General features: G+C 74.8%; 40 protein-coding genes and 1 tRNA gene (1 of these 41 running past the window's edge). 17 read left to right on the forward strand and 24 right to left on the reverse strand.

Annotated elements, in window-relative coordinates; genetic code table 11:
* Positions 1 to 250: 250 nt before the first annotated feature.
* The 4 genes from JN535_RS18505 to JN535_RS18520 form a co-directional block, all read right to left on the reverse strand.
* Positions 251 to 1,459, reverse strand: coding sequence for an ABC transporter permease (locus tag JN535_RS18505; protein WP_205207286.1), 1,209 nt, complete (start codon positions 1,457 to 1,459; stop codon positions 251 to 253).
* Positions 1,456 to 2,433 (reverse strand): ABC transporter ATP-binding protein, encoded by a 978-nt coding sequence (locus JN535_RS18510; RefSeq protein WP_205207287.1) that lies wholly within the window; start codon positions 2,431 to 2,433, stop codon positions 1,456 to 1,458. Before JN535_RS18510 ends, JN535_RS18505 begins: the two co-directional genes overlap by 4 nt.
* 117 nt (positions 2,434 to 2,550) lie before the next feature.
* Complete coding sequence (locus tag JN535_RS18515) at positions 2,551 to 3,273, reverse strand: hypothetical protein (protein WP_205207288.1); 723 nt, start codon at positions 3,271 to 3,273, stop codon at positions 2,551 to 2,553.
* A gap of 85 nt (positions 3,274 to 3,358) precedes the next feature.
* Positions 3,359 to 3,964, reverse strand: a complete 606-nt coding sequence (locus JN535_RS18520) for a TetR/AcrR family transcriptional regulator (protein WP_205207289.1) — start codon at positions 3,962 to 3,964, stop codon at positions 3,359 to 3,361.
* 252 nt (positions 3,965 to 4,216) lie between these two features.
* Here JN535_RS18520 and JN535_RS18525 point away from each other — a divergent pair.
* The 10 genes from JN535_RS18525 (at position 4,217) to JN535_RS18570 (ending at position 14,513) form a co-directional block, all read left to right on the forward strand.
* Positions 4,217 to 4,288, forward strand: a tRNA-Gln gene (locus JN535_RS18525).
* Positions 4,289 to 4,318: 30 nt separating this feature from the next.
* Complete coding sequence (gene glmU / locus JN535_RS18530; protein ID WP_205207290.1) at positions 4,319 to 5,995, forward strand: bifunctional UDP-N-acetylglucosamine diphosphorylase/glucosamine-1-phosphate N-acetyltransferase GlmU; 1,677 nt, start codon at positions 4,319 to 4,321, stop codon at positions 5,993 to 5,995.
* 68 nt (positions 5,996 to 6,063) lie between these two features.
* Positions 6,064 to 7,047, forward strand: coding sequence for a ribose-phosphate diphosphokinase (locus JN535_RS18535; protein WP_205207291.1), 984 nt, complete (start codon positions 6,064 to 6,066; stop codon positions 7,045 to 7,047).
* Positions 7,048 to 7,073: 26 nt separating this feature from the next.
* Positions 7,074 to 7,670 (forward strand): SIMPL domain-containing protein, encoded by a 597-nt coding sequence (locus JN535_RS18540; protein ID WP_307868967.1) that lies wholly within the window; start codon positions 7,074 to 7,076, stop codon positions 7,668 to 7,670.
* Positions 7,671 to 7,761: 91 nt separating this feature from the next.
* Positions 7,762 to 8,490, forward strand: coding sequence for a GOLPH3/VPS74 family protein (locus tag JN535_RS18545; protein ID WP_205207292.1), 729 nt, complete (start codon positions 7,762 to 7,764; stop codon positions 8,488 to 8,490).
* A gap of 306 nt (positions 8,491 to 8,796) precedes the next feature.
* Entirely contained in the window at positions 8,797 to 9,393 is a 597-nt protein-coding gene (locus JN535_RS18550) for a 50S ribosomal protein L25/general stress protein Ctc (protein ID WP_205207293.1), read from the forward strand.
* A gap of 150 nt (positions 9,394 to 9,543) precedes the next feature.
* On the forward strand, positions 9,544 to 10,146 hold the full coding sequence (gene pth, locus JN535_RS18555) for an aminoacyl-tRNA hydrolase (RefSeq protein WP_205207294.1): 603 nt from the start codon (positions 9,544 to 9,546) through the stop codon (positions 10,144 to 10,146).
* Between the two features lie 115 nt (positions 10,147 to 10,261).
* Positions 10,262 to 11,428, forward strand: a complete 1,167-nt coding sequence (locus JN535_RS18560; protein WP_205207295.1) for a glycosyltransferase — start codon at positions 10,262 to 10,264, stop codon at positions 11,426 to 11,428.
* Positions 11,425 to 13,314 carry a polysaccharide biosynthesis tyrosine autokinase gene (locus JN535_RS18565; protein WP_205207296.1) on the forward strand — a complete coding sequence of 630 codons (1,890 nt, stop codon included), beginning with the start codon at positions 11,425 to 11,427 and terminating at the stop codon, positions 13,312 to 13,314. Before JN535_RS18560 ends, JN535_RS18565 begins: the two co-directional genes overlap by 4 nt.
* The gene (locus JN535_RS18570; protein WP_205207297.1) at positions 13,311 to 14,513 is read left to right on the forward strand and encodes a glycosyltransferase; all 1,203 of its coding nucleotides are present in this window, start codon (positions 13,311 to 13,313) and stop codon (positions 14,511 to 14,513) included. Before JN535_RS18565 ends, JN535_RS18570 begins: the two co-directional genes overlap by 4 nt.
* On the opposite strand, the gene JN535_RS21315 is transcribed toward JN535_RS18570, so the two are convergent.
* From JN535_RS21315 to JN535_RS18595, 5 genes are read right to left on the reverse strand one after another with little or no spacing between them, the layout of a single operon-like run.
* Positions 14,467 to 15,642, reverse strand: a complete 1,176-nt coding sequence (locus tag JN535_RS21315; protein ID WP_205207298.1) for a glycosyltransferase — start codon at positions 15,640 to 15,642, stop codon at positions 14,467 to 14,469. The two genes, JN535_RS18570 and JN535_RS21315, sit on opposite strands and share 47 nt — an antisense overlap.
* The gene (locus tag JN535_RS18580; protein ID WP_205207299.1) at positions 15,639 to 16,670 is read right to left on the reverse strand and encodes a glycosyltransferase family 4 protein; all 1,032 of its coding nucleotides are present in this window, start codon (positions 16,668 to 16,670) and stop codon (positions 15,639 to 15,641) included. The genes JN535_RS21315 and JN535_RS18580 overlap by 4 nt, the downstream gene beginning before the upstream one ends.
* Positions 16,667 to 17,839: a glycosyltransferase family 4 protein gene (locus JN535_RS18585; protein WP_205207300.1), complete on the reverse strand. Its 1,173-nt coding sequence runs from the start codon at positions 17,837 to 17,839 to the stop codon at positions 16,667 to 16,669. The genes JN535_RS18580 and JN535_RS18585 overlap by 4 nt, the downstream gene beginning before the upstream one ends.
* A complete protein-coding gene (locus JN535_RS21650; RefSeq protein ID WP_205207301.1) occupies positions 17,836 to 19,245 on the reverse strand; it encodes an O-antigen ligase family protein in 1,410 nt (469 codons plus the stop codon). Before JN535_RS21650 ends, JN535_RS18585 begins: the two co-directional genes overlap by 4 nt.
* Entirely contained in the window at positions 19,242 to 21,245 is a 2,004-nt protein-coding gene (locus tag JN535_RS18595; protein WP_205207302.1) for a glycosyltransferase, read from the reverse strand. Before JN535_RS18595 ends, JN535_RS21650 begins: the two co-directional genes overlap by 4 nt.
* Before the next feature lie 149 nt (positions 21,246 to 21,394).
* On the opposite strand from JN535_RS18595, the gene JN535_RS18600 reads away from it, so the two are divergent.
* Positions 21,395 to 22,348, forward strand: coding sequence for a glycosyltransferase family 2 protein (locus JN535_RS18600; protein ID WP_205207303.1), 954 nt, complete (start codon positions 21,395 to 21,397; stop codon positions 22,346 to 22,348).
* On the opposite strand, the gene JN535_RS18605 is transcribed toward JN535_RS18600, so the two are convergent.
* Genes JN535_RS18605 through JN535_RS18625 form a run of 5 tightly spaced genes read right to left on the reverse strand, consistent with a single transcriptional unit; the run spans position 22,325 to position 27,440 of the window.
* Positions 22,325 to 23,413: a hypothetical protein gene (locus JN535_RS18605; RefSeq protein WP_205207304.1), complete on the reverse strand. Its 1,089-nt coding sequence runs from the start codon at positions 23,411 to 23,413 to the stop codon at positions 22,325 to 22,327. The genes JN535_RS18600 and JN535_RS18605 overlap by 24 nt on opposite strands.
* Entirely contained in the window at positions 23,410 to 24,447 is a 1,038-nt protein-coding gene (locus tag JN535_RS18610; RefSeq protein ID WP_205207305.1) for a glycosyltransferase, read from the reverse strand. The genes JN535_RS18605 and JN535_RS18610 overlap by 4 nt, the downstream gene beginning before the upstream one ends.
* The gene (locus JN535_RS18615) at positions 24,444 to 25,274 is read right to left on the reverse strand and encodes a polysaccharide deacetylase family protein (RefSeq protein WP_205207306.1); all 831 of its coding nucleotides are present in this window, start codon (positions 25,272 to 25,274) and stop codon (positions 24,444 to 24,446) included. Before JN535_RS18615 ends, JN535_RS18610 begins: the two co-directional genes overlap by 4 nt.
* A complete protein-coding gene (locus JN535_RS18620; protein ID WP_205207307.1) occupies positions 25,271 to 26,053 on the reverse strand; it encodes a hypothetical protein in 783 nt (260 codons plus the stop codon). The genes JN535_RS18615 and JN535_RS18620 overlap by 4 nt, the downstream gene beginning before the upstream one ends.
* Positions 26,046 to 27,440: a hypothetical protein gene (locus JN535_RS18625; protein ID WP_205207308.1), complete on the reverse strand. Its 1,395-nt coding sequence runs from the start codon at positions 27,438 to 27,440 to the stop codon at positions 26,046 to 26,048. Before JN535_RS18625 ends, JN535_RS18620 begins: the two co-directional genes overlap by 8 nt.
* Positions 27,441 to 27,668: 228 nt before the next feature.
* Between JN535_RS18625 and JN535_RS18630 the strand changes: the two genes are divergently transcribed.
* Positions 27,669 to 32,204, forward strand: coding sequence for a LamG-like jellyroll fold domain-containing protein (locus JN535_RS18630; protein WP_205207309.1), 4,536 nt, complete (start codon positions 27,669 to 27,671; stop codon positions 32,202 to 32,204).
* A 54-nt stretch (positions 32,205 to 32,258) separates the two neighbouring features.
* Here the strand turns inward: JN535_RS18630 and JN535_RS18635 are convergent, their stop codons facing one another.
* From JN535_RS18635 to JN535_RS18665, 7 genes are read right to left on the reverse strand one after another with little or no spacing between them, the layout of a single operon-like run.
* Positions 32,259 to 33,470, reverse strand: a complete 1,212-nt coding sequence (locus tag JN535_RS18635; protein ID WP_205207310.1) for a GNAT family N-acetyltransferase — start codon at positions 33,468 to 33,470, stop codon at positions 32,259 to 32,261.
* Positions 33,467 to 34,714, reverse strand: a complete 1,248-nt coding sequence (locus tag JN535_RS18640) for a GNAT family N-acetyltransferase (RefSeq protein ID WP_205207311.1) — start codon at positions 34,712 to 34,714, stop codon at positions 33,467 to 33,469. Before JN535_RS18640 ends, JN535_RS18635 begins: the two co-directional genes overlap by 4 nt.
* Positions 34,711 to 35,925, reverse strand: coding sequence for a glycosyltransferase family 4 protein (locus tag JN535_RS18645; protein ID WP_205207312.1), 1,215 nt, complete (start codon positions 35,923 to 35,925; stop codon positions 34,711 to 34,713). Before JN535_RS18645 ends, JN535_RS18640 begins: the two co-directional genes overlap by 4 nt.
* On the reverse strand, positions 35,922 to 36,908 hold the full coding sequence (locus tag JN535_RS18650; protein WP_205207313.1) for a glycosyltransferase family 2 protein: 987 nt from the start codon (positions 36,906 to 36,908) through the stop codon (positions 35,922 to 35,924). Before JN535_RS18650 ends, JN535_RS18645 begins: the two co-directional genes overlap by 4 nt.
* Positions 36,905 to 37,747 (reverse strand): hypothetical protein, encoded by an 843-nt coding sequence (locus tag JN535_RS18655; RefSeq protein WP_205207314.1) that lies wholly within the window; start codon positions 37,745 to 37,747, stop codon positions 36,905 to 36,907. Before JN535_RS18655 ends, JN535_RS18650 begins: the two co-directional genes overlap by 4 nt.
* Complete coding sequence (locus tag JN535_RS18660; protein WP_205207315.1) at positions 37,747 to 38,583, reverse strand: ABC transporter permease; 837 nt, start codon at positions 38,581 to 38,583, stop codon at positions 37,747 to 37,749. The genes JN535_RS18655 and JN535_RS18660 overlap by 1 nt, the downstream gene beginning before the upstream one ends.
* 1 nt (position 38,584) lies before the next feature.
* Positions 38,585 to 39,799, reverse strand: coding sequence for an ABC transporter ATP-binding protein (locus tag JN535_RS18665; protein WP_205207316.1), 1,215 nt, complete (start codon positions 39,797 to 39,799; stop codon positions 38,585 to 38,587).
* A 174-nt stretch (positions 39,800 to 39,973) separates the two neighbouring features.
* On the opposite strand from JN535_RS18665, the gene JN535_RS18670 reads away from it, so the two are divergent.
* On the forward strand, positions 39,974 to 43,351 hold the full coding sequence (locus JN535_RS18670; RefSeq protein WP_205207317.1) for a hypothetical protein: 3,378 nt from the start codon (positions 39,974 to 39,976) through the stop codon (positions 43,349 to 43,351).
* Positions 43,352 to 43,377: 26 nt separating this feature from the next.
* Here the strand turns inward: JN535_RS18670 and JN535_RS18675 are convergent, their stop codons facing one another.
* On the reverse strand, positions 43,378 to 44,454 hold the full coding sequence (locus tag JN535_RS18675) for a glycosyltransferase family 4 protein (RefSeq protein ID WP_205207318.1): 1,077 nt from the start codon (positions 44,452 to 44,454) through the stop codon (positions 43,378 to 43,380).
* A gap of 179 nt (positions 44,455 to 44,633) precedes the next feature.
* Here JN535_RS18675 and JN535_RS18680 point away from each other — a divergent pair, with 179 nt between their 5' ends.
* Positions 44,634 to 45,827: a glycosyltransferase family 4 protein gene (locus JN535_RS18680; protein ID WP_205207319.1), complete on the forward strand. Its 1,194-nt coding sequence runs from the start codon at positions 44,634 to 44,636 to the stop codon at positions 45,825 to 45,827.
* Here the strand turns inward: JN535_RS18680 and JN535_RS18685 are convergent.
* Positions 45,778 to 46,494, reverse strand: a complete 717-nt coding sequence (locus tag JN535_RS18685; RefSeq protein WP_205207320.1) for a phosphatase PAP2 family protein — start codon at positions 46,492 to 46,494, stop codon at positions 45,778 to 45,780. The two genes, JN535_RS18680 and JN535_RS18685, sit on opposite strands and share 50 nt — an antisense overlap.
* A 323-nt stretch (positions 46,495 to 46,817) precedes the next feature.
* Here JN535_RS18685 and mfd point away from each other — a divergent pair, with 323 nt between their 5' ends.
* Positions 46,818 to 50,558: a transcription-repair coupling factor gene (gene mfd, locus JN535_RS18690; RefSeq protein WP_205207321.1), complete on the forward strand. Its 3,741-nt coding sequence runs from the start codon at positions 46,818 to 46,820 to the stop codon at positions 50,556 to 50,558.
* 6 nt (positions 50,559 to 50,564) lie between these two features.
* Here the strand turns inward: mfd and JN535_RS18695 are convergent, their stop codons facing one another.
* Positions 50,565 to 50,783, reverse strand: a complete 219-nt coding sequence (locus JN535_RS18695; RefSeq protein WP_205207322.1) for a PLD nuclease N-terminal domain-containing protein — start codon at positions 50,781 to 50,783, stop codon at positions 50,565 to 50,567.
* Between the two features lie 264 nt (positions 50,784 to 51,047).
* Here JN535_RS18695 and JN535_RS18700 point away from each other — a divergent pair, with 264 nt between their 5' ends.
* Both JN535_RS18700 and JN535_RS18705 read left to right on the forward strand, forming a co-directional pair.
* Entirely contained in the window at positions 51,048 to 53,249 is a 2,202-nt protein-coding gene (locus JN535_RS18700) for a carbohydrate-binding module family 20 domain-containing protein (protein WP_205207323.1), read from the forward strand.
* Positions 53,250 to 53,670: 421 nt separating this feature from the next.
* Positions 53,671 to 57,671, forward strand: the 5' portion of a protein-coding gene (locus JN535_RS18705) for an endo-1,4-beta-xylanase (RefSeq protein WP_240201451.1). The gene runs 13 nt beyond the window's last position; 4,001 of the gene's 4,014 nt are visible here — the first part of the coding sequence; it begins with the start codon at positions 53,671 to 53,673; its stop codon lies off the right edge, out of view.

Raw genomic sequence — 57,671 nt, forward strand, 5'->3', positions numbered from 1 at the left:
GGTGCCGCGTCGTGGCGGGCCTGGCGGGAGCCGCGAGGAACGAGCGGCGGATGGTAGACGCGGCACCACCACCCACCCCGACCACCCAGGGCGACCACACGCCGTCGAGCACAAGAACCACGGCTCTACCTCGCGCAACCACGGCTCTACCTCGCGCAACCACGGTTCTACCTCGGCTGACCGGGGTTCTCTCTCGCGCAACCAGGGTTCTACCTCGCGCAACCAGGGTTCCTACCGCGCGGGGCCCCAGTCAGGCGGTGCGCAGGGCGTCCTTGAGCTTGACGCGGGCACCCGTACGCAGGACCGCGTTGGAGTAGATCTTCGCCGCGAGCCAGACGAGCACCGGGATGACGGCGATCGACAGGCCGAGCGCGAGGAGGGCCTCCCAGGTCTCGGCGCTGCCGAGCGCGATGCGCACGGGCATGAGCAGCGGCGAGCACAGCGGCACGTACGAGAGCCACACGACGAGCGGGTTGTCCGGAGCCCACGGCGCGACGGAGACGCCGACGATGTACGGCACGATCATGAGGAACGTGACGGGGGTCGTGACGGCGCCGACGTCCTCCTGGCGCGAGACGAGCGCACCGAGGCCGGCCATGAGCAGCGCGTAGCTGACGAACCCGACGACGAACCAGACGAGCGCCCAGACGGCCGCGGTCCCGAGGTCGATCGTCGAGGTGTCGACCAGCCCGAGGCCGAGCGCGGTGCCGACGCCCGCGAGCACGACGAGCGCGACCTGCCCCAGCCCGACGAGGCCGATGCCGAGCACCTTGCCCGCCATGAGCTGCCACGGGCGGACGGTCGAGAGCAGGAGCTCGACGACCCTGCTCGTCTTCTCCTCCACGACGCCCTGCGCGATGAGCTGGCCGCTGATCATGATGGCCATGAAGAGCAGGATGCCGGTGACCAGGCCGGTGACGTAGCGGGTCGGGTCGAACTCGCTGGGCTCGCCGATCGTGCGGACGGTGGGCTCGGCCGTCGCGATGTCGCCCGCGACCTGCGCGGGGTCGCCGCCCAGGCCCGCGACCGCGTCGGACAGCGCGGTCTGCTGGGCGAGGGTCGTGAAGACGGCGGTGAGGCCGGAGGAGAGCTCGGTGTCCACGACGACGGTGGGCGAGTCGACCGTCCCCGTGACGACGGCGTCGAGGTCGCCGTCGCGCACCTGGGCCTCGCCGGCGGCGTCGTCCGCGACGTCGACGGTCTCGATCTCGGTCCCGAGCGTGCTGCCCGTCGCCTCGATCGTCGCGGCGAGCGCCGCGGTCTGCGGCGTGACGCCGACGCGCTCGGCGGTCGGCCCGGACGAGCTCGCCGCGTCGAGCACGAACCCGCCGAGCACGACCGCGCCGACGAGGATCACGGTCAGCCAGACGAAGGACTTCGAGCGGAGCCGCGTCATGATCTCGCGGCTCGCGACGAGGCGGATCGCGCCCCAGGACGTCAACGAGGCCCCCGTGCTCATGCCCCCACCTCCACCGTCTCGGCGGCCGCGTCGGCCGACGTCTCCTCGGCGCTCACGACGTCGCGGTACAGCTCGGTGAGCGAGGGCCGGACGAGCGAGAACTCGCGCACCGGTCCGGCGGCGAGCGCCGCACGCAGCACGGCCTGCTCGCGCCCGCCGGTCCCGTTCGCGGCTCCGCCGCCGGCGGCCCCGGGGCCCGGCGCGAGCTCCACGACCGTGCGCGACCCCTCGAGGCTGACGGCCCGCGCGTCGGGCACTGCGCCGATCCACGTCGCCCCGGGTGGTCCGTCCACGATCCATCTCTCCGTCTCCGTCCGGCGGAGCTCGTCGATCGTGCCGACCTCGACCATCGCGCCGTCCTTGATGATCCCGACGCGGTCGCACAGGCGCTCGACGAGGTCGAGCTGGTGCGAGGAGAAGACGACGGGCACGCCCGCCTCGGCGCGGTCGCGCAGCACGGTGCTCATGACGTCGACGGCGACGGGGTCGAGCCCGCTGAACGGCTCGTCGAGGACGAGCAGCTCGGGGTCGTGCGTGAGCGCCGCCGCGAGCTGGACGCGCTGCTGGTTGCCGAGCGAGAGCTTCTGGACCTCGTCGCCCCGGCGTGCCTCGACGCCGAGCGTCGTGGTCCAGCGCTCCATCGCGACCTTCGCCTCGGCCGCGCCCAGGCCGTGCAGCCGGGCCAGGTAGACGAGCTGCTCACCGACCTTCATGCGGGGGTACAGCCCGCGTTCCTCGGGCATGTACCCGATGCGCCGCCGCGCCGCGAGGTCGATCGGGCGACCGTCCCACCGCACCTCGCCGCCGTCGGCCGCGAGCACGCCCAGGACGATGCGCATGGTCGTGGTCTTGCCCGCCCCGTTGGAGCCGACGAAGCCGAAGATCTCCCCGGCGCGCACGTCGAACGACGTCCCGCGCAGGGCGCGGACGTCGCCGTAGGACTTGGTCAGCGAGTCGATCTCGAGTGTCGCCATGCGCCCCAGACAACCATGTGCCGGTGCGCCGGGCATGGGACAGATGTCACGTCCTGCCCCTTCCGACGCAGGGGGGAGGGTGCTTCCCCGGTCGGGGGCCGACGTCCGGCCGCGAGCTCAGCCCCGGTGCTCGTCGCGCACCGGCGGCAGCGGCGAGCGCGCGGCGCGCACGGTGAGGCGCAGCATCGCGGCGGTCGCGTCGTCGACGCCCGCGACGTCGTCGCGCCGGACCGCGTCGAGCGCGATCCAGAGGAGCTCTCGCGCGATCGCGGCCTCCCGCTCGTCGAGGCGGCCGGAGATCGACTCGACGGCGCTCATCGCGACGAGCACGCGCATGCCCGTCGACGTCGGGGGCGCGACCCGCACGCGCCGGATCTCGACGGCGTCACGCAGGGCCCGGCGCTCGACGCGCGAGAGCCGCGGACCGGCGACCCGCAGGAGCGCGCGTGTGACGACGGCGGCCGTGACACCGAGGACCGCGGCGGCGACGACGAGGGTGACGGGCGCGAGGGCGTGCCCTACGAGGAGTGCGGCGAGCGCCGTCGCCACGCCCGCGACGAGCCCCAGGCGCACGTCGTCGACCGACGCGTGCCACTCGGCGTGGCGCCGCACGCGGTCGAGCTCGCGCGGCGTCAGACCGGGGACCAGGACGTCGGTGCGCTGCACGATGCGGACCGGTGCTCCGGCGACGGCGCCCTGGAGGCAGCGCGCCGTCGTCCAGGTCGAGTAGCCCCAGACCGTGGGACGGATCTCGTCCTGGCAGTCCTCGTGCGTGCGGTCGCTGGACCGGTCGTGCCCGTGCATGAAGTGCCCCGCTTCGTCGATCTCGTGCTTCCGCAAGGAGAGACGGGTACCCCCGGGCGCCATGACGCGGGTTCCGGGAAGTTCCCCGGGGCGACCGGTGGACGGACGCGTCAGGACGCCGTCACGACCGGGGCGTCGTGATGAGGTGCGGGCGCTTCTCCATGTCGGCGAGGCCGTTCCACGCGAGGTTGACGAGGTGCGCCGCGACCTCCGTCTTCTTGGGCGAGCGCACGTCGAGCCAGTACTGCCCGGTGAGCGCGACCATGCCGACGAGCATCTGCGCGTAGATGGGCGCGACCTTGGGGTCGAGCCCGCGGGTGCGGAACTGGTGGGCGAGCAGGTGCTCGACCTGGGTCGCGACGTCGCCGATGAGGCTGGAGAACGTGCCGGTGGCCTGGGCGACGGGAGAGTCGCGCACGAGGATGCGGAACCCGTCCTCGGACGCCTCGATGTAGGACAGGAGCGCGAGCGCGGTGCGCTCGAGCAGGACCTTGGGGTGGCCGCCCTCGTCGAGCGCACCGGAGAGCGCCGCCGTGAGCGCCTGGACCTCGCGGTCCACCACGACGGCGTAGATGCCCTCCTTGCCCCCGAAGTGCTCGTACACGACGGGCTTGGACACCTCGGCGCGCGCCGCGATCTCCTCGACGCTCGTCCCCTCGAACCCCTTCTCGGCGAACAGGCGGCGGCTCACCGCGAGCAGCTGCTCGCGCCGCTGGCTCGCGGTCATGCGGGATCGGGGGGTGCGTCTGGACTCGGCCACGGGGTCCATCATGCCGTGCACCGCTGCCGTGCCCGGCGTGTGCCTCGCGCACGGGTGTGGCGCAGGCGACTGTCGCGGTGAGCGGAGACCGGGGTGCGGACGGGACGAGACGGGCACGACCGGCGTCGGGCACGGGGACCGACCTGGCAGACTGTTCCCGGACCCACCCCGCCCGCCGTGGCCCGGGAACGTACCGGGCGCGAGCGTCGCCGGGTCCGATCCGCCTTGGTGTAATCGGCAGCACAAGGGTTTTTGGTGCCCTTGGTCCAGGTTCGAGTCCTGGGGGCGGAGCTCGTGCCACCGATCCCGAGGGGAACACCCATGGAAGCTCAGCAGGGAACCGACTCGACCGTCGCCCCCGCTGCCGTGATCGTCCTCGCCGCCGGCGAGGGCACGCGGATGAAGTCGTCCACCCCGAAGATGCTCCACACGCTCGCGGGCCGCAGCCTGCTCGGGCACGTGCTGGTCGCGGCGCGCTCGCTCGACCCGGCCCTGCTCGCCGTCGTCGTGCGGCACGAGCGCGACCGCGTCGCCGAGCACGCGGTGTCGGTCGACCCGGACGCGGTCGTCGTCGACCAGGACGAGATCCCCGGGACGGGTCGGGCCGTGCAGTGCGCGCTCGCCGCGCTCGACGCGAAGGCCCACGCCCAGGCGCTCGTCCACGGCGTGCCCGACGGCGAGGAGGGACGCGGTGCCGGCGACGGGCTCGAGGGTCCCGTGGTCGTGACGGCGGGCGACACCCCGCTGCTCGACGGCGGCACGCTCGGCCAGCTCCTCGCCGCGCACGTCGCGGACGGCAACGCGGTGACGATGCTGACGACCGAGCTCGAGGACGCCACCGGTTACGGGCGCGTCGTGCGCGACGGCTCGGGGGACGTGCTGCGCATCGTCGAGCACAAGGACGCGACGGCCGACGAGCGCGCGATCCGCGAGATCAACGCGTCGATCTACGTGTTCGACGCCGCGGTGCTGCGCCGCGGGCTCGGCACGCTCGGTCGCGACAACGCGCAGGGTGAGGTCTACCTGACGGACGTCGTCGCGGCGGCGCGCGCCGAGGGCGGCACGGTCCGGGCGCTCGTCTCCGCGGACCCGACGATCGTCGAGGGCGTCAACGACCGCGTGCAGCTCGCGACGCTGCGCGCGGAGCTCAACCGCCGGATCCTCGAGGACTGGATGCGCGAGGGCGTGACCGTCGTCGACCCGGCGACGACGTGGGTCGACGTCGACGTCGAGCTCGCGCGCGACGTCACCCTGCTCCCGGGCACGCAGCTCCACGGTGCGACGGTCGTCGCGGAGGGCGCGACGATCGGGCCGGACACGACGCTCACGGACACCGAGGTCGGCGCGGGCGCGACGGTGACCCGGACGCACGGCAGCCTCGCGGTGCTGGGCGCCGGGACGTCCGTCGGGCCGTTCGCCTACCTGCGCCCGGGCACCGTGCTGGGGGCGAAGGGCAAGATCGGCACGTTCGTCGAGACGAAGAACGCGGAGATCGGCGAGGGTTCCAAGATCCCGCACCTGTCCTACGTGGGCGACGCGACGATCGGCGAGCACACGAACATCGGCGCCGCGTCGGTCACCGTCAACTACGACGGCGTGCACAAGCACCGCACCGTGATCGGCTCGCACGCGCGCACGGGCGCGGACAACATGTTCGTCGCGCCCGTGACCGTGGGCGACGGCGCGTACACGGCCGCGGGTTCCGTGATCCGCCGCGACGTGCCCGCGGGTGCGCTCGGCGTGAGCGGCGGGCAGCAGCGCAACATCGAGGGCTGGGTCGAGCGTCGCCGTCCGGGCACGGCCGCGGCGGAGGCCGCGGGCGCCGCGCGCGCGAGCGACCCGGAGGCGCCGCCGCTCGGCGCGCAGGCGCAGGCGCAGCTCGCGGACCAGAGCGCCGCGGCGACGGCCGAGCGCCCGACCCCGCCGCCCCCCGGCCCGGAGCTCGAGCACACGCTCGAGGCGCTGCGTGGCGGTCGTCCCGCGGCCACGGCAGACTGACCGCGTCCGGCCCAGTCTCCTCAGACCTACCCCCGCACCCGGAAACACCACCGAAGGAACCCACTGGTATGAGCAGCACGATCGCCGGAAACGGGGAGAAGTCCCTCGTCCTCGCCTCGGGGCGCGCGCACCCCGAGCTGGCCAACGACGTCGCGCGGGAGCTGGGCATCGACCTGCTGCCCACGACCGCGTACGACTTCGCGAACGGCGAGATCTACGTCCGGTTCGGCGAGTCGGTGCGCGGCGCCGACGTCTTCATCCTCCAGAGCCACACCGCGCCGATCAACCAGTGGATCATGGAGCAGCTGCTCATGGTCGACGCCGCGAAGCGCGCCTCGGCCCGCACCATCACGGTCGTCCAGCCGTTCTACGGTTACGCGCGCCAGGACAAGAAGCACCGCGGCCGCGAGCCGATCTCGGCCCGCCTCATGTCCGACCTCTTCACGGCCGCCGGCGCCGACCGCCTCATGAGCGTCGACCTGCACGCCGCGCAGACGCAGGGCTTCTTCGACGGCCCCGTGGACCACCTGTGGGCCATGCCGATCCTCACGGACTACGTCCGCACGCGCGTCGACACGTCGAACGTCACGGTCGTCTCGCCCGACGCCGGCCGCATCCGCGTCGCCGAGCAGTGGGCCGCCAAGCTCGGCGGCGGCCCGCTCGCGTTCGTCCACAAGACGCGCGACATCACGCGCCCCAACCAGGCCGTCGCGAACCGCGTCGTCGGCGAGGTCGAGGGCCGCGACTGCGTGCTCGTCGACGACCTCATCGACACCGGCGGCACGATCGCGGAGGCGGTGCGCGTCATCCTCGCCGCGGGTGCGCGGTCGGTCATCGTGGCCGCGACGCACGGCGTGCTGTCCGACCCCGCGGCCCAGCGCCTCTCGGAGTGCGGGGCGAGCGAGGTCGTCATCACGGACACCCTGCCCATCGCCGCGGAGAAGCAGTTCCCGCAGCTCACCGTGCTCTCCATCGCGCCGCTCATCGCGCGCGCCATCCGAGAGGTGTTCGACGACGGGTCGGTCACCTCGCTCTTCGACGGCAACAGCTGACGGGAGGCGTCGTGGGCGGCTCGGGAGTGACGACCACCGGACAGGGGGCGGTGACCGCGGCGCCGGACGTCGCGGTCGTCGAGCTGGGCGCGGAGTCGAGCGCGCCCGGCGTCCAGGAGGCCCTCGACCGCGCGAGCACGGGCCTCGCCGCGGCGCGTGACGCGCTCGTCGCGGCGGGCGTCGATCCCGCGGACGTCCGCACGTCGCAGACGTCCACGTGGACCGAGCAGCGCGACGACGGCCCGCGCACGACGGCGCGGCTCACGCTGCGCGCGACCGTGCGCGACGTCGCGGCCTGCGGCGAGATCGTGCGCGCGGCCCTCGACGCGGCCGGGCCCGTCGCACGGCTGGACTCGACGAGCCTCGCCGTGGGCGACCCCGGGCCGCTCGCGGTCGCCGCGCGCGACGCCGCGTTCGCCGACGCCCGCGCCCGGGCCGAGCAGTACGCGCGGCTCGCGGGCCGCTCGCTCGGCCCGGTCGTGGAGGTGCGCGAGGACGCGGGCGGGCCCGGCCCGATGCCGCGCCTGACGGCGGCCAAGGCCGCGAGCGACGCGCTCGTCGTCGAGCCTGGCACGCAGGAGGTCCGCGCGAGCGTCACGGTGCGCTGGGAGCTCGCGGACTGACACCCCGTGCCGTGCGACCGTGCGCGTCGCACGCCGCGGTCGTGACAAAACACAGGGGTCCTCGGCCGGTGCGCGCCGTAGCGTGAGGACCATGCTCATCCTCGAGGACTACCTGCTGCTCACGCTCGACGACGAGACCGGGAAGGCGGTCGTCGACGCCTCGTACCGCGAGCAGGTCGCCGCGGGGGCGCTCCTCGTCGAGCTGGCGCTCCTGGGCCGCGCCGACCTCGCGGGCGACGGCGACGGCGGGCGCGTGGGCCGGATCGTCGTGCGGGACCCGTCCCCGACGGGTAACGCGCTGCTCGACGAGGCGCTGACCGTCGTGCGGTCGCGCGAGGGTTCGAAGCCGAAGGCGCTCGTGGCGCCCCTGGCGAAGCTCAAGCCGGCGTCCCGCGCGATCGGCTCGCTCGCCGAGCGCGGCGTCCTGCGCCGCGAGGAGGGGCGCGTGCTCGGGATCTTCCCCACCACGCGCTGGCCGGCCGCCGACACCCGGCACGAGGACGGCGTCCGCGCCGACCTGTGGCGCGTCCTGGTCGACGGCGGCGCGCCGGACCAGCGCACGGCCGCCCTGGTCGCGATCCTCGCCGCGACCGGGCAGGCGGGGCGTGTGCTGGCCGCGGGCGGCGGCCGTGGAGCACCGGCCGTCGTCGACGGCGGGGCCGACCTGTCCGGGTCGCGCCGCCGCGCCGTCGACGCGCGCGCGAAGGAGATCGCGCGGCAGAGCTGGGCGAGCGAGGCGGTGCGCGCCTACGTGGAGGAGGTCACCGCGGTCATCCTCGTCGGCGCCACGGTCGCGGCGACGGCCGCGGCGACGGGCTGACGACGGGGGAGCGGGCGCGGGTTTCGTCCCACCGTCCCGCCCGGGTACAGTAGCCAGGTTGCCTCGGCGAGGGACGTCTGACGGCCGGCAGCGCTGGACCGGTGAGCACACCGGCGGCGCGGGACCGCGAGTGTCAGCCAGACCTGTTGGATCTCCGTTATCGACTGGGCGGTCGTCCTCCTGCGCGCCCGTCACACGTCCCGCGCCGACGCAGCCGCCCGTCCGGGAGGCCCTCTCAACCGTCCGGACAGCCGACCGCTCCCCACTGGTGGCCGGCCCGCAACGTTTCTTCCAGGAGTGATCCACGTGTCCGAGATCAAGCTCGTCGCCGAGGCCCGCACCGAGTTCGGCAAGGGTGCCGCCCGCCGCGTCCGCCGTGCCGGCAAGATTCCCGCGGTCCTCTACGGCCACGGCACCGACCCGCTGCACGTGACCCTGCCGGGTCACGAGACGATGATGGCGCTCAAGCACTCGAACGCGCTGTTCTCGATCGAGCTCGACGGCAAGGCCCAGCTCGCGATCGCCAAGGACGTCCAGCGCGAGCCGGTCCGCAACGTCATCGAGCACGTCGACCTGCTCATCGTGAAGAAGGGCGAGAAGGTCGAGGTCGAGGTGCCGGTGCACGTCGTCGGCGAGGCCGTCCCCGGCACGATCCACCTGCTCGAGCAGCTCAGCCTCGTCGTCGAGGCGGACGCGACGCGCCTGCCCGACGCGATCGAGGTCTCCGTCGAGGGCCTCGAGGCCGGCTCTGTCGTGTACGCGGGCGACGTCACGCTGCCGGAGGGCGTCACGCTCGTCACGGACGCCTCGGCCGACGTCCTCATCATCAGCGAGCCCAAGGTCGAGGCCACCGAGGACGAGGCCGCCGAGGCCGCCGCCCCCGCCGAGGCCGCCGCGGAGTGATCCTCCCCGTCGTCGGCTGACGCCACGACGACCCGCGTCGGACGCCCGGTACCGTGACGGTGCCGGGCGTCCGTGCGCCTGCACCACCACCTCCACCACCTCCCGCCGCGCGCCGCCCGGGCGGGACCCGGACGAAGGACGAGGGACGACATGACCGACCAGCCGTGGCTCGTCGTCGGGCTCGGCAACCCCGGGCCGACGTACGCGGGCAACCGCCACAACCTGGGCCACATGGTCCTCGACGTCCTCGCGGGGCGGGCCGCCGCCCGGTTCGCGCGCCACCCGCGGGCACAGGCCGTCGTCGCCGAGGCCCGCATCGGGATGCTGCCCGGCGGGCGGCCCGGGCCGCGTGTCGTGCTGGCCAAGCCGACGACGTACATGAACGTCTCCGGCGGCCCGGTGTCCGGGCTCGCGAAGTACTACGGGATCGACCCGGACCACGTCGTCGTGGTCCACGACGAGGTCGACATCCCGTTCGGCGCCGTGAAGCTGAAGATCGGCGGCGGCGAGGGCGGCCACAACGGTCTGCGCGACATCACGAAGGCCCTCGGCACCAAGGACTACGTGCGGGTGCGCGCGGGGGTCGGACGCCCTCCGGGCCGGCAGGACACCGCCGACTTCGTGCTCAAGGACTTCAAGGGGCCCGAGGCCAAGGAGCTCCCGTTCCTGCTCGACGACGCCGCGGACGCCGTCGAGATGCTGCTCACCGACGGTCTGCTCGCCGCCCAGGGGAAGTACCACACGAAGGCGTAGCGCCGTCAGGCAGCGTCAGGACGCCCGTTTTCACCCGGGTGAGGTCCCTTCGTCCCCCTCTCCTCGCGCCCGGCCCCGCACCTAGGCTGGGTGCCTGCGTTCGCGAGGAGGACCGATGACCCACGGTGTCGCGCTCGCGCACGACTACGCGACCCAGCGTGGCGGTGCGGAGCGGGTCGCGTTGCTGCTCGCCGACGCGTTCCCCGGGTCGCCGATGTACACGACGCTCTACGACCCGGCCGGCACGTTCCCCGAGTTCGGTTCCCTCGACCTGCGCACGTCAGCGCTCGACCGGGCCGCTCTGCTGCGTCGGCACCACCGGGTCGCGCTCCCGTTCCTCGCGCCCGCCGTCGACCGCCAGCGCGTCGAGGCCGACGTCCTGCTCGCGTCGTCCACCGGCTGGGCGCACGGCTACCGGGGGGCGGAGCGCACGGTCGTCTACTGCCACGCCCCGGCCCGGTGGCTGTACCAGCGTGACCGGTACCTGGGGCCGGCGGAGGGCTCCGTCGCGCATCGTGCCCGACGACGTGCGGCAGCCACCGCGCTCGGCCTCCTGTCCCCGGGGCTGCGCCGGTGGGACGACGCCGCCGCTCGGCGCGCGGACGTCTACCTCGCCAACTCGACCGTGACGCAGCGCGCGATCCGCGACGCGTACGGGATCGAGGCGGAGGTGCTCGCACCGCCGCCGGCGATGCTGCCCGACGGCGAGGAACGTGCCCTCCCCGGCGTGGACCCCGGCTTCCTCCTGTGCGTGGCACGCCTGCTGCCGTACAAGAACGTCGACGTCGTCGTCGAGGCGGCGCTCATGACGGGGCGTGAGCTCGTCGTCGTCGGGGACGGTCCCGACCGCGCTCGGCTGGAGACGCGGGCGGCCCGTGGGGGCGGCCGGGTGCACCTGCTCGGCCGCGTCGACGACGCGACGCTGCGCTGGGTCTACCGGAACGCGTCGGCGCTCGTCGCGGCGTCGTACGAGGACTACGGGCTGTCGCCGCTCGAGGCCGGGGCGTTCGGGCGGCCCAGCGTGGTGCTGCGCGACGGCGGCTACCTCGACACCGTCGTGGACGGCGTCAACGGCGTGTTCTTCGACGCGCCGCGCCCCGACCTGGTGGCCGAGGCCGTCGAGGCGGCAGCAGGGCGCACGTGGGATGATGGCGCCGTCACGGCGCACGTCGCGACGTTCGGCCGTGACCGGTTCGTCGAGCGGCTGCGCGGAGTCGTGGCCCAGCAGCAGGACCGCACCGTCGGCGCGGGTCGTCCCGGTGGGGGGAGAGCACAGCGATGACCATCAGGGAGTTCCTCCGCACGGTCTGGGCGGGCAGGTACTACGTGCTCGCAGCGGTCCTCGTCGTCGTGGCCGCCGCGCTGTTCTACGTCGACCGCCAGGAGACCACGTACCGCGCGACCGCGACGGTGCAGCTCTACGGCGTGCAGAGTGCTCAGGGCGGGGAGTCGCTCGTCGAGGTGACGGTCGCGACCGACGCCGACGACGTCACCTCGCCCGAGGTCGCCGACGCCGCCGCGGCCGCGCTCGGCGAGCCGGAGGCCGCGGACGAGCTGGCCGCCCAGGTGTCCGGCGACGTCGACGGCGAGAGCAAGACGGTCGCGGTCCAGGCCACGACCACCGCGGAGGCACGGTCGGTCGAGGTCGCGAACGCGTTCGCCGACGCGTACGTCGCACAGCTCGTCACGATCCAGGCCGACCAGGCGGCCGAGCTCGAGAGCCGACGCCAGGCGCTCGCCGACCAGCTTGCGGGCGTCCGCCAACGGCTCGGGGCCGACCCGGAGGACCCGCTGGCGCTGGCCGAGCAGGACATCATCGTCGGCGACTACTCCGCGCTCACGGTGCAGATCAACTCCCTGCGCGGCATCGCCGTCCCGGGCGAGGTGGTCGCGCCCGCGACGGGGGCGGAGCCGCTCGGGCTGTCCCGTCTGACGGTGCTGGCGCTCGCTCTCCTCGTCGGTCTCGTGGCGGGGGTCGGGCTCGCGTTCGCGCGCCGGGGACTCGACGTCCGCGTCCGGAGCGCGGCCGAGTCCACGCGACTCACCGAGACGCCGGTCCTCGCCGAGCTCTACGGCACCCGCCCGGCGGAGAGGGAGTTCGCGCACACGCGTGCGCTGCCCGTCGCGAGCAAGGTGGCGACGCCTTTCACGGAGTCGATCCGTGAGCTGCGCACCGCCGTGCAGGTCTCCACCGCGGGGATGAAGCACGCGGTCGTCGTGGTCACGGCAGCCGACCCCTCCGCGCCGCGTTCCTTCATCACCGCCAACCTCGCGGCGTCGTTCGCGCTCAGCGGGCGGCGCACCGTCGCGCTGTCGGGCGACCTGCGGCGTCCGCAGCTCGACCGCATGCTCCCGGCACCCGAGGACTGGGACGGGCAGGTCCAGGAGCTGCGCCCGACCGCGGTGCCGAACCTGCGGGTCATGCCGGTGCCCGAGGAGGAGATGGACCCGGCGGACTTCCTCGCCACCGAGCGGGCGCGTGCGCTCGTCCGGAGCCTGCGCGAGCACGCGGAGGTCGTCGTGGTCGACGCACCGCCGGTCCTCGCGGCCGCCGACGCGACGATCCTGGGCGGCTACGCGAACGGCGTCGTCCTCATCGCGTCGGCGGGTCGCACCGACCGTGCGGTGCTCGCCGAGGCGGTGGAGCGGCTCCGTGTCAGCAACGTCCCGCTCCTGGGGATCGCGCTGACCGGGGTCACGGGCGACCGGCGCATGCTCTACGCCTCGACGTACGGCGACGACACGGGGCAGGAGGCCGGGCAGGGCAGCGCCCGGACGGCCCCGGCCGCGGCGCCAGCCGCCGCCGGCACGACCGCGAGGACGGATCGGGCCGAGGCACCCGTCGGGTCGTCCGAGGCCGAGCCCGCGCGCCGGTCGGAGGGCGAGGGCGCGACGGACGCCTCCGAGCGCACGCCGAGCACGCGACGGGCGTCGGTCGCCGCCGCTGCGGTACCGGTCGACGACGCGTCGGGGCGACCCGCACCTCCCGTCGCGACCGCCGGCGACGCGCCGCCGGTCGACGGTGCGGCGTCTCGCGGGGCGCCGCCGACGCCGGGCAAGCGACCTCCTGTCCTCGCTCCGGCGTGGAGCAAGGTCGAGCCCGCCGCGCCCGACGAGGTCGCTGACGAGCCCGCCCCCGACGAGCGCAAGCGCCCCTTCCGGTGGTGACCGTCCCGGGCGGTCCGCCGCTCCGGGTCCTCGTCCTCGACCACACGGCGGAGCTCGGTGGTGCCGAGCTGGCGCTCGTGCGCGTGTGCGAGGCGCTCGGGCCCGAGGTCGACGTCCGGGTGCTGCTGTTCGCCGACGGCCCCCTGCGCGCGCGCCTCGAGGGCCTCGGCGTCCGGGTGGACGTCGTGCCGCTCGCGCCGTCCGTGGCGACCGCCGACCGTGCACGTGCTGGTCGGCTGTCGGCCTCGACCTTCGCGGGTGCCCTCCGAACGCTCCCGTTCCTCCTGCGGCTCGCGCGGCGCGTCCGGGTGCTGCGGCCCGACGTCGTGCACACGAACTCCCTCAAGGCGGACGTCCTGGGGATCGTGCCCGCGACGCTCGCCCGCCGGCCCCTCGTGTGGCACGTCCACGACCGCATCGCTCCGGACTACCTGCCCGGGCCGCTCGTCCGGGTCGTGCGGGGGTTGGCGCGCCGGGTCCCGACAGCGGTGGTCGCGAACTCGCGCGCGACGGCGGAGACGCTGCCCGCGGTGACGGCGGTCGCGTACCCCGGCTTCGCCCTCGAGCAGGCGGAGGGGGCCGGGACGGCGCTCGCCGGGCGCGCCGACGAGCCCGAGCCGCTGGTCGTGATGGTCGGGCGGATCAGCCCGACCAAGGGCCAGCTCCAGGTCGTGCGTGCGCTGCGCACCGTCGTGGACGCGGTGCCGGCGGCCCGGCTGCGGCTCGTCGGCGAGCCGGCCTTCGGCGCCGGGGGCTACGCGGCCCAGGTGCGGGCCGAGGTGTCGCGGCTCGGCCTCGACGGCCACGTCGAGCACGCCGGCTTCGTCGTCGACCCGCGCACGGAGCTCGATCGCGCGGCCGTGTGCGTGCACGCGTCGCCCGTTCCGGAGCCGTTCGGGCAGGTCGTCGTCGAGGCGATGGTCCGTGGCGTGCCCGTCGTCGCGACGCGGGCGGGCGGCGTCGAGGAGATCCTCGAGGACCCCGAGGGGCGGGACCGGGCGCTCGGGCTGCTCGTGCCGCCCGGCGACGTCGACGCGCTCGCGACGGCCCTGCTCGACGTGCTGCACGACCCGGTCGCGGCCCGCGAGCGTGCGCTCCGGGCGCGCGCGTCGGCGATCCGTCGGTTTCCCGTGGAGCGCACCGCGCGCGTGCTCACGGACGTCTGGACGTCCGTGTCCGGGCGAGCGCCGCGCGCATGAGCGCGGCCTGACCGCGCCAGGTCGGTACGTCGGGTACGTCCGTGTCGAGCCGGCCAGGCCGCGGGCGCGCCGCGTCGCCGAGCGCGGCGAGCACGGCCGTCGGGAACTCCTCGCCGGCGGCGACCCGCACTCCGGGCTCGTCCCGGAACCCGGCCACGGGCGTCGACACCACGGGCCGCTCGACTGCCCGGTACTCGTAGAGCTTGATGGGGTCGAGGCTGTCGGTGAACGCGTCGACGACGTGCGGGACGAGCAGGACGTCGGCGTGGCGCAGGTAGGCAGGCACGGCGGTCCAGGGACGCGGCCCGAGGAGCACGACCCCGGCGCGTGCGAGGTCCCCGTGCTCCGCGGCGGTGAGGTCCACCACCGGGCCGACGAGCACCACGCGGGCACGACCGTCCAGCGCGCGGGCGGTCGCGAGGAGCAGCGGGACGTCGAACCGGTCGGGGTGCACGGTCCCGACGTAGAGCGCGACCCGGCCGGCGGGGAGGTCGCCCGGGCGGTCGTACGCGCCGCGGTAACGATCGAGGTCGACGCCGTTCGTCAGCAGCGTGACGTCCCGCAGCGCCCCTTTGCGGGCGACCAGGCCCGGGGAGCACACCGTGACCTCGGCGCACCGCTCCAGCAGCGTCGCCTCGTCCTCGACCAGGCGCGCGTGCTCGGCGGGGGAGCGGTCGGCGGCGAGCCAGTCGTCGGTGACGTCGTAGAGCGCGGGCCACCCCGTGCGCCGTACGACGGCGGCACCGGACGGGTCGTTGACCCACAGCACGGGGCGGCGCAGCCCGGCGCGGGCCACGGCGCGCTCGACCGACCGGGCGAGCCGGACGTCCACGTGCGGGTCGACCTTGCGGGGGAGCCACTTGGTCGGCTCGTGCAGGAGCACGCGGCCGGAGGCGATCCCGTCCAGGTCGGGCGCCGTACGCAGCCCGCGCCCCGGGCGGGGCGCGCCGCGCCGGCTGAGCCGGTGCAGCGGATCGGCTGCCGGCTCGACGAACAGCACCCGGGCCGTCGGGTCGGCACGGCACAGCTCGGCGACGAGGTACTGGTTGCGGCGCCACACGTCGTCCCAGCGCTCGAGCGACAGGACGACGACGTCGCCCGCGCTCGCACCGCCCGCGACGGCCGTCACGTGAGCACCGTGCGGTAGACGGCGTCCGTCCCGGCGACCTGCGCCGCAGGCGTGAAGCGTTCGCGCTGCGCGGCGCGTCCGGCGGCGGCGCACGCGTCGCGGCGTCCGGGGTCGGCGGCGAGGGCGGCCAGGGAGCGGCCCGCGGCGCCCGGGTCGAGCGGAGGGTAGAGCGTGAGCGGGTCGATCCCGCCGAGCGTCTCGCGGTGCCCGCCGGCCGAGGAGGCGACGACCGGCAGGCCGCTCGCCATCGCCTCGAGCACGCTCAGCCCGAGCCCTTCCACGGGGCACGGCGCGACGAGAAGTCCCGCGCGACCCAGGAGGGCGTCGACGTCGTCGCGCGCCCCCAGGAACGACGTCGCGGTGTCGATGCCGAGCGACCGGGAGAGGTCCTCGAGCGCCGTCCGCTCCGCGCCGTCGCCCGCGACCTCGAGCCGCCAGCCGCGGCCTGCGAGCCCCGACGCCGCGAACGCCTCGAGCGCGAGGTCGGTGCGCTTCTCGGCCTCGAGCCGCTGGACCACCAGCACGACGTCGTCGCGCGCGGCGGCTGCGCGCCCGTCGGGACGGTCCGCCACGCCGGGGTGCACCACGACGCTCTCGCCCTCCACGTGGTCCGCGACGTACCGGCTGATGGCGATCTGGGCCCGGACCGACGACGCCGCGACGACCGCGACGAGCCGTCCCCGGGCCCCGGTTCCGCGCCGTCGGGCGAAGTGGCGGGTCGACACGACCGGCGGGAACCCGCGCGACGTGCGGGCCGCGACGGCGGCGGCGACCTCGGCCGCCGTCATGTGCACGTGCACGACGTCCGCCGCGGCGGCGTGCCTGCGCAGCGCCCGCACCACGTCGCCGGTCGAGGCCGCGGGGAGGAGCGGCACCGTCGGGTCGTCGACCGTCGCGCGCATGCCCCCGGGCGCTCCGCCGACGACCGCGACGTCGTGGCCCGCGGCCGACTGCGCGCGCGCGAGGCGCGCCACGTGCCGCTCGACGCCGGCGAAGCCGTCGGACCGGACGGCGTGGAGGATCCTCACAGGCGTTGCTCCGATCGTGGGGTCGCGAGCGCCGTCGCGAGCTCGAGGTACCGGTGTGCGACGGCGTCCCAGTCGTGGCGCTCCGCCGTCGCCCGGGACGCCCGGGAGGCTGCGCGCCGGGCGTCGTCGTCGAGCGCCGCGACGGCGGCGAGACCCCTGCGGACGCCCTCGACGGACCGGTCGACGAGCCACCCCGTGACGCCGTCCTCGATGACGTCCGGCGCGTAGCCCACGGGGGTCGCGACGACCGGGACGCCGCACGCGAGCGCCTCGAGCACGACGAGCGCGTTGGCCTCGTAGGCGCTCGGCAGGGCCAGTGCGTCGGCCGCGTGGAGCCAGGGCCGCGGGTCCGGCACGCGGCCGGCGAGGTGCACGCGGTCGGCCGTCCCGAGGCGGGCGACCCGCGCCCGGACGTCGGCGAGCATGTCGGGCGTGCCGCCGACGACGCTCACGTGGACGTCGGGCAGGTCCGCGGCCGCCGCGAGCACGAGGTCGAGGCCCTTGCGGTCGAACTCGTGCCCGACGAACACCACGTGGACGGCGCCCTCGGGCACGCCCGCGGCGGCGCGGGCGGCGGCGCGCTCGGCGGGCGCGGGCGGCGCGAAGCGCGCGACGTCCACGCCGTTGCCGATCACGACCGCGCGGGCGCGCAGCCGTGGGTACGTGCTGCGCAGCGCGTCGCGCTCGGACCGTGTGAGGTTGACGACCACGCGGTGCGAGCGGCCGCGGTACCGGATCGCGTCGCGGGCCGCCGTGAAGAGGTGCAGCGGGTTGCGGGCCATGCGCCACGCGTACCCGCCGCGGGCTCGCATGGCGACCCGGAGGATGCCGTGGTTGACGTACACGTCGCCGGCGAGGACGTCGTTGTGGCAGATCGAGACCACCGCGTCCCCGGCTCCCCGGCCCGCCCGGCGCTCACGGGCGACCCGGCGACGAGCGAGGACCGTGCCGACCGTGGAGAACCACACGACCCGCGCGAGGAGCACGAGCCGGCCGCGGACGCCCGGTCCGGGCTCGGGGAGCCACGCGCCCCGCGCGTCGGCGAGCGTGAAGCGCGCGGTCCGCACCCCGGCGCGCTCGAAGGCCTCCTCCAGGTGGTGCGCGACGCCGCCCACGCCGCTGCCCGGGGCGATCTCCGGGGCGATCTGCAGGATGCGCAGGTCGGTCATCGTTCAGCCATCTCCCGCACGGATCGCAGCTCGTCGAGAGGGAGCTCCCGACCGGTCGCGTCGCGGGCGCGCTGCCGCGACTCGGCGTAGGACTCCGCGCCGAGGCACACGCCGACGATGACGAAGGGAACGGTCACCTGGACCGAGACCCAGAAGAGGTCGAACTGACCCTGGACGAATCGCATCATGAGCATCGAGAAGGCGAGCGTCCCGAACCGCGGGTTGATGCGCCAGAGCACGACCATCCCCCCGAGGAACAGCACGAGGAACCCGGCGAGCCCGACGATCCCGGCGGACGTCAGCACCTCGAGCTCGACGTTGGGGGGCTGGAAGACGAACTCCGTCACGCCCGCAGTCCACCATCGCAGGCCCATCCCGACCCACGGGCTGCGCTGCCACACGTCGATCGAGTCGGCGTACCAGGTGAGCCGCTGGTTGGCGGAGTTGAACTGGTTGCCGGACGCGAGCTGCTCCTGCACCGCGAGCACGACGAAGTAGATCGCCGGGATCGCCGCGAGCAGGATGAGCTTGGAGCGCTTGCGGTCAGGGTCCCCGCGCAGCGTGATGAGCATGATGCCGATCGCGAGGCCGATGAGCGCCTGCCGCGCCTGCGCGGCGAGCACCCCGAGCGAGCAGAGCCAGAACGCGCCGAGGGAGAACCAGCGCGGCCAGCCGACCCACCACGGCCGCGCGTAGGCCGTGAGCGCGGCGAACGCGAGCACGCACCCGATGAAGTTCTTGTGCATCGCGATCGGCGAGTCGATGTAGACCGGGCCGGTGTTGCCGGCGGCGAGCTGCTGCAGCGCGACCAGGCACGTCTGCGCCGCGATCGCCAGGCAAGGGACGAGGAACAGCGTCAGGCCCAGACGAGCGCGTCCGGAACGGCCGACGGCCCACCCGAGGACGAGCGCTCCGGCCACCGAGAGCCACGCGTGGAACCACTCGACGACGTTCGCGCTGAACGGGTTGACGACGACCGTGAAGAGCGTCGCCACCTGGTACACGAACGACAGCCAGAGCATCGCGCGCATGGGCTTCGAGAAGGGCCGCGGCGAGAAGAAGAGCGCGAACCAGAACGCGCCGAACAGCGCGAAGTCGCTGAGCGAGAGGTCGACGCCGCCGCCGCCGACGCGCTGGACGACGACGAGCGCGGGCATGGCGAGGATGGGCAGGGCCACGGGCTCGTACGCCGTGAGGCCGACGATCAGGATGATCAGGGCGCCCCCCAGCGCCGCCGTCTGCAGCTCGGGCACGACGAACCCGAGGACGGCGAGCAGAGCGACGACGACGGTCCCGCCCGCGAGCCACGCGGCGACGGTCCGGCCGCGCGCGACGAGGGTGCCGGGTGCGCGCGGCGCGCGGTAGAGCACGGGCCGCCGGCGCAGGAGCGTCGCGCGCTGGGTCACAGGGCCGACTCCGCGCGGACGGGCCCGGCGAGGTAGAGCCGGAGCCGTCGGCGCGCCGACTCGCGCGCGTCCCCCCGCAGCGCGACGGAGCGGGCGGCCGCCCCCACCACGGCCCCGGCGCGCGCGAGCGCCCAGCCCGTGCGTCCGTGGTGCTTGCGCAGGTAGCGCTCCTGCGACGCGTGGAAGTGCGTCTCCCGACGGGCCGGGTCGCTGCTGGTCGCGCCGCCGATGTGGAGGGCGTGCGCCTCCGGGACGACGGCGTGCCGCCACCCGGACCGCACGGCGCGGTACGCCCAGTCGGTCTCCTCCGCGTAGAGGAAGAAGCGCTCGTCGAATCCCCCCACGTCGTCCACCGCGGCCGCGTTGAGCAGCAGCACCGAGCCGATGACGAACGAGCGCTCCGCCGGGGTCCGGCGCAGCCGCGCGAGCCCGACGGCCTCCACCCACGTGGCCGCGGGGGACGGGAACGGCCAGAGCACGCGCGCCCGGACGCCGTCGTCGTCGACCTGCTGCGGCCCCACGCTCGCGATCCCCGGCGCGGCGTGCAGCGCGCGGTGGAGCGTCTGGACGTCCTCGGGCGTCACGACGGCGTCCGGGTTGAGCAGCAGGACGTCGGCGCCGGGCACCTGGCGGTGGGCCAGCGCGTGGTTGACCCCCGCGGCGAACCCGCCGTTGCGGCCGGGGTCGAGGTAGCGCCCGCCCGCGAGCTCCGTGATCTCCCGGATCTCGGGCAGGGACGAGTTGTCGACGACCGTGATCGGGTACTTCCCGGCGAGCGGGGCGAGCGCGTCGCGCACCATCGCGGGCGACCCGTAGGCGACGACGACGACCTCCGGCGGCAGGGCCGCGGACGGGCTGTCCCCGGTGGTCCCCGGCGCGCGCGCCGGGCCGTCGCCGACCGCGGTGGCGTAGAGCTCCTCGTAGCGGCGGGCGACCTCGGCCCACGAGCAGGACGCCGCACGCTCCGCCCCTGCCGCGCGCAGACCGTCGGCCAGCCCGTCCTCGTCCCGGACCCGCGCGAGCGCGGCGCGCAGGGCGTCCGGGTCGTCCGGCGGCACGAGCAGGCCCGCCCCGCCGACGACGTCGGGCAGCGCACCCGTGCGGCTCGCCACGACCGGGACGCCGCACGCCATGGCCTCGACCGCGACGCGCCCGAACTGCTCGACCCACCCGGGCGTCTCGCGCGACGGTACGGCCAGCGCGTCGAGGGAGCGGTAGAACGCGACGAGGTCGTCGCCCACGAGCGCGCCGACGAACCGTACGCGGTCACCGAGCGGCCGCGCGGTCTCCTCGAGCGCGCCCCGGTCCGGCCCGTCACCCGCGACGACGAGCTCGAACCGGTCGTCGTCCGCCACGGCCGCGAGGAGCACGTCGACGCCCTTGTGGTGCGCGAGGCGCCCGGCGTACCCGACACGGAGGCGACCGGTCCCGCGCGTGCCGCGGGCGGCGTCGGGTCCGGGGGAGAAGACCGCCGGGTCGACGCCGAGCGGGACGGTCTCGACGCGCCCCCGCGCACCCTTGGCGCGCACGATCCGGCCCGCCTCGTCGTTGCACACGCAGACCCCCGCCGCCCCGCGCAGCGCGCGCGCCTCGAACCACCGGAAGGGCCACGGGTAGCGCTTGGCGAGGTTCTGCGCCGAGTACAGGACGTACGGGGGAGCGGGGCGTCGCGCGAGGAGCGCACGGAGCCGGCGCAGCGCCAGGATCTCGGCCGTCGCGAGCGCGAACGGCTCCTCGTGCACGTCCAGCACGTCCCACTCCTGCCCGAGCGCGCGCCACAGGGGCACCGGGTCGTAGACGAAGAGCGCCGGGTGCGCACCGACCGTGCGTACGCCCCGCACCGGTTCGCCCGGGCGCGGCACGAGCCGGACGGTCGTGCCGCCCTCGTCCCACGCGCGCGCCGAGAGCAGCCGGACGTCGACCCCCCGCGCGCGGAGCTCTCGCTCCCGCTCGCGCCAGGCGTCGACCACGGCGCTGTGCGAGACGCGGAGGACCCTCATGTGGGAGATTGTCCCCCAGCAGGCCACGGATCCCGCGGGAATCCGCCGATTTCACCCCCGTCCGTCCGCGGCCCGGGCGGCACCTGCCCGCGCAGGACGGGGAGGCGGCGGCCACGGCGGCGACACGGCGAGAGACACGGAGGAGCGACGTGGGCGAGGTCCGGCAGACGGTCGGGGAGGGCGCCGTCCTCCCGAGCGTGAGCGTCGTCGTCGCGACGAACCGCGGCGGGCCGTTCCTCGCGGAGGCGCTCTCGTCCGTCCTCGCGCAGACGCACCCCGCCGCCGAGCTCGTCGTCGTCGACGACGGCTCGCCCGAGCCCGCGGACCTGCTCCGGATCGTCGAGGACGCGGCGCGGGCCGTCGCGTCCCCTCGCCCCCGCGTGGTGCGGCAGGCTCCCGCGGGCGTGTCCGCCGCGCGCAACGCCGGTGTCGCCGAGACGTCCGGGGAGCTGCTCGCCTTCCTCGACGACGACGACCGCTGGCACCCGGACCGGCTCCGGCGGCACGTCGAGGTCATGGCCGCGAGGCCCGACGTCGTGGTGAGCTACTGCGGCATGCGCACGATCGACGTCGACGGCGTCGAGCTCGTCGCCGCGGACCAGCGCCCCGCGGGCGACCGGCGGGCCGTGATCCGCGGACCGGGTGTCATGCTCCCGAACCTCGTGATCCGCCGGGAGACGTTCGACGCCGTGGGCGGGTTCGACCCCGCGTTTCGCCAGGGCGAGGACATGGACCTCGTGCTCAAGGCCGCAGGACTCGGAGCGTTCGCCTTCGTCGGTGACGTGCTCGTCGACTACCGCCACCACGCGTCGAACACGACGAGGTCCTACCGCGACCTGGCGACCGCCATCCGGGTGATCCTGCGACGGCACCGAGCCGCGGCTCGCACGGCGGGACGACGCGATCTCGTCGACGCGTACGACGACCGGCTGCGGGCCAACGACCGGTTCGCGTGGTGGAGCGCGGGCCGCGCGGCACGTGCCGCGCTGGGCCGGCGGCACGTGCCGACGGCTCTCGGCGACGCCGCGTGGGCTCTCCGCTTCGCGCCCACGGCACCCGTGCACGTCGTGGCGCGACGGCTACGCGGCGACCGGTCCCGCTAGCCCGAGGTCGTCCCACTGCTCGGCGAGCAGGGCGCCGACCCGCGCGACGTCGTCCACGGCCGCGAGCCGGCGTGCCTCGTACCAGCACGTCACGGCCGCCCACAGCGCCAGCAGGAGGACGCGGTCGTGCGACGTCGTGGTGAACGACGCCCGGCCCGCGGCGAACAGCTCCTGCACCGCGGCGTCGAGGTCGCCGTGGAGGTAGGCCGCGAGGACCGCCCCGTGCGCCGACGCGATCATCCCCACGGGGAACACGAAGAAGGGCGCGAGCACCATGACGCCCAGGTCGATCGGCACGGGCGTGCCGTCGGGCGCGGCGACGAGGTTGTTCACCTGGGGGTCCGCGCCGGACGGCACGGTGCCCCATTCCGGGGTGCGCGCCACGAACGCGGAGAGCTCGGCGTGAGACGGGAAGCCGGCGGGGAGCCGTACCCCGCCCAGGAGGGCCACCGCGCTCTCGACGATCCGGCGGGGGTCGGCCTCCCACTCGTGAGAGGCGAGACGCGCGTAGTCGAGGACGAGCGCGCGCACGAGGGCGACGCGCTCGTCGTCGTCGAGCTCGAGCGGGTGGCGGCCGACGACGAACTCCTCGACGAGCAGGTCGTGGTCGAACCGGTACGACGGGCAGCGTACGTGCTCCGCGAACCTCCGACGCAGCGCGGCGTAGCGCTCGTGCCCCGTTCCCGGCTCGACCGTCCGAGCCACGGAGCGACCCGGCTCGAGGAACAGCAGGCCGCCCTCGAACGTCGTGGTGACGACGCTGTACGGTCCGGACGGGCGGTGGCTCACGAAGAGCCACGGCGGGGGCAGCCGCCGCGCGACGCGCAGGAGCACGTCCCGGACGGGATGGCGGGACGGCTCGGCGCCGGGGACGTCGACGTGCTGTCGGGACCGGCGCAGGTGCCGCGGCACCGACGTGCCGAGCCGGTGCCAGACGCCGTCCTCGGTGCTCACGAAGACGCCCCGCGCCAGGAGGTCGGCGTGACCCAGCGCCCCCGCCCGCGTCACGCGTCGCCGGGCGCTCACGGCGTCCCAGCGTGCGAGCACGGCGCGGGCGGCGTTCATCGCCGGAGGTCCCCCTGCAGCGAGTCGGGGCGCGACCGGCTGACCTGCGGCGTCGTGGGATCGACGCGCGCGAGCCGCCAACCGAGCGACCAGCAGACGCGCCAGGCGACGTCGGACAGGTCGCCCGGGTGGCGCACGGTCGAGGCCTTGCGGACGGCGCGCCCGGCCACCCGACCCGCGCGTCGGACCAGCGCGAGGGCTCGTCCTGCGGCGCCCCGCGCCGCGCTCGACTCCGGCGCGCCGGCGGGTCCGGCAGCCGCCGCGGAGGGCGCGTCGCGGGCGTCCGGGCCCCGGGCGTCGGCCTCGGCGACGAACTCGGCATAGCGGTGCATGAGGCGGCGCTCACCCCCGCCGTAGGAGTACGCCTGCCGGCACACCTCCCACAGCCCGTCCCGTCGCCGCACGTGCAGCACGATCCCGGGGTCGAACACGAGCGCGTGCCCGTACAGCTGGACGCGCAGGCAGAAGTCGTCGTCCTCCGCCGTCCGGGCGCCCTCGTCGAACCCGCCGACCTCCTCGAACACGGACCGCAGGACGCCCATGTTGCCCGAGCCGGCGGTGACGAACTGGGGGAGGAACGGCTTCACGGTGAGTCCGTGCGCCTGGGCCGTCCAGCTCACGGCCGAGCGCGACCCCTCGTTGAGCAGCGTCCCCTCGAACGGGCCCGCCACGAACTCGTGCGCGTCGAGGGCCCGGCGCATCGCCGCGACCCAGCCGTCACCCACGCGGTCGTCCGCGTCGCAGAACGCGATGCGCGGACCCCGGGCGGAGGCGACACCGATGTTGCGCGCGGCGCTCGGTCCGCGCCGCGCCGAGGCGTCGACCAGGCGGAGCTCGGGCATGCGGGTCGCGGCCCACGACCGCACCAGGTCCGCGGTCGCGTCGCTCGACCCGTTGTCGGCGACGACCACCTCCCAGGGCCAGTCCGGTCGCTGGGCGAGCAGCGCCTCGAGCTGGGTCGGCAGGGTCGCGGCCGCGTCGAAGGCCGGGATGACCACGGAGAGCTCGGGGACCGGTCCGTCCGTGCCGCTCACCGGCGGGCCATCCGCTCGCGGGCCATGCTGCGCACGCGGCGGTACCGTGCGGTGAGCTCGCCCGTCGTCGTCTCTCGGTACCCCCGGGCCCGCGACTCCGCGAGGATGCGGGCGAGGACGTCCGCGCGGTCGAACTCCGGCAGCCGCTCGTCGGGACCGAGGGTCTCGGGGTCCGCACGCGTGTCGTGCAGCAGGAGGATGGCACCGGGGAAGACGGACGCGAGCGCGCGCCGCGCGACGGCCTCCTCCTCGTCGTGCACCCAGTCGAACGCGTCGCCCGACCAGATCGTCAGATCGAGGCCCAGTCGGCGCACGCCGCGGGCCTGACCCCACGTGTGCTCGCCGTACGGCGGGCGGTAGAGCCGGACGCGCACGCCGGCGACGTCCTCGACCGCCGCGCGCGCGTCGCGGACCATCGCGACCGCGGCGTCGTCGGCCATCGTGAGCAGCGACGTGTGGTCCCTGCCGTGCAGCGCGAGCTCGTGGCCCTCGCCGACGATGCGGTGCACGATCTCGGGGTGCCGGCGGGCAGCCTCGGACAGCACGAAGAACGTCGCGCGCGTGCCGTGCCGGGCCAGCGCGTCGAGCACGCCGGGCGTCGACCGCGGGTCGGGCCCGTCGTCGTACGTCAGCGAGTAGACGCGGTCCGGGGTGTCCACGCAGAACGTCCCGAGCGAGCGGGTGAGGAACGAGGGGACGAGGCCGCGCGCGTACGCGACGCCGCGGAAGGCCCCGGCAGGGCGGTCGTCGCGCTCGATGTCGCGACGGCGGACGACGAGGTCGGGCATGGGCCGTCCCTTCGGGCTGCGGATCGAGGTCGTGGTCATGGACGGCCGTCGAGGATTTCGAGCTTGCGCCGGGCGGTGTCGTCGTCGGACGCGGCCAGACGCGTGCGCAGGGCCTCGACCGCGTCGTCGAGGGTGACGCCCAGGACGTGGTGGAAGGACCAGTCGTCGTCCGGGTCGAAGGCGGGGTCGAGCGGGCGCGGACGCGGTGCTGGGTCGTTGCCCGTGACGTCGCCCGAGTCGAGGAACGGGATGCCCGGCGTCCGGCGCGAGAACGTCTCGAAGTCCGTCGCGACGAGACGACCGTCCATGACCCACACGTTGTGCGGCTGGAGGTCACCGTGGAGGTACCCCTCCTGGTAGATCTCCAGCAGCACGTCGAGCGCCCATGCGCCCGCGTCCAGCCGCTGCGCCCGGTCCATGCTCCGGCACGCGAGGTCGAGGCGCGCCTCGTCGGGCAGCCGCGGCACCGTGAACCCGCGCCGGTGCCACCGGATGACGGGCATGCGCCACGCGCGGTCCCCGAGCACGTCCGCGGCGAGCCGTTCCGCGGCGAAGCCCGCGCGTCCGAGCTCCCCGCGCGCGAAGAACTTGCCGACCGTCGCCTGCCCCCGGGTCCTCGTGTACACGGTGACCGCGTAGTCGGTGCTCTTGACGAACGTGGCGGACACCGGGCAGCCAAAGAGGTAGACGAGCTTGGCGCGTCCCAGGACACGGCTCGTGAGCGTCCGCCGTACGCCCGGCTCAGGACGCACGTCGCGGCCGACCGGCGCGCCCGTCGCCCTGCCCTCGGCGGAGCCGCCCGGGCGCGTGTCAGTCATCGCCGGCTCCCCGCCCGGTCACGCGCCGGACGGCCGACCGCACGATCGAGCGCCCCCCGCGGAACGCGGCGCGCAGGATCGTCGAGCGCGCCGCCAGCTCGGCGGCACGCGAGTGCCGTGCCGCCTCCCAGAGCTCGGCACGCGCGAGCACGAGCGCGGTCGGCTCGACCGTGGTGAGGCGGAACCGCTGCACGAACGCGTCGTTGCGGTGCACGCCGGGGTCGTCGCTGCGCGGCAGCCCGTACCCGTGGGCGGAGAGGAAGCCGTCGAGGACCGCAGCCGCGACCTCGTCGTCGGTGATCCGTGCCGCGACGTCGTCGGGCAGCCCCACCGCGCGCGACAGCGCCCGCAGCCGCGGCTCGTAGACCGGCTTGACCGCGGGCTTCTGCACCTTCGCGTGGTAGAGCAGGGAGAACAGGTGGTCGTCGACGCGCGGGACCGCGACGCAGCCCGCGTGCCACGTGCGCCGCCGCAGCAGGTCGTCCTGCCAGCGGCGGTCGAGGTAGCCGTCGCCCACCTCGCGGACGTCGAGGACGACCTGCTCGCCACCCACCAGGCAGCCGTGCTGGACGCCGTCGCCTCCCGGGTCGAGGGGACGAGCCCCGGCGACCGCAGCGAGGTCGGTGCGGTCGCGCGCGAGGAGGTCGATCTCGCGGTCGTCCTCGAGCGCCCCCGGCAGGTCCTCGGCGTTGCGCAGGACGACGTACTCGCTCGTCAGCCGCAGGACCCCGAACAGCTCGGTGAGGTCGCGCCACCCGCCGCTCCCGACCACGTCCTCCCTCACGACCTCGCGGTAGGGCTCGTCGCCCGTGTGCGCGAGGACGGCGCGCAGGCGCTCCTCGCCGAGGACGAGCGTCGCGTCGTGGAAGAACTCGCGGATGTTGTTGCTCGAGTGGATCCGGTACCCGCCGACGAGATCCCGTGCGGCCCGCTTGGCACGCGCGACGGCGAGGTTGGTCAGCTCCACGTAGCCGGTGACGTTCCGCCCGTAGCCGTAGCGCGGGTCCGGGTCCTCGACGACGACGAGGAGGAACGGACCGGCCCCGACCTGCTGCGGCTTGGGCGACGTTCCCCACAGCTCCTGGCCGTACAGCCGCTCGAAGTTCGTGACGACCTCGTCGCGCGACCAGTGCACCTCGATCTCGGCGAGCACGCGCAGCTCGCGCCGCAGGATCGCGAGGACCTCGGCCTCGTGCTCGCGCGCGGCCGACCAGACGACGACGAGCTGGAGGTCCCGGTCGTACTGGTGGACGAACGTCCCGCGTTCCGCGTCGTGGACGAAGGTGAGCTCCGAGGGGGAGAACGCGGCGACGGGCACGGTCCCGGCGGGGGCCGCGACCGCGGCGACGTCGGTCGTGCCGACGTCCAGCGTCCGGGGCTCGCTCATCTGGGACCTCCCCTGTGTCTCCGGTACACGTGTGTGCCGGCGACCGACCAGCAGACAGTAACGTACGGCCACCGGCAGGCGGCCAGTACCCCTCGCGCGGGTGAACTTGCCCGAGCGCTCTCCCGCTGCGGGTCGTCCGCATGGTTCGATCAGGGGTGGTACGTGCGCCCGGGGGCGAGCGCTGTTTCCCTCGCTGAGAGTCCGAGCACACACGACTGGCAGGTCATCATGTCCGTTCCCGCTTGGCGACGCCGCCGTCCCGCCAGAGGAGTCGCCGCCCTGGTCGCCGTGACCCTGGGCGTCGGGGTCCTCGCCACGGCGTCCGAGAACGGCGACTGGGGCACGGCCCCGGCCGCCGCCGCGGTGGACGAGGTCGTCGGCGACGTGGCCGCGGAGGCGCGCGTCGTCGGGGGCGCGGTCGGGCAGGACGTCGCCCCGAACTTCCCGGCGTCGCACCGCGGCCCGCAGGCGCCGAGCACCGTCGCGCGGTCCCTGTGGTGGTCGTGGACGGCTCCGGCGTCGGGACCCGTGACGTTCTCCACCGCGGGCAGCGAGCTCGACACGGTCCTGCGCGTGCGCGAGGGGTCCGGGCACGGTCCGGTCCTCGCGACGAACGACGACGACGGCGACGTGTCGACGTCCGCCGTCACGGTCGACGCGCAGGCGGGTGAGAAGTACCTCGTCGAGGTCCAGGTGCCCGCTGACGAGGGCCTGGTCGGCCTGTCGTGGCGACCCGCCGTGGCGGCCGACGAGCCGGCCGGCCCGGGTGCGGCGCCGGAATCGTCCACGGCGCTCACCGCCCCGGGCATCCCGCTCGTGGGGAACACGGGCGAGAAGCCGCAGTCGAAGGTGTGGTTCGCCCACGGCTCGTGGTGGGCGGTCCTCGCGTCGGCCAGCACGAGCCCCGCCGGCACCTGGGTGTGGCGCTACGACGGTGCCGCCTGGACGAACGTGACCTCGGTGTCGACACGGACCGACGTGCGCGCGGACGTCAAGCAGGTCGGCGACGTGGTCCACGTGCTCCTGCACGGCTCGTCGAGCGCGTTGGTGTCGCTCCAGTACTCCGCCGCGGGCGACACGTACGTGCCGTGGGGCGCGCGGCCCGCGGCGACCGCGCTCTCTCTCCCCGGCAGCGAGACGGCGACGCTCGACGTCGACTCCACGGGTCGCATGTGGGTCGCGTCCGACACGGCGTCGACCGTCCAGGTCCGTTACGCGGACGCACCGTACGGATCGTTCTCCGCGCCCGTCACGCTCGCGTCCGGGATCACCGAGGACGACATCGCCCTCGTGACCGCGATGCCCGGCGGGAAGATCGGCGTGCTCTGGTCGAACCAGGCCACGGAGCGCTTCGGCTTCCGCACCCATGCCGACGGCGCGCCGCCCTCGACGTGGGCTGCGGACGAGAAGCCCGCACAGTCGTCGGCGTTGCCGATCGGCGACGGGTTCGCGGACGACCACCTCAACGTCGCCGTCACGTCCGACGGGACGCTCTACGCGGCGATCAAGACCTCGTACGACTCCGCGTCGGCGACGACGATCGGCCTCCTCGTGCGCCGCCCGGGTGGCACGTGGGACCCGGTCTACGAGGTCGACCGACGTGGCACCCGGCCCATCGTGCTCGTCGACGAGCAGACGGGGTTCCTCCGGGTCGTCTACACGGCGAGCGAGCAGCTCGACGACATCCTCGAGAAGGTCACGCCGCTCGACGACATCGACTTCTCCGACGGGCCCGACGTCGTGCTCGACGGGTCGTACAACAACGTCACGAGCTCCAAGGCGAACGTCCCGGGCGAGGCGCTCGTCCTCGCGGCGTCGAGCGCGACGACCGGCACGGCGCGCCTCGGCTGGACGGCGCTCGGGGCGCCGACGGCGACCGACGGCGTCGCCTCGACGGTCGCGGGCGGCGTCGCCACGGGCGTGCTCCAGGGCTCGTCGCCCACCGACGTGCCGCTGCACTTCGAGATCGTGCAGGGCGCCGCGCACGGGACCGCGGTGGTGACGGACGCGGCGACGGGCGCGTTCCGCTACACGCCGGCGGCCGGGTTCGTCGGCCCCGACGCCTTCACGTTCCGCGTCCGTGCCGGCGACCTGTGGTCGAACGTCGCGCGCACGAGCCTCGCGGTGACCTCCGAGGCCGGCGCTCGCGGGCGCTGGGACCTCGACGAGGGGACGGGGCTGGTCGCCACCGACACGTCGGGGTGGGGGCAGACGGGCGCGCTCTCGGGCGGCACGACCTGGGTCTCCGGCCGCAGCGGCAAGGCGCTGCGCTTCGACGGGTCGTCCGGCAAGGTGACCGTCCCGGACTCCGCGGGGCTGGACCTGGCGGGGACGATGACGGTGGCGGCGTGGGTGCGGCCGGAGCGGGTGGCGACGCAGCACGTGGTGAAGAAGGCGCAGTCGTACGAGGTGGACGGGTACGAGCTGAGCGTGGCGAGCACGGGTCGGCCGTTCTTCCGGGTGAACCAGGCGTCGTCGGGGGACGTGTTCCGGGTGAACGCGTCGTCGGCGGCGGTGGCGGACGGTTCGACGTGGACGCACGTGGTGGGGACGTTCGACGGGTCGCGGTTGCGGTTGTTCGTGGACGGTGTGGAGCAGGGTTCGGTGGCGGGTCCGGCGGCGGTGGGGACGAACGCGTTGCCGTTGGTGATCGGTGACCAGTCGGGTGGGGGGTATCCGTTCCAGGGTGCGGTGGACGGGGTGCGGTTGTACGACCGTGCGCTGAGCGCGTCCGAGGTCGCCGCCCTCTACGCCGGCTCGCCGCCGGGGCCGGTCGCGCCCGTCGCGACGCCGGGGTCGCTCGCGACCGTCACGGGGACCGCCGCCCAGGGCGTGCTCTCGGCCCAGGCGACGGGCGCCCCGACGTTCGAGGTCGTCCAGGCACCGGCCTCCGGGTCGGTCGTCGTGACGGACGCGTCGACCGGTGCGTTCCGCTACACGCCCGCGGCCGGGTTCGTCGGCCCCGACCCCTTCACGTTCCGTGTCCGTGCGGGCGGCGTCTGGTCGGCCCCCGCGACGGTCGACGTGCGCGTCCTCGCCGAGACCGGCACGCGCGGTGTCTGGGACCTCGACGAGACGTCGGGGACGACGGCGGCCGACCGGTCGGGCTGGTCGCAGACCGGGACGCTCTCGGGCGGCACGTCGCGCGTCGCCGGCGTCGACGGCCGGGCCGTCCGGTTCGACGGCACCAACGGCAAGATCACCGTGGCCGACCGCGCCTCGTTGGACCTGGCGGGGACGATGACGGTGGCGGCGTGGGTGCGGCCGGAGCGGGTGGCGACGCAGCACGTGGTGAAGAAGGCGCAGTCGTACGAGGTGGACGGGTACGAGCTGAGCGTGGCGAGCACGGGTCGGCCGTTCTTCCGGGTGAACCAGGCGTCGTCGGGGGACGTGTTCCGGGTGAACGCGTCGTCGGCGGCGGTGGCGGACGGTTCGACGTGGACGCACGTGGTGGGGACGTTCGACGGGTCGCGGTTGCGGTTGTTCGTGGACGGTGTGGAGCAGGGTTCGGTGGCGGGTCCGGCGGCGGTGGGGACGAACGCGTTGCCGTTGGTGATCGGTGACCAGTCGGGTGGGGGGTATCCGTTCCAGGGTGCGGTGGACGGGGTGCGGTTGTACGACCGTGCGCTGAGCGCGTCCGAGGTCGCCGCCCTCTACGCCGGCTCGGCGGGTGCGACCGGACCGGGCACCGAGCCCGGCGTCGACCCGACGGCTCCCGGCACCGACCCCACGGACCCGGCCACCGACCCCACGGATCCGGGCACGGACCCGACCGACCCGGGCCCCGACCCGACCGACCCGGGCACCGACCCGACCGACCCGGGCACGGACCCGACCGACCCGGTCGAGCCCGTGGAGCCGCCCGCGGTGGAGGACCTCGCGCTGTCGACCGTCGCCCGGACCGCGGTCGCGGGCACGGTCGCGGTGCACGGCACCGCGGGCGCGACGCTCGAGATCGTGAGCCGGCCGACGTCCGGCACGGTCGAGGTCACCGACCCGGCGGCAGGCGCGGTCCGCTTCACGCCCGAGCCCGGGTTCGTCGGGACGACGTCGTTCACCGTGCGCGCAGGTGCCGAGGGCGCGTGGTCGGAGCCCGCGACGGTCACGGTGCGCGTGCTCCTGACGTCGGGCGCGCGCGGCGCGTGGCGCTTCGACGAGACCGGCTCCGCGGCCGCGGACGGCTCGGGGTGGGGCACGGACGGCGCGCTCGCGTCGAGCGGCGTGACGCGCGTGGGCGGCGTGTCCGGGAGCGCCGTCCGGTTCGACGGGTCCGCGGGCCGCGTGAGCGTCCCGGACGCGGCCGCCCTCGACCTGTCGGGCCCGATGACGGTCGCGGCGTGGGTGCGGCCCGAGCGCGTCGCGACGCAGTACGTCGCCAAGAAGGCCGTCCTCGCGACGCACGACGGGTACGAGATCGGCCTGTCCGCCGCGGGCAAGGCGTTCTTCCGGGTCAACCAGGCGACGTCCGGCGACATGTTCCGTGCCGAAGCGACGTCGTCCTACCCGGTCGACGGGCAGACGTGGACCCACCTCGTGGGCGTGTTCGACGGTTCGCGCGTGCGGCTCTACGTCGACGGCGTCGAGCAGGGCTCCGTGGCCGGGCCGGACTCGGTCGGGACCAACGACCGGCCGCTCGTCGTCGGGGACCAGCCGGGCGGTGGGTACCCGCTGAAGGGCGCCGTCGACGACGTCCTGCTCCTCGACCGGGCCCTGAGCCCGGCGGAGGTCGCGGCCCTCGCGAGCGGGAGCTTCCCGACCCCCTGACCACACCGCCGGACCGTGGCCCCGCCGCCCCGCTCGAGCGGCGGCACACCCGGCTCAGTCGGCGGCAGCACCCGGCACGGCCGGGGACGCGGGGACCTCTGGACGCCGCGCGAGGCGGCGGCGGAGCCGGCCGACGAGGGGGATGGCCCGCAGCACCCAGCCGACCGGGCGTGGACCGAGGGCCGCCGTGTACGACGCGGTGCGCAGCCGCGACGGGTAGAGCTCGTTCTGGTCGGGGTACATCGACGGGTGCATGCACGTGTCGAGGAACGTGACGGTCGGGTCGGCCGCGAGCATGCGCACGCTCAGCAGCCGCCCCACGACGCCGGGCGCGAAGCGCGCGAAGCGGTCCGCGTACTCGTCGTACCACGCGAAGACGTGCGACCCCGAGCGCAGGAACCCCGCCATGTACAGCGTCACGCCGGCGACGGCGAGCGCCACGATCGACGCGTTCCCGCTCGCGGCGTACGAGGAGAACACCTCGCTGAACCAGGCCTCGCCGCCCTCGATCCGGGAGAACCCCGGGCCGTTGCGCTCGGGGTCCGCCTTCCACGTCTCGTGCTCGAACGCGAGGAACTCGGCCGGGTCGGCCACCGGGACGAGCGCCGCCGCGGACAGCGTGACCGGCTGGCCCAGCTCGTCGCCGAGGCGGCGCGCGCGGCGGCGCACGGCCTTGGCGCGGGACCGCGGGACGTGCGCGAGCGGGTCCTCGCTCGCGGGCAGCTCGGCGAAGCGGACGGCCGCGCGGTCGTCCCCGCCCCACACGTGGAGCGTGACGCGCGCGGCGTCGAGAGCCCGGTGCAGCGCGCCGCCCGCCGCGCCGTCGTCGGCGACGTAGGCGAACGCGAACGCACGGCCGAGCTCGCGTCCGTGGGCGCGCAGCGCGGCGACGAGCGCGGCGGCCGCCGCGTCGGGCTCGGCCTCGTCGAGGAGCGGCGAGCCGAGCGACGTCACCTGGTTGAGGACGGGCCCGTCGTTCGACGCGTGGCGCCGGGGCCAGTGGCGGTCTCCCGGCACCATCTCGTACGGCATGACGGCGACCCATCGGCCGTCGCGCTCGACCACGAGGAGGCGGACGCCGCCGTCGTGGTCGAAGTGCGCGACCGTCGGCAGCAGGAAGTCGGGCTCGAAGAAGACGTTGGGCTCGGCGGCGCGGTGCGCGAGCGCGCGCCACGCCGCGACGTCGGCGTCGGAGATGCCGCGCACCGCGACGGTGCGGGACGTGGTGGCCGACCCCCCGGGCCGGCCCGGGTGCGTCATCGTCATGACGACTCCTTGTGCTCGATGCTCGCCGGTCCCGGACCCGCGTCCGTGGCCGGGACCGGACGCGCCGCCGCGTCCGGCCGGGACGCGAGGCCGCGCACCCGGGAGAGGGCGCGGCGGGCTCGGGCGGCGGCGTCGCCCGCCCGGGTCGCGAGGAGGCGCAGTCGCGCGGAACGGCGCAGCAGCGCTCGGCCGACGACGCCGCGCGGCGCGATGACGACGCCGCGGAGCGTCCGGCGGTCGCGGTAGAGGCCGGACGGCACCGCGTACCGGGGATGCAGGCACGGGTCGAAGAGCGTCGCGTCGGTGTGCTCGAGCACGTGCTCCTGCTCGACGACCCGCCCGATCGACCCGGGGCTGAACTTCGCGAACCGCTCGTCGTAGGTGTCCATGAGGGAGTAGAGCCGGTCCCCGGCCCGCAGGACGACGGAGATGAAGACCACCTCGTCCCCTGCGGTGAGGACGAACAGGTGGAGCCGGCCCCGTGCGCGCAGGTCGTCGGCGACGTCGGTGAACCACTCGAGCGCGCCGGGGACCACCTGGAGCGCCCCGCCCTCGTCGGTCGTGCCCTTCCACCCGGCCGCCTCCAGGCGGACGAACTCGGCGAACGCGTCCGGGTCGAGGCCCGCGTCGGTCATGACCAGCGGTCCGACGTCGCGCTCGAGGCGCCGCCGCAGCCGCTCGACCTGCTTGCGCCGGGACGCGCTGAGCGCCTCGCGGGGCGCCGGGCCGCCGGCGGTCGGGACGAGCGCGGCCCGCTCGAAGCGGTAGCGCTCCACGAGCGGCACGTCGTGCGCGCGGCACGCTGCTTCCAGGGCCTCGTCGAACCGCCCGCCGACGGGGACCAGGGTCAGCTCGACGAGACCGGGCAGGCCCGAGGCACGCGTCGACAGGTGGTTGAGCAGCGTGCCCAGCGTCTCGGCGGGCCTGTCCTCGTCGACGAGAGGGACGCACAGGGGCGACTCGGACCCGAGGAACGGGCCGGCGGTCGTCGCGTAGGGCAGCGGGGTGCGTGCGAATCGTCGCGCCCTGCTCAGGGGCAGGAACGCGTGCATCGCGTCGTCGTCCTCGACGACGACGGCGACGATGCCCTTCGCGCTCGGCAGGTGCCGCACCGCGGTGGCGAGATAGGCGGGGGAGAGGAACGGGTTCGGCTCGAGCGCGCGGTCGACGAGGTCGGCCCACCGCTCGTGGTCGGCCGCCGTGAGGTCCTCGAGCGCGACGGTCCGCGCCCGCAGCGCGCTCATCGGGCGGACCCGGTGGGCTGGGTCGCTGCCGTGAACGGCGCGAGCACCTCGTCGAGCCGTGCGGCGGCGACGCGCCAGTCGTGGCGTCGTGCGTGCTCGACGGCGGCGCGCGCGGCACGGTCCAGGGCGCTCGGGTCGTCGGCGAGCGCCTCGAGCGCGCCCGCCAGGGTGGCCGCGTCGCCGGGCGGGACGAGGATCCCGGCGTCGCCGACGGCCTCGGGCACGCCTCCGACGTCGGACGCGACGACCGCGGCACCGGCGGCCATGCCCTCGAGCGCGGTGAGCGCGAAGGGCTCGGGCCACGCGGAGGGGACGACGACGACGTCGGCCGCGGCGAGGAGACCGGGCAGCGCGGGACGGGGCACGAAGGAGCCGAAGCGTACCGGGCCGGCGGCGCGCTCCGCCGTCCGGCGCAGGTCCCGCTCGTATCCGGTCAGGGGCGCGTCCGCGGCGAAGCCCGGGCGGCCCAGGACGGTGAGCTCGACGTCCGCGCGGCCGAGCGCGACGACGGCGTCGAGAAGCACGTGCACGCCCTTGTCGGGGATGACGCGGCCCACGTACACCACGCGCAGCGCGTCACCCCGCGGCGGCCGGGGGACGGCGAACGCCGTGGCGTCCACGCCGTTGCGGACCGTGCGGACGCGCTCGCGCAGGCGGAGCGGGAGCCGGCTCGCGACGGCACCCGCGAGGTGGTCGCTCACGCACACGATCGCCGCGGCGGGGTCGAGCGCGCGCCCGGCGTCGCGCTCCGACCAGGAGCCCAGCACCTGGTTGTGGGCGTAGAGGACGGGCACGTGCCGGTCCGCGTCCACGAGCGGGACGAGCGCGGGCGCGTTGTGCGCGAGGACCACGCCCGGGTCCCAGGCGCCCTGGGCGGCGAGCGTCGCGCCGAGCACCCTGCGCGCACCCGGCCGGGCGAGCCCGAGGCGGCCCGCGGCCGCGTCGACCCAGCGGTCGGCCCGCCCGGCGCGTGCCGGGGCGTACTCGAGGACCTCGGCGCTGTCGTAGCGGTCGGGATAGGTGCCGGCGGCCACGACCACCGCGGGTCGTGGGCCGTCGGGGCGAGCGTGGCGGCTCAGCCCGTCGACGACGGTCGGGACGGCGCTCCCCGTCCGTGGCGAGAAGTGGTCGCCTGGGGTGATGACGTGCACGAGGCGGCGCGGCCGCCCGGCCGGGCCGGTCGACGCCGTGCGCCCGGTGCGCGGGCTCATGGTGTCGCGACCCCGTCCGCGCGGTCGAGCCGCCTGGCGACGAGCGCCGCCGGGAACCCCGCGGCCAGGCCCCACAGCTCGGCGGCGGCGCGTGAGAGCACGACGGGCGCGGTGACGCGCCGCAGGAGCGAGCGCGGTGAGCCGTCCGCCATGGTCGGACCGAGGCGGCTGCGCACGGCCCACAGGTAGCTCGACTGCGCGCGCCACGTGGTGCGCGCGTAGCGGCGCACCATCGGGTCGCGCCACCCGAAGTTCCGCACGAGCATCACGACGTGGTTGCGGCGGGCGTAGTAGAGGTAGCGTCGGTCGAACCGCTTGCCCCCGATGCCGTAGGGCGCCGCCATGTGCCGCACGACCGCTCTGGGGGTGTACAGCAGGCGACCACCGGTCGCGCGCAGGCGCAGCGAGATGTCGGACTCCTCGCACAGGCAGGTTCCCGGGTAGTTGCCGCGGATGCCGCCGATGGCCGCGAGCGCGCTGCGGCGGAACGACATGTTCGCCCCGAGCAGGTGGTCGACCTCGACGACGCGACCCGGGTCGGCGGCGAAGTACCCGGTGAGCCGACCGTCGGGCAGGAGCCGGCCGATGCGGTCGAGGCCCTCGTCCTCCTCGCCCGGGATGCCGTTGTCGGCCCGGCCGCCGACGGCCACGACGTCCGGGTCGGCGTACGGGGCGACGAGCTCGTCGAGCCAGTCGGGCGCGACGTACGCGTCGTCGTCGACGAACGCGACGACGTCGCCGCGCGTCACGGCGAAGCCCATCTGCCGGGACTCGGGCGTCGTGCCGCGCCCGAGCGTGCTGTGGAGCAGACGCACGTCGGGGAAGAGCTCGCGCACGAGCTGCCGCGTCGTGTCGGCGGGGGTCGAGTCCACGACGACGACCTCGAGCGGGGGCGTGTCGAGCTTCTGCAGGTGCTCCAGGCACTCGCGCACGCTCTCGGGCCGCCCGTAGGTGACGACGACGACGCTCACGGTCGGGGTCACGGCTCGCCTCCCGGCGGCTCGGGGACGGTCACGAGGCGGTACCAGTCACGACGGCGCAGCGGCGAGGTGAGCACCGTGCGCCGAGGGCGGCGCGTGCGCTCGACCCAGGACTCGTAGACACCGGGCCGGGAGTAGTGCGCCGTGTGGCCGGACCACCCGAACTTCTGGCGCATCGTCTCCGGGCGGCGCACCCACGAGAAGTGGAGCACCGCCGAGTCCGGGTCCACGACCTGGTGGACGATGGTGTCACGGCGCCGGGCGGGGTCCGTGTTCCACGGTCCCAGGTCGACCCGGTAGAGCGGGACGGTAGCCTGCCGCGCGTGCGTGAGCCGCGTCCCGGCCCGGACGGCGAGCGGTCCGGGGTAGGAGGCGGCCGGCCGGCCCAGGCGGGTGCTCGCCTCCAGATAGCGTCCGGGGGCCACGCGCGAGTAGAGCCACCGGGAGGGGAAGTCCAGGCCGGAGGCTCCCACGGCGTCGGCGCGCCGCACCGCGTCGACGAACGTCACCGGGTCGAGCACGACCTCGTCGGTGTCGAGCTGGAGCACCCAGTCGGCCCCTTCGGACGCCTGGTCGAGCGCGGCCTGACGCTGCAGCGTCTCGCTGTCGAGCGGTGGCTCCCCGGGGCGCGCGTAACGCCCCGGCGCCCGGACGCACTTGCGATCCACGTCGAGCGCGTCGACCACGGCGAGGCACTCCTCCACGGGCAGCGGCGCCCCGGTCCACGACGTCGACGTCTCGTCGTAGGACAGCACGATCCGGTCGACGTGCGCGTAGTACGAGCGCAGGCTCGACTCGAGGTAGCTCGGGTCGGCGACGAGCACGTACGCGGTGCGGCGCATCAGATGAAGTCCGCGAACTCGCGCTCGTTCTTCTGGAAGACGAGCGTGCCGCCGAGCAGGATGAGCGGCGCCGCGACCACGAGGGCCACGACCTGCCAGGTCACCGGGGCCTGAGTCCCGAGGAGGGACCAGCGGAAGCCCTCGAGGAACCACGTGACCGGGTTGATGTCGAACAGCCAGCGCAGGTTCGCCGGCACCTCCGACAGCGCGTAGGCCACGGGGCTCGCGTAGAGCAGGATCTGCACGAGCCACGGCAGCACGTAGCCGACGTCGCGGTACTTGACCATGTACGCCGCGGCGGCCAGGCCGATCCCGGTCCCGATCATGAGGATGAGGACGATCCAGGCGGGCAGCAGCAGGATCCCCCACCCGGGGTTCACGCCGTAGACGAACAGGAGCACGACCGCGAGGACCAGCGCGACGAGGAAGTCCACGACGACCGACGCGAGGCTCGAGACGGGGACCAGCAGGCGCGGGAAGAACACCTTCTGGACCAGCGACTGGTTCCCGACCATCGAGCTCGACGCACGGCCGAGCGACCCGTTGAAGAGGTTCCACGCCAGCATCCCGGCGAGCGTGAACAGGAAGTAGGGGATGTGCTCGTCGCCGGTCGAGAGGTCGGCGATCTGCCCGAACACGACGGTGAAGATCCCGGCGCTGACGAGAGGCTGGGCGATGACCCAGGTGATGCCGAAGATCGTCTGGCGGTACCGCACGATGATGTCGCGCAGGGCGAGCCGGACCGCGACCTCGCGGGCGTTCCACAGTTCGCGCCACGACGGCAGGTTGAGGCGGCCGGGCGGCGTGATGACGGTGCGCTGCACGGTCTGCTCCACGTCAGCCCCCCTCGTAGTCGAAGTTCACGAAGACCATGCCCTTCTCGGTGCCCGACGACTCCGTGAACTCGGGGTAGGGGAGGTCGGGCAGCACCTCGAAGCGCCACGCACCCTCCCAGGCGTCCAGCACCCCGGCCTGGCACGCGTACACGTCGACGGTGTACTGGCCGGGCTTGAGCCACAGGTCGCGGACCACGAGGCGCCCCTTCTGGGGCTTCTCCGGGTCGAACCACCTGCCGACGAGCCGCGAGTCGCACTGCGCGATGACCGTGCCCTGGTCGTTGTTGATGTGCATCGAGACGAAGTAGGTGCCGATCAGGTCCTTGCTGGCCGGCGCCTCGAAGTCCACCACGATGTCCTGCGACGACTTGACGAACTCGTCCTCCATCCGGACCGAGGAGAGGCGGAGGTTGCCGTTCCCGGGGCGCTTCGCGGGGTCGGACTGCGCGGCCGCGAAGCTCTCGAAGCTGTCGCGGTACGCCTGGAGCGTGCCCTCGACCGTGCCCGAGTACGTCAGGGTCCCGCGGTCGAGGAGGACCGCGGAGGTGCACAGCGCCTGGACCGTCTGGAGCTGGTGGCTCACGTACAGCACCGTGCGCCCGCCCTGCGCGGCCTCGCGCATCTTCTGGATCGAGCGGCGCTGGAACTCGGCGTCCCCGACGGCGAGGACCTCGTCGATCGCGAGGATCTCGGTGTCGAGGTGCGCGGCGACGGAGAAGGCGAGGCGCACGTACATGCCGGACGAGTAGCGCTTCACCGGGGTCGCGAGGAACTTCTCGATGCCGGAGAACGCGACGATCTCGTCGTAGCGCCTGGTGATCTCCTTGCGCGTCATGCCGAGGATCGCGCCGTTGAGGTAGATGTTCTCCTTGCCCGTGAGCTCGGGGTGGAACCCCGTGCCGACCTCCAGGAGAGACCCGACGCGGCCGTTGAGCTCGATGCGCCCGCGCGTGGGCGCGGTGACGCGGGTGAGGATCTTGAGCAGGGTCGACTTGCCGGCGCCGTTGCGGCCGACGATCCCGAGCGCCTCGCCCTGCGGGACCTCGAAGGAGACGTCGTCGAGCGCGTCGAACAGCGTGTACTTCTGCTTGCCGGTGGACCGCACCCACTGGATCGCGGCGGCAGCGGCGGTGGACGGGCGCTCGCCGAACGCGCCGAGCCGGTACGTCTTGCCCAGCCCGGCGACGCGGATAGCGGGTTCCGTGGTCGCCTGCACAGATGAAAGATAGTCGTCCTGCTCGCGCCCGAGGCCGGGTCGAACGGGTGAATCGGGCCCGGAACCGGACGGACGCGGGTGAAAGTGCCGCTCGACCCTCTGCGCACGCTCTTCGCGGACCTACGCTCGCGGGAGCGGCACCCGAGCAGGGCCCGACGACGACAGGGCGGCGAGATGGCTTCGGACGAGGACCGGGAGGGGCCCGAGGGCGGTGCGGACCCCACGGTCGTGGGTGGCGTCGTCGCCGCGGTCCTCGGGCTGGTCGCGGCCGTCGCGATCGGCGGCACCGGCCCGGGGAGCACGTCGGCCGCGCCCCCGTTCACCGCGTCCCCGGTCCCCGCCGCCGCGCCCGTCACGCAGACGGGCGCGCTGCCCCTGTGCGGGTTCCCCCGCCTCGAGCAGGTGACCGACGACGGCGTCGACACCGAGGCGATGGGTGGGATCCGCACGGTCGTCGACGACGTCGTGACCCTCGACGACGGCGAGCTCGTCACCTTCCGCGTGCTCGACGGCGCGGCGTACGTGCTGGAGTGGGACCGCGAGGCGACGTACACCGTGACGCGCTACGACCTCACCACCGGGGAGGCGGAGGCCACGACACCCGTCGAGCTCGACTGGGACGGCGCGAGCGAGACCTTCCGCACGGACTCCTTCGAGGTCGACCCCGACGGGAACGTCTACCTCCTCGACACGCTCGTGCACCGGCGCGACCTGCTCAAGGTCGCGCCCGACGGGTCCACGGTCTGGTCGACGACCATCCCCGAGGGGGAGCACACGTCGGGCGACCTGCTCGACCTGTACGGGACGGTGCGCTGGACGGACGAGGACGGGACCGTCGTCGGCGTCCAGGAGGCGGGCGAGGTCCTCCACGAGGTGTCGGGCGAGGGCGAGCTGATCGCCGAGGTCCCGTTCGAGGGCGCCGTCCTCGCCCAGCTCCCGGACGGCACGGCGCTCGTCCAGACCGACGTGCGCGACGACGAGCGCCGCTCGCTCGACCTGCGTGCGGTCGGACCGGACGGCGTCGACCCGGCCCTCCACCTCGGCGCCTCGTGGGTGCGCGGACGGCCGTTCGGCGTCCCGCGCGTGCCGTGGCTCGACGACACGACGGGTGCGACCACGGGACCGTCGTCGGGGCCCGAGGGCGACGGCCTCGTCGTCGCCGACGAGAACCTCGGGTTCCGGTGGTGGGGGAGCGACGGTGCGTTCCGCGGCGTCTGGCCGGACACGCACAAGGACCTCGAGCAGCCGTTCGCGTTGTGGGAGAGCACGCCGGTGCTGCGCGACGGCACCGCCGGCGACGCGCCGTACTACGTGCTCACGCACGGTGAGGACGGCGGGTTCGCCCTCACGGAGATCACGGCCGACCGCATGGCGTACCAGCTCGGCGCGCCGGTGAAGTACAACGCCGCGAACGAGGAGCTGTTCGGCGGCCTCGGGCTCGGTGCCGGGCTGCTCGTGGACGCGCCCTACGGCGTCTTCCCCGACGGGTCCGTGCCGCGCGTGGTCGCCGCGTTCGACGACGCGTGGGGCGCCTCCGCCGGGACGTACCGCCTGCGGTACCAGGTGCGCGGCGACCCGCGCGTGTGGGATCCGGTGGTCGGCGAGGAGACCGTGGTGGACCTCCCGGCGGAGGGCGGCGAGCTCGCGCTCGACCTGCCGCCGACCCGCCCGGGGGTGTACGAGGTCGACGCCGCGCTCGTCGAGGCCACGACGGGAGAACCGGTCTCGGGGACGTGCCTGCGCTACACCGTGGCCGCCGCGGGCAGCGGGCTCGACCCGGCGGCGCTCGCGGACGGCGCGGACTGGGGCGGTGCCGGCCCGCTGCGCGGCGTACAGCTCGCCGACCAGCTGGGCGTGGGCAGCCACCGCACGCAGCTCGACTTCGGGTCGATCGTGCCGGACCCGACCGCCGAGCCGGACGCCGCCGCGCTCGTGTGGGACTCGTTGCCGAACGCGGCCTTCGAGCCCGACGAGGAGGAGGGCGAGCCGCCCGCGGACGGCGACCCGTTCGCCGAGCTCGCGGCAGCTGCCGAGCTCGCGGAGGAGACGGGCGTGGTCCTCACGCTGCAGCTCGGCTCGGGCGGCGAGGCGGAGCAGGCCGCGGCGGAGGCCGGCACCTGGGAGGGCTGGGTGCGCGAGATCGTCTCCGCCGTCCACGAGCGCGCGCCGCAGATCCGCTACTGGCAGCCCTGGAACGAGCCCAACAGCACGGGCTACGACGACGCGGCCGCGTACGAGGAGGAGGTCGGCGCGCCGTTCGCGGCGGGCGCGCGAGCCGCCTTCCGGGACGTCGTGGTGGTCGGCGGCAACACGCTCGGGATCGAGCCCGCGTGGTGGGCCGACCTGGTCGCCGCGGGCGGCTGCGACTCGCTCGACGTGGTCGGGATCCACCCCTACACCGGGTTCAACCGGTCGTGGGAGGAGGAGGGGTTCTCCGCCGACGGCGCCGAGCTGGACCGGCTGCGCGAGGCGATCGGCCCGTGCGGCGAGGTCCCCGTGTGGGACACCGAGACCGGATGGTGGTCCGACGGCGTCGCGAACTTCTGGGCGGGCGGGTCCGACGTCGTGCGCAAGCTCCTCTGGTACGGGCTCGAGGACGTCGACGAGTGGACGTACTTCTTCTCCGAGGGCGGGTTCGGCGAGGCGGGGAACTCGTGGTCGCTGCTCCAGTACGGGCAGTACGTCAAACCGGCCGGCGCCGCCTTCGCGGCGAGCGCGGCGTTCCTCGACGGGTTCGGGCCGCCCGAGGCGGTCGAGACGGGGACCCCCGGGGTCCACGCCGTGCGCGCGCCCGGGACGGGCGAGGTCGAGGGCGCCGAGCTGCTCGCCCTGTGGAGCGAGGACCTCTCCACCACCGTGCGGCTCACGGCGCCGGGCGGTGCGGTCACCGTGACCGCACGCGACCCGTACGGCGCCGAGCGTGGCCTGGAGGTCCCCTCCGGGGGCGTCGACGTCCCGGTGAACGGCGCGCCGGTCCTGCTCGTCGCGCCCGCGGGCACGGCGCTCGAGGTCGCCCCCGTCGAGCCGTTCGGCGACGACGTGCTCGAGGGCCGCCCGGTGACCGCGACGTCGACCCACGAGGACGCGAGCGGTCCCGGCGTCGTGACGTCGGGGACCTTCGCCGTGCGCGAGCCGTGGCGGTCGGGGCGCCTGGCCGACGGGTCGGTCGACGAGGCCCCCGGCGTCGAGGTCACCACCGACGGCCCGCGCACGATCGACCGCGTCGCCGTCGCGACGGCGGGCATCCGCTGCTGCACGTCGGGACTGCGCGACTACACCGTCTCCGTACGGACGCCGGACGGTGACTGGCACGACGTCGCGCAGCAGACCGACCAGCTCCTCGACCGCGTCGCGCTCTTCACGTTCGAGCCCGTCGAGGTCACGGCGGTGCGCGTGACGCTCCCGATGACGACCGAGCGCGACGTGCCCGTGCTCGCGGCGAACTACACGGGGATCGTCGGCGGGCTGCACCCCGACTTCGTCCCGCTCGCGACGGAGAGCGAGTGGATCGCGGCGATCAGCGCGGTCCAGGCGTGGGAGCCGGCGGGATGAGTGCCGTCACCCGGGCACGGGCGCGGTCAGCCGCGCGCGGCGACCGAGCGCCAGATCGCCGCGTGCTGGGCGGCGCTGCGCTCCCACGTGAACGTCGCGGCGCGCTCGCGCCCGCGCCCGACGAGCGCCTCGACCTCGGCGTCGCGCGTCGTCACCCACAGCAAGGCCTCCGCGAGGCTCGCGCCGTCCGGCTCGGCGAGCACGCCGCCGTCGCCCACGACCTCGGGCAGCGAGCTGGTGCGCGCCGCGACCACCGGGACCCCGGCCGCCATGGCCTCGAGGGCGGGGAGCCCGAACCCCTCGTAGCGCGACGGCACGACGACCGCCGCAGCGCCGGCGACGAGCCCCGGCATCAGCTCGCCCGGCAGCCGACCGACGAGCCGCGTGCCGGGCAGGTCGGCGAACAGCGCCGTGCGCCGCGGGTGGGGCGGCCCGCTCATGACGAGCGTGAGGTCGGGTCGCGCGGAGCGGACGGCGGTCCACGCGACCGCGAGCTCCTCGAGGTTCTTGCGCCGCGACGCACCGCCGGCGTGCAGCACGTACGGGCCGTCCACCCCGAGCGTTGCGAGAGGCTCGCGGGGGAGCGGCGCGGCGGAGAAGTAGACCGGGTCGACGCCGTTGTAGGCCACGGCCGGCCGCTCGGCGAGCCCGAGGACGTCGGCGGCCTCGTCCGCGCTGAACTCCGACACGCACACGACGGCCGCCGCGCGACGGACCTCCTCGGCGGCGGCGCGGACCGGCGCGGACTCGTCGTCGTAGCGCCACGACACGACGTCCTGCACGGCGACGACGTCGCGCGTCGGGTGGGGCGGCAGGTCGAGCCCCACGCGGTGCACGACGGCGCTGCGCGGGTACACCGCGCGGCCGACGGCCCGGCGCGCCGCCGGCCCCGCGGAGCCGAGGCGCCCGAGCGGGAGCCGGTGGGTCCCGGCGAGCGGGGAGCGGAGCGAGCGGAAGACGGCGCGGTCGACGGACCACGGGCCGGTCGCGCCGGCGGACCCGTCCGCGAGCGCCGTCGCCGCGCGCGCCGCGACCTCCTCCTGGTACACCTGGGCCCCCATCGGGACCTCGACCGCGACGGTCGCGACGACGAGCTGCGGCATCGGGAGGGTCCCCCTCGGGGCGTGGTGCGCGGTGGGTGCGGCACGGTCGGGACGACCGGAGCGGTCGGTAGAGTGGCCCACTCTAGTGGCGCGGGCGCCCCGCCGGACCTGCGGGAGCGGGTGATGAGCGGGTGATCGTGGACCGGGCGCGGGACGTCCCGCGAGAGGGTGAGGGACGCATGGCAGGGCGTCGTCGGGTGGCGCTGGTGGCGAGCTCGTTCGACCCGCACACGGGGGGCGTCGAGTCGCACGTGCGCCACGTCGCGCGCGTGCTGGCGGCTCGCGGGAGCGCGGTGGAGGTCTGGACCGTCGACCGCGGCGAACGGCTCGGCACGCGCCGCGTCGACGGCGTCCTCGTGCGCTACCTGCCGACCCCGCAGCCGTCGAGCCGGCCCGGCGACGTCGCCCGGTTCGCCCTGGCCGCGCCAGGGGCCGCGCTCGCGTGGGGCCGGGCGTTCCGGGCGTTCCGGCCCGACGTGCTCCACGTGCAGTGCTTCGGCCCGAACGGCGCGTACGCCCTCGGCGTGCGCACGCTCACGCGGACGCCGCTCGTGGTCAGCTCGCACGGGGAGACCTTCGCGGACGACCATGCCGTGTTCGAGCGCTCGCGGCTGCTGCGTGCGGCGCTGGAGCGCTCGATCGGCGTCGCGGGTGCGGTGACGGGATGCTCGCGCGTCGTCGCGGACGACCTGGTCCGCTTCGGCGCGCCGGACGCCGTGGTCGTCCCGAACGGCGTCGACCTCGCCGGGCACGACGTGGTCGATCACCGTCCGGAGGACGACGTGCGCGAGCCCGTGGTCGTCGCGGTGGGACGGATCGAGCACGTCAAGGGGTTCGACCTGCTCGTGGACGCGTTCGCGTCCTCGCCGCTGCGCGACCGGGCGCGGCTCGTGGTCGTGGGCGACGGGAGCGAGGCGGGCGCGCTGCGCCGCCGGGTCGCGTCGGCTGGGCTGACGGACCGCGTCGAGCTGCCCGGGCGGCTCGACCCGTCCGAGGTCGCGGCCCGCCTCGCGGGTGCGGACGTGGTCGTCGTGCCGAGCCGCGCGGACGCCGCCCCGCTCGTCGTCCTCGAGGCGTGGCGGTCGGGCCGGCCGCTCGTGGCGACCGTGCGGGGCGGGCCCCCGGAGATCGTCACCGACGGCGTCGACGGCGTCCTCGTGGACCCTCAGGACACGCAGGCGCTCGCAGCCGCCGTGCTCGGCCTGCTCGACGACCCGGAGCGCGCGGGGCGGATCGGTGCCGCCGGGCGCCGGCGGGTCGAGGACTTCACGTGGGAGCGCGTCGTGGACCGCTACGAGGCGCTCTACGCAGGGCTCGCCGAGGTCAGCGTGAGGAGTCGCCGACCCGGGGAGGCTCCGGCGTCCCGTCGGTGACGGAGGGAGCCGCGGCCGGGGGCGTCCCCGCCGCGCGGGCCCCCCGCGGGACGTCGAGCAGCCACACGACGGCGACCGTGACGGCCGCCGCGACGAGCAGCGAGCCGACGACGTCGCTCGGTCGGTGCGCGTACGTCACCACGGAAGCGAGGGCGGCGACCGACGTCACCCCGAGCCCGGCCCAGCCTGCGGCCGTCCGCGACGTCGGCCACGGCCACAGGAGCCAGATCGCGACGCACAGGCCGCCGACCACCGCCACGTGCCCGCTCGGGAAGGTCTGGTGGGCGTAGCCGTACCCGCCGAGGTCGGGTCGCACGAGGACCTCGCGGAGCCCGAGCGCGATCCCGACCGTCCCGAGCACGACGACGACGGCGGCGACGACGTCGCGCCACGCGCGACGCACGAGCGCGACCACGCCCAGGACGGCGACGACGGCCGCGCACGCCACCGGGAGACCCCGGCGCAGCGCCCCGGCGAGGTCGCGCCCGGCGTCGTGCAGGGGCGCGAGGGTCCGAAAGGCGCCGGCGTCGGCCTGCTGACCGGCGACGGTGAGGTGCGAGGCCGCCCAGAGCGCGACGAAGACCGCGACGAGCAGCGCGAGCACCACGAGCAGCGCGGACGGGCGGGGCCGGGCCGGCACGGGGGCCGGCGCCGCAGACGTGGACACGCCCCGAGCATGACGGAGCAGCAGGGACCGTGTCACCGGTCGCGAGCGGGCGACGCCGGGTGAAAACGCCGCGTCTCCGTCACGCCGCTCGCCGTCGACGTGTGGGCGCCGAGGCGTACGCTGGGTTCCGTCGTCCCGCGCGACCCAGCCCGGACCTGTTCACCGCCCTCGGAGAACCTCGGTCCGGGCCGTTCGTGCTGCTCCGTCGTGTCCGCTGCCCGTCTCCCCGGCGCCACCAACGCCACCAACGTCGCCCACGAGCCTCGCCACCGCGCCCGGGGCTCCGGCGCTCCCGACCACCGTCCTCGGAGGGACCCCACCGCATGAACCTCACCGGCATCCTGCCCGCGCTGCTCGCCGACCCCGCCGCGACGGCGGCCGTCGAGCACGTGCGCGCCCGTGGCGAGGCGGACGTGGTCGGCCCGGCGGGCGTGCGTCCGCCCCTGCTCGCCGCGATGGCGGGCGCACGGGCCACCGGCCCGGTCGACGATGACGGGTCGCCGCGCGACGGCGGGACGGGTGCGGCCTGGGCAGCGGGCTCCCGCCCGCTCGTCGTCGTGACGGCGACCGGGCGTGACGCCGACGAGCTCGCGGCGAGCGTGCGGGCCTACCTTCCGGACGAGCTGGCCGACGTCGTCGCGGTGCTGCCGAGCTGGGAGACCCTGCCGCACGAGCGGCTGAGCCCGCGCGCGGACACGGTCGCCAAGCGCATCGCCGTGTTCCGACGCCTCGCGCACCCGGACCCCGAGGTCGGGCCGGCGGGCCCCGTCCGCGTGCTGGTCATGCCGGTGCGCGCGCTCCTTCAGCCGGTCGTGGACGGGCTGGGCGAGCTCGAGCCGGTCGAGCTGCACGCCGGGTCGACGGCGGACCTCACCGAGGTGGCCGAGCGGCTCGTCGCGGCCGCGTACACGCGCGTGGACATGGTCGAGCGCCGCGGCGAGTTCGCCGTGCGCGGCGGGATCCTCGACGTGTTCCCGCCCACCGAGGACCACCCGCTGCGCGTGGAGTTCTGGGGCGACGAGGTGTCGGAGATCCGCTGGTTCGCGGTCGCGGACCAGCGCAGCCTCGAGATCGCCGAGCACGGGCTGTGGGCGCCGCCGTGCCGCGAGATCCTGCTGACGGAGTCGGTGCGAGCCCGCGCGGCCGCGCTGGTCGAGGACCTGCCGGGCGCGACGGAGATGCTCGACAAGCTCGCCGCGGGCGTCGCGGTGGAGGGCATGGAGTCGCTCGCGCCGGTCCTCGTGGACCGCATGGTGCCGGTGCTCGAGCTGGTGCCCGACGACGCGCTGCTCGTCGTGGACGACGCCGAGCGCGTGCGCCGCCGCGCGCACGACCTCGTCGCGACGACGGAGGAGTTCCTCGCCGCGGCGTGGACGGGCGCCGTCGCGGGCGGCAAGGCGCCCGTCGACCTGTCGGCGGCGTCGTTCGAGACGTTCGCCGAGGTGCGCGCGGTCGCGCAGCGCCGCGGCCTGGGCTGGTGGACGCTCTCGTCGTTCGCGCTCGACAACCCGGACCTGGACGTGGCGCCCGACGAGGGCGCGCCGGCCGGCGCGGGGGACCGCGTGGCGTCGGGCGCGACCGCCCACGTGGGCGAGAGCGCGGACGGCGTCCCCACCTTCACGATCGGCGCGCGTGACGTCGAGTCCTACCGCGGCGACGTGTCGCGCGCCCTCGACGACGTGCGCGGGCTCCAGCACGCCGGGTGGCGCCTCGTGCTCACGACCGAGGGCCACGGGCCTGCCAAGCGCATGGTCGAGCAGCTCGGCGCGGTCGACACGCCCGCGCGCCTCGTGCCGCGGCTCGACGACGAGCCCGAGGGTGGCATCGTCCTCGTCACCCCGGCGATGGTCGGGAAGGGCTTCGTCGCGCCCGAGCTGCGCCTCGCCGTCTTCTCCGAGGCCGACCTCACGGGCCGCGCCGGGACGAGCACGCGCGACATGCGCAGGATGCCGAGCCGGCGGCGCAACGTCGTCGACCCGCTCCAGCTCAAGGCGGGCGACTTCGTCGTGCACGAGCAGCACGGCGTGGGGCGGTTCGTCGAGCTCGTGCAGCGCACGCTCGGCACGGGCGGCAACGCCGCGACGCGCGAGTACCTCGTCATCGAGTACGCGTCGAGCAAGCGGGGCCAGCCCGGCGACCGTCTGTTCGTGCCCATGGACCAGCTCGACCAGGTCACCAAGTACACCGGCGGCGAGTCGCCGAGCCTCAACAAGATGGGCGGCGCGGACTGGGCCAAGACGAAGTCCCGCGCGCGCAAGCACGTCAAGGAGATCGCCGGCGAGCTCATCCGGCTCTACAGCGCCCGCATGGCGACGCAGGGCCACGCGTTCGGCCCGGACACGCCGTGGCAGCGCGAGCTCGAGGACGCGTTCGCGTACGTCGAAACGCCCGACCAGCTCGCGACGATCGACGAGGTCAAGGCCGACATGGAGAAGACGGTCCCCATGGACCGCCTCGTGTGCGGCGACGTCGGCTACGGCAAGACGGAGATCGCGATCCGCGCGGCGTTCAAGGCGGTCCAGGACGGCAAGCAGGTCGCGGTGCTCGTGCCGACGACGCTCCTCGTCCAGCAGCACTTCGAGACGTTCTCCGAGCGGTACGCGGGCTTCCCCGTGACGGTCAAGGCGCTCTCGCGCTTCCAGACGGCCAATGAGTCCGAGGAGGTCGTGGACGGGCTGCGCAAGGGCACGGTCGACGTCGTCATCGGCACCCACCGGCTCATCACGGGGAGCGTCCGGTTCAAGGACCTGGGGCTCGTCATCATCGACGAGGAGCAGCGGTTCGGCGTCGAGCACAAGGAGACGCTCAAGCAGCTGCGGACCAACGTGGACGTGCTCGCCATGTCCGCGACCCCGATCCCGCGCACGCTCGAGATGGCGGTCACGGGCATCCGCGAGATGTCGACGCTCGCGACGCCGCCCGAGGAGCGCCACCCCGTCCTCACCTACGTGGGTGCGTACGAGGAGAAGCAGATCGCGGCCGCGCTGCGCCGCGAGCTGCTGCGCGAGGGCCAGGTGTTCTACGTGCACAACAAGGTCGAGACGATCGACCGCACGGCGTCGAAGCTGCGCGAGCTCGTGCCCGAGGCCCGCGTCGGTGTGGCCCACGGCAAGATGAACGAGCACCAGCTCGACCAGGTGATCCGGGCGTTCTGGGAGAAGGAGCTCGACGTCCTCGTCTGCACGACGATCATCGAGACGGGGCTCGACATCTCCAACGCGAACACGCTCATCCTCGAGCGCGCGGACATGCTCGGGCTGTCGCAGCTCCATCAGCTCCGCGGTCGCGTGGGTCGCGGGCGCGAGCGTGCGTACGCGTACTTCCTCTACCCGCCCGAGCGGCCCCTCACCGAGACCGCGCACGACCGCCTCGCGACCATCGCGGCCCACACCGACCTCGGCGCGGGCATGCAGGTCGCGATGAAGGACCTCGAGATCCGTGGCGCGGGCAACCTGCTCGGCGGGGAGCAGTCCGGGCACATCGCGGGCGTCGGGTTCGACCTCTACGTGCGGATGGTGGGGGAGGCCGTCGCGAACTACCGCGGCGACGGGCCCGAGGAGCAGCCGGAGGTGTCGATCGAGCTCCCGGTCGACGCGCACCTGCCCGAGTCCTACATCGCGACCGAGCGGCTGCGGCTCGAGGCGTACAAGAAGATCGCCGCCGCGACCGACGCGCCCGAGCTCGCCGAGGTGCGGGCCGAGCTCGTCGACCGGTACGGCGCGCTGCCCGACGTCGCGTCGGCGCTGTTCGACGTCGCGGACTTCCGCAACCACGCGCGCCGCGCGGGGCTCACGGACGTCACCGCGCAGGGCAAGTTCATCCGGTTCGCACCGGTCGACCTCGCCGAGTCCGCGCAGCTGCGGCTCAAGCGCCTGTACCCGGGCACGCTGCTCAAGCCCGCGATCCGCGCGTCCCTCGTGCCCTACCCGACGACGGCGCGCATCGGCGGACGCCCGCTGCGCGGCGCCGAGGTGCTCGAGTGGGCGCGCCAGCTCATCGACGCCGTGATCCTCGGCGAGGTGAGCGCGGCCGCGAGTGTCGGGACGTCGGCGGCCGCCCGCTGACGAGAGTCAGCGCTTGCGACCGTCGAGGAAGTAGGCGATCGGGCCGACCCAGTTGACGAGCAGCGCGAGGCCCCACGCGAGCTTGGTGCCGTTGACCTGCTCCGCCGGGCGGCGCAGCAGGTCGCGGTACGCCGCGGCCGTGAGCGTGACCTGCGCCGCGCCCACGACCCCGACGGCGACCTTCTGACCTCTGGTCAGGTCCTTCCAGCGGCGCTTGGTCCCCATGACGTCGTCTCCTCCCGTGGGTGCGTACCGCTCGACGCTATGCCGTCCGGGCCGACGACGCACGGGTCCCCGCGAGGGCGGCGGGCGCCCACGGGGTGGTGACAGCATGCGCCCTGCTCTGTAAGGTTGCTGCAACATCCGGCAACACTCTGCAACGCCGCCGAGTCCGTGCGCCCGACACCCCGGGGCGCAGTCAGCACCGCGCGGCCGTCGCGCGCTCGATGCCGAGCGTGCCGTCGGCCGCAGCACCTCGAAGGAGCAGCAATGACGCGCACCACCGATCCCGCCGGTCCTCCGGAACCCACCCCGACCGCCGCGTCCGGCGCCCGTCGTGCCCACGGGCGCACGGCCGGGCGCGACGGCCGCCTGCGACGCGTCGTCGCGGCCGCGGCGAGCGCCGCTCTCGCGCTCGGGGCGGCGCTCGCGGCCACGGTGCCGGTCGCCGCGCCCGCCGCGGCCGCACCGCCCGTGCCGACGCCCGTCGTCGACTCCCCCAACGGTCGGGGCGACGTGATCCTCAACCTCTTCCAGTGGACGTGGGACTCCGTGGCCGCCGAGTGCACCAGCACGATCGGCCCGGCCGGCTTCGGCTACGTCCAGGTCTCGCCGCCTCAGGAGACCATCCAGGGCACCGCGTGGTGGACCTCCTACCAGCCCGTGAGCTACCGGATCGAGTCGAAGCTCGGCACCCGGGCGGAGTTCGAGAACATGGTCGACACCTGCCGCGCCGCGGGCGTCGGCGTCATCGCCGACGCGGTCCTCAACCACATGGCGGGGGCTGACCAGGGCGGCGGGACGGGCGTCGCGGGCTCCACGTACGGCGTCGAGAGCTACCCCGGCCTCTACGGGCCGAACGACTTCAACGACTGCAAGGAGAACATCGGCAACCGGTACGGAGACCGGTACGTGGTGCAGAACTGCCGCCTCGTCTCGCTCCAGGACCTGCGGACGGGCTCGGACTACGTGCGCGGCAAGATCGCGGGCTACCTCGACGACCTGCTCTCGCTCGGCGTCGCCGGGTTCCGCATCGACGCCGCGAAGCACATCCCGGCCGCCGACCTCGCGGCGATCAAGGCGCGGCTCACGAACCCGAACATCTTCTGGGTGCACGAGGTCATCGGCGCGAGCGGCGAGCCCATCCAGCCCTCGGAGTACCTCGGCTCCGGTGACTCGCACGAGTTCTTCTACGCGCGCGAGCTCAAGTCCCGGTTCGACGGCCAGATCAAGGACCTGCGGACCATCGGCGACGACAAGCTCCCCTCGGACCGCGCGGGCGTCTTCGTCGACAACCACGACACCGAGCGCAACGGCGAGACCATGAACTACAAATGGGGCGCCAAGTACAAGCTCGCCAACGCGTTCATGCTCTCGTGGCCCTACGGCGCACCGAGCGTCTACTCGGGCTACACGTGGACCGACAAGGACGCCGGTGCGCCCGGCGCGTCCGCGACGTCGGTCCCCGACGCGAGCTGCGCGAGCAGCGCCTGGGTCTGCACGCAGCGCTGGACCGAGGTCGTGGGCATGGTCGGCTTCCACAACGCGGTCGCCGGGACCGCGGTGACGAACTGGTGGGACGACGGGAACAACCACATCGCGTACGGCCGCGGCGGCAAGGGGTACGTGACGATCAACAACTCCGCGAGCGCCGTGACGCGCACCTACCAGACGTCGCTCCCCGCCGGCACCTACTGCGACGTCGTCGCGTCGAAGGACTGCGCGAAGACCGTCACGGTCTCCGGCTCCGGCACCTTCACCGCGACGGTCCCGGCGTACGGGGCGCTCGCGCTGCACGTCGGCGCCGTGGTCGACGGCGGCACCGGCGGTCCCGGTCCCGTCGACCCGAGCGGCACGACGACCGTCTACTACGCGACCAGCAAGGGCTGGAGCGCGTACAACGTCCACTACCGCGTCGGCACGGGCGCCTGGACCGCGGTGCCCGGCGTCGCGATGACCGCGGCCTGCGCCGGCTGGGTCTCGAAGGAGATCGCCCTGCCGGCCGGCGCGACCGGCGCCGCCGCGACCGTCACGGCGGCGTTCACGAACGGCTCGGGCTCCTGGGACAACAACGGCGGCAAGGACTACGCCCTGAGCGGCGCCGCCGTCGCGGTCTCGGGCGGGACGGTCACGGCGGGCGACCCGTGCGAGGAGGAAGGGCCGGGTCCCGTCGAGGGCCAGGGCGACGCGTCGTTCTCCGTGACGGCGACGACGACCTGGGGGCAGGACGTGTACGTCGTGGGCAGCATCCCGGCACTGGGATCCTGGGCGCCCGCGAACGGCGTCGCGCTCTCCGCCGCGGCCTACCCCGTCTGGACCGCGACCCTCGACCTCCCGGCCGGGACGACGTTCCAGTACAAGTACGTCAAGCGCGACGGCGGGGGGAACGTCGTCTGGGAGAGCGGCGGCAACCGCACGGCGACGGTCGGCCCGGACGGCTCGGTGACGCTGTCGGACACCTGGAGGTCGTGACCTCGCGCTGTCAGCCCCGCCCCGGTCTCACCCAGACCGGGGCGGGGCCTTCTGTCGTGGTGGTGATGGTCGGCTGCCGGTTCTCGCCCATCGCCGAGGTAGAACCGTGGTTGGCCGAGGTAGAACCGTGGTTGGCCGAGGTAGAACCGTGGTTGGTCGAGATGGAGCTGGGAATCGCCAGCGTTCACCTCAGGTGCCGGTCGGTACGGTCGGAGGGGTGGCGGGAAATAGTTCAGCCATTGTCGGAACCTGGTGGGTGCCCCTAGGGTGTGGCCGGGCGCGCCGGTGCGCCCGGGGGTGCGAGGCGCCCCGTGCAGCCGATCGCAAGGGAGCGACGACGATGAGACGCACGTGGAGGATCGCCGTGGCGGGGGTGCTCGCCACCCTCGTGGCGGGAGGGGGAGCGAGCGCGGCAGTGGGCATGGATGCGAGGGATGCGCAGACGCCTGCCCAGATCGATAACGATATCGATATCGTTCTGGAGAACGATTTCGAAGCGGCGGGGACGGCACCGTGGACAGCCCGCGGGCCGGTCACCGTCGCCCTGACCGACACCGAGGCGCACGGCGGGTCGTCGAGCCTCGCGGTGACGGGTCGGGCTGCGGACTGGCACGGCGTCGCGACCGACGCGCTCGCGCTGCTCGAGCCCGGGGTCGCGTACGACGTCGAGGCGTGGGTCAAGCTCCCGGCGGGCACGACGGGGTCGTCCGGCGTGAACTTCACGGTGCAGGAGACGGGCGCGTCCGGGACGGCGTACACGTGGGTCGGTGGGGCCGTCGCGACGACGGCCGACGGCTGGGTCCGGATCGGCGGGACGTACACCCTGCCCGCGGGCCTGACGTCGGCGTCGCTCTACGTCGAGGCCGCGCCCGTCGCGGGCGCGCACCCGTCGTTCCTGCTCGACGACGTCCGCGTGACGACCGTCGCGACCGACCCGGGCGACGTCGCGCCCGGGGGAGCGGTGAAGCCCGTCGCGACGCCCGTGCGCCTCGCCGAGGGGACCGGCGACGTCGCGGCCCTGACGTTCGACGACGGTCCCAACCCCGGCACGACGCCCGCGCTCCTGGACTTCCTCGCCGAGCACGACCTGCACGCGGTGTTCTGCGTCATCGGCCAGAACGTCCAGGCACCGGGCGGTGCCGAGCTGCTGCGCCGCATCGTCGACGAGGGGCACGTGCTGTGCAACCACTCGACCGGCTACGCGGACATGGGCGCGTGGTCGGCCGACCAGGTGCGCGCCGACCTCGTCGAGAACCTCGGCATCCTGCGCGACGCGCTCGGCGACCCGGAGCACCCGGTCCCGTTCTTCCGCGCGCCGAACGGCTCGTGGGGTGCGACCCCCGAGGTCGCCGTCGCGCTCGGCATGCAGCCGCTCGCGGTCGTCAACACCATCTCCGACTGGGAGACCCAGGACGTCGAGACCCTCACCGCGAACCTGCGCGCCGCGATGAGGCCCGGCGAGGTCGTGCTCGCGCACGACGGCGGCGGCGACCGCGCGGGGACGCTCGCGGCGGTCGAGACGGTCGTCTCCGAGCGGCTCGCGGCCGGCTGGGAGTTCACGTTCCCCGTCGGCACGCCGCCGCGCGGCGGGGAGGTCCTCCTGGAGACCGGCTTCGAGGACGGCCTGGGCGGCTGGGTCCCGCGCGCGGGCGACGCGACGACGCCGTCGCTCGACCTGACGGACGTGGCGCACGGCGGCACGCAGGCCGCGCTCGTCTCGGGTCGCGACGGTCAGGGCGACGGCATCGGGCACGACGTGACCGGGCTGCTCGCCGCCGGCACGACGTACGAGCTCAGCGCGTGGGTGCGCTTCGCCGAGGGCCAGCCCGCGGACGACGTGTGGCTGAGCATCGCGCGCACCGTCGACGGGGCGACGTCGTACTCGACGCTCGCCCAGCTCTCGGGGGTCACGAACGACCGCTGGACGCAGATCACCGCGACCTTCCCGGGCGCCGCCGCGGACGAGGCGCTGCTCTACCTGGAGACGGACTACAACGGCGACAACACGAGCGACCTGCTCGTCGACGACGTCGTGCTGCGCGTGCCCCCGCCGCCCGCGGTCGAGGACCTCACCGGCATCAAGGAGACCGTCGACGTCCCGGTCGGCGTCGCGATCGACAGCCGGGAGACGTCCGGCGCGGCGTCCGAGCTCCTGCTGCGGCACTTCGACCAGATCACGGCCGAGAACCACATGAAGCCCGAGGCCTGGTACGACGAGGACCGGACGTTCCGGACGCACCCCGAGGCGACCGCGCTCATGGACTACGCGGCCGCGAACGACCTGCGCGTCTACGGCCACGTGCTCGTGTGGCACTCGCAGACGCCGGCGTGGTTCTTCGAGGGCGCCGACGGCGCGCCCCTCACGACGTCCGAGGCGGACAAGCAGGTCCTGCGCGACCGCCTGCGGGCGCACGTCTTCTCCGTCGCGCAGGCGCTCGCCGACGCCTACGGCCCGTTCGGCGGCGACAACCCGCTCACGGCGTTCGACGTGGTGAACGAGGTCGTGTCGGACGGCGGGGAGAACCCCGACGGCCTGCGCCGCTCGGAGTGGTTCCGGGTCCTCGGCGAGGAGTACCTCGACCTCGCGTTCGCGTACGCCGACGAGGCGTTCAACGACGTCTACGCGGACCCGGCGGCGAAGGAGCGCGGCGAGCGGCCGGTCGCGCTGTTCATCAACGACTACAACACCGAGCAGGGCGGCAAGCAGGACCGGTACCACGCGCTCGTCGAGCGGCTCCTCGCGCGCGGCGTGCCGGTGGACGGCGTGGGTCACCAGTTCCACGTGAGCCTCGCGATGCCGGTCTCCGCGCTCGAGGGCGCGATCGAGCGGTTCGCCGACCTGCCCGTGACGCAGGCCGTCACCGAGCTCGACGTCACGACCGGGACCCCGGTCACCCAGGCGTCGCTCGTCGAGCAGGGGTACTACTACCGCGACGCGTTCCGCGTGTTCCGCGCGCACGCCGACGAGCTGTACTCCGTCACCGTGTGGGGGCTCACCGACGGCCGGAGCTGGCGCGTCGACAACGGCGCGCCGCTCGTCTTCGACGACGCGCTCCAGGCCAAGCCGGCGTACCACGGCGTCGTCGACGGCGAGCTGCCTGCCCGCCTGCGCACGGCCGACGTGTTCGCCGGCGACGTCGCGCTCGACGGCGAGGCCGCGGCCTCCCCGGACTGGCAGCGGCTCCCGCTGCACACGTTCGCCGCGCCGGGCGGCGCCTCGGGTGGAGGCGTGGGCTTCCAGCTCCGCTGGGCCCCGGATCACCTCACGGCCTTCGCGAGCGTCGACGACGCGACCGCCGACGCCGCCGACGCCGTGACGTTCGCGCTCGACGGCGCGGAGCACGTCGTCGGCCGCGACGGCACGACGAGCGCGGGGGTCTCCGCGGAGGTGACCGAGCGCGCGGGCGGGTACGACGTCGTCGCGCACCTCCCGCTCGACGCCGTGGCCGCGGGCGACACGCTCGCGCTCGACGTGCGCGTCACGGACGCGGGGGCCGACGGCGGCGCGACGTCCGCGTGGAACACGCCCGGCGCGACGGGCACGCTCCGGCTCCTCGAGGAGCTGTCGTACCTCGAGGTCGCGCACGCGTCGGCCGCGCCCGCCGTCGACGGCGAGGTGGAGCCGGTCTGGGCGGAGGCGAACGCGCCCGTGACGACCGCGAAGGAGGTCCAGGGGAGCGGCGGCGCGGTCGCGACCGTGCGCACCCTGTGGCGCGACCGGACGCTCTACGTGCTCGCCGAGGTCGCCGACCCCGTGGTGGACGTGAGCGGCTCCGACCCGTGGGTGCAGGACTCGGTCGAGGTCTACGTCGACGCGGGCAACGCCAAGAACGGCGCCTACCGGGACCTGGACACCCAGATCCGTGTGAGCGCCGAGAACGCGGTGTCGTTCGGCACGGGCGACGAGGCCGCGCAGCGGGCCCGCGTCACGAGCGCGACCACGCGGACGGCCGACGGGTACGTCGTCGAGCTCGCGGTCGACCTCGCCGACCAGGGTGGCGAGGGCACGTTCCACGGGCTCGACCTCCAGGTCAACGACGCGTCGGACGGCACGCGCACGGCGATCCGCAACTGGGCGGACCCGTCCGGGGCGGGCTACCAGTCGACGGCCCGCTGGGGTGTCGCGCGGCTCGTCGGCCCGGGCGCCGCGCCCGAGGTCGCGCTCGACGTCGAGGCGTCGGCGCGCTGCCTCGCGGGCAAGGCGTACGTCGCGGTCCGGGCCACGAACCGCGAGGACGCGCCCGTCGACGTGACGCTCACGACCCCGTACGGGTCGCGGACGTTCACCGCCGTGGCACCGGGCGCGAACGCGTACCAGTCGTTCGCGGTGCGGGCGACGTCGGTCCCGGCCGGTACGGCCACGGTCACGGCCGTGCTCGACGGCGGCCGGGTCACCTCCACGCGCGACGTCGCCGTGGAGGC

The sequence above is a fragment of the Cellulosimicrobium cellulans genome, from assembly GCF_016921195.1.
Lineage (GTDB): Bacteria > Actinomycetota > Actinomycetes > Actinomycetales > Cellulomonadaceae > Cellulosimicrobium > Cellulosimicrobium cellulans_F.

What these genes read in the sequence shown, in the direction of transcription:
- JN535_RS18655 (WP_205207314.1), bottom strand. Translation starts at nt 37,747, where the DNA reads ATGCGCCGCACCGCGTACGTGCTCGTCGCCGACCCGAGCTACCTCGAG.
- JN535_RS18565 (WP_205207296.1), top strand. Translation starts at nt 11,425, where the DNA reads ATGACCATCAGGGAGTTCCTCCGCACGGTCTGGGCGGGCAGGTACTAC.
- JN535_RS18560 (WP_205207295.1), top strand. Translation starts at nt 10,262, where the DNA reads ATGACCCACGGTGTCGCGCTCGCGCACGACTACGCGACCCAGCGTGGC.
- glmU (WP_205207290.1), top strand. Translation starts at nt 4,319, where the DNA reads ATGGAAGCTCAGCAGGGAACCGACTCGACCGTCGCCCCCGCTGCCGTG.
- JN535_RS18645 (WP_205207312.1), bottom strand. Translation starts at nt 35,925, where the DNA reads ATGAGCCCGCGCACCGGGCGCACGGCGTCGACCGGCCCGGCCGGGCGG.
- JN535_RS18670 (WP_205207317.1), top strand. Translation starts at nt 39,974, where the DNA reads ATGGCTTCGGACGAGGACCGGGAGGGGCCCGAGGGCGGTGCGGACCCC.
- JN535_RS18615 (WP_205207306.1), bottom strand. Translation starts at nt 25,274, where the DNA reads ATGACCACGACCTCGATCCGCAGCCCGAAGGGACGGCCCATGCCCGAC.
- JN535_RS18635 (WP_205207310.1), bottom strand. Translation starts at nt 33,470, where the DNA reads ATGACGATGACGCACCCGGGCCGGCCCGGGGGGTCGGCCACCACGTCC.
- JN535_RS18620 (WP_205207307.1), bottom strand. Translation starts at nt 26,053, where the DNA reads ATGACTGACACGCGCCCGGGCGGCTCCGCCGAGGGCAGGGCGACGGGC.
- JN535_RS18520 (WP_205207289.1), bottom strand. Translation starts at nt 3,964, where the DNA reads ATGACCGCGAGCCAGCGGCGCGAGCAGCTGCTCGCGGTGAGCCGCCGC.
- JN535_RS18545 (WP_205207292.1), top strand. Translation starts at nt 7,762, where the DNA reads ATGCTCATCCTCGAGGACTACCTGCTGCTCACGCTCGACGACGAGACC.
- pth (WP_205207294.1), top strand. Translation starts at nt 9,544, where the DNA reads ATGACCGACCAGCCGTGGCTCGTCGTCGGGCTCGGCAACCCCGGGCCG.
- JN535_RS18505 (WP_205207286.1), bottom strand. Translation starts at nt 1,459, where the DNA reads ATGAGCACGGGGGCCTCGTTGACGTCCTGGGGCGCGATCCGCCTCGTC.
- JN535_RS18700 (WP_205207323.1), top strand. Translation starts at nt 51,048, where the DNA reads ATGACGCGCACCACCGATCCCGCCGGTCCTCCGGAACCCACCCCGACC.
- JN535_RS18640 (WP_205207311.1), bottom strand. Translation starts at nt 34,714, where the DNA reads ATGAGCGCGCTGCGGGCGCGGACCGTCGCGCTCGAGGACCTCACGGCG.
- JN535_RS18630 (WP_205207309.1), top strand. Translation starts at nt 27,669, where the DNA reads ATGTCCGTTCCCGCTTGGCGACGCCGCCGTCCCGCCAGAGGAGTCGCC.
- JN535_RS18625 (WP_205207308.1), bottom strand. Translation starts at nt 27,440, where the DNA reads ATGAGCGAGCCCCGGACGCTGGACGTCGGCACGACCGACGTCGCCGCG.
- JN535_RS18535 (WP_205207291.1), top strand. Translation starts at nt 6,064, where the DNA reads ATGAGCAGCACGATCGCCGGAAACGGGGAGAAGTCCCTCGTCCTCGCC.
- JN535_RS18605 (WP_205207304.1), bottom strand. Translation starts at nt 23,413, where the DNA reads ATGAACGCCGCCCGCGCCGTGCTCGCACGCTGGGACGCCGTGAGCGCC.
- JN535_RS18595 (WP_205207302.1), bottom strand. Translation starts at nt 21,245, where the DNA reads ATGAGGGTCCTCCGCGTCTCGCACAGCGCCGTGGTCGACGCCTGGCGC.
- JN535_RS18510 (WP_205207287.1), bottom strand. Translation starts at nt 2,433, where the DNA reads ATGGCGACACTCGAGATCGACTCGCTGACCAAGTCCTACGGCGACGTC.
- mfd (WP_205207321.1), top strand. Translation starts at nt 46,818, where the DNA reads ATGAACCTCACCGGCATCCTGCCCGCGCTGCTCGCCGACCCCGCCGCG.
- JN535_RS18585 (WP_205207300.1), bottom strand. Translation starts at nt 17,839, where the DNA reads ATGACCGACCTGCGCATCCTGCAGATCGCCCCGGAGATCGCCCCGGGC.
- JN535_RS18675 (WP_205207318.1), bottom strand. Translation starts at nt 44,454, where the DNA reads ATGCCGCAGCTCGTCGTCGCGACCGTCGCGGTCGAGGTCCCGATGGGG.
- JN535_RS18695 (WP_205207322.1), bottom strand. Translation starts at nt 50,783, where the DNA reads ATGGGGACCAAGCGCCGCTGGAAGGACCTGACCAGAGGTCAGAAGGTC.
- JN535_RS18680 (WP_205207319.1), top strand. Translation starts at nt 44,634, where the DNA reads ATGGCAGGGCGTCGTCGGGTGGCGCTGGTGGCGAGCTCGTTCGACCCG.